This window comes from Paenibacillus sp. B1-35, from assembly GCF_050474385.1.
Classification (GTDB): domain Bacteria; phylum Bacillota; class Bacilli; order Paenibacillales; family Paenibacillaceae; genus Paenibacillus_B; species Paenibacillus_B alvei.
Genome location: NZ_JBCHVJ010000004.1, coordinates 1 through 57,671 on the forward strand (window position 1 = coordinate 1; position 57,671 = coordinate 57,671).

38 protein-coding genes and 1 riboswitch (1 of these 39 running past the window's edge) are annotated in these 57,671 nt (G+C 48.9%); of the genes, 8 read left to right on the forward strand and 30 right to left on the reverse strand.

What is annotated here, in order from left to right; translation table 11 throughout:
- Positions 1 to 510 precede the first annotated feature (510 nt).
- The 7 genes from ACQ5BJ_RS14360 to iolC all read right to left on the reverse strand — a co-directional run bounded on the left by ACQ5BJ_RS14360 (position 511) and on the right by iolC (position 9,829).
- Positions 511 to 2,100, reverse strand: a complete 1,590-nt coding sequence (locus ACQ5BJ_RS14360; protein ID WP_289357035.1) for a solute:sodium symporter family transporter — start codon at positions 2,098 to 2,100, stop codon at positions 511 to 513.
- A gap of 97 nt (positions 2,101 to 2,197) precedes the next feature.
- On the reverse strand, positions 2,198 to 3,256 hold the full coding sequence (locus tag ACQ5BJ_RS14365) for a Gfo/Idh/MocA family oxidoreductase (RefSeq protein ID WP_005543156.1): 1,059 nt from the start codon (positions 3,254 to 3,256) through the stop codon (positions 2,198 to 2,200).
- Between the two features lie 15 nt (positions 3,257 to 3,271).
- Complete coding sequence (gene iolE, locus ACQ5BJ_RS14370) at positions 3,272 to 4,168, reverse strand: myo-inosose-2 dehydratase (RefSeq protein ID WP_005543158.1); 897 nt, start codon at positions 4,166 to 4,168, stop codon at positions 3,272 to 3,274.
- Between the two features lie 286 nt (positions 4,169 to 4,454).
- Entirely contained in the window at positions 4,455 to 6,395 is a 1,941-nt protein-coding gene (iolD, locus tag ACQ5BJ_RS14375) for a 3D-(3,5/4)-trihydroxycyclohexane-1,2-dione acylhydrolase (decyclizing) (protein ID WP_430111072.1), read from the reverse strand.
- Positions 6,396 to 6,410: 15 nt separating this feature from the next.
- Positions 6,411 to 7,862, reverse strand: coding sequence for a CoA-acylating methylmalonate-semialdehyde dehydrogenase (locus ACQ5BJ_RS14380; RefSeq protein ID WP_005543163.1), 1,452 nt, complete (start codon positions 7,860 to 7,862; stop codon positions 6,411 to 6,413).
- A gap of 77 nt (positions 7,863 to 7,939) precedes the next feature.
- Positions 7,940 to 8,788: a class II fructose-bisphosphate aldolase gene (locus ACQ5BJ_RS14385; protein ID WP_005543165.1), complete on the reverse strand. Its 849-nt coding sequence runs from the start codon at positions 8,786 to 8,788 to the stop codon at positions 7,940 to 7,942.
- A gap of 45 nt (positions 8,789 to 8,833) precedes the next feature.
- The gene (gene iolC, locus ACQ5BJ_RS14390) at positions 8,834 to 9,829 is read right to left on the reverse strand and encodes a 5-dehydro-2-deoxygluconokinase (RefSeq protein WP_005543167.1); all 996 of its coding nucleotides are present in this window, start codon (positions 9,827 to 9,829) and stop codon (positions 8,834 to 8,836) included.
- Between the two features lie 390 nt (positions 9,830 to 10,219).
- On the opposite strand from iolC, the gene iolG reads away from it, so the two are divergent.
- The 3 genes from iolG to ACQ5BJ_RS14405 all read left to right on the forward strand — a co-directional run bounded on the left by iolG (position 10,220) and on the right by ACQ5BJ_RS14405 (position 13,208).
- A complete protein-coding gene (gene iolG / locus ACQ5BJ_RS14395; protein ID WP_289357036.1) occupies positions 10,220 to 11,224 on the forward strand; it encodes an inositol 2-dehydrogenase in 1,005 nt (334 codons plus the stop codon).
- Between the two features lie 57 nt (positions 11,225 to 11,281).
- Positions 11,282 to 12,088 carry a 5-deoxy-glucuronate isomerase gene (gene iolB / locus ACQ5BJ_RS14400; protein ID WP_430111076.1) on the forward strand — a complete coding sequence of 269 codons (807 nt, stop codon included), beginning with the start codon at positions 11,282 to 11,284 and terminating at the stop codon, positions 12,086 to 12,088.
- 124 nt (positions 12,089 to 12,212) lie between these two features.
- Positions 12,213 to 13,208, forward strand: coding sequence for a LacI family DNA-binding transcriptional regulator (locus tag ACQ5BJ_RS14405; protein WP_430111079.1), 996 nt, complete (start codon positions 12,213 to 12,215; stop codon positions 13,206 to 13,208).
- 130 nt (positions 13,209 to 13,338) lie between these two features.
- Here the strand turns inward: ACQ5BJ_RS14405 and ACQ5BJ_RS14410 are convergent, their stop codons facing one another.
- The 7 genes from ACQ5BJ_RS14410 to ACQ5BJ_RS14440 all read right to left on the reverse strand — a co-directional run bounded on the left by ACQ5BJ_RS14410 (position 13,339) and on the right by ACQ5BJ_RS14440 (position 21,968).
- Positions 13,339 to 15,057, reverse strand: a complete 1,719-nt coding sequence (locus tag ACQ5BJ_RS14410) for an adenine deaminase (protein ID WP_430111081.1) — start codon at positions 15,055 to 15,057, stop codon at positions 13,339 to 13,341.
- 212 nt (positions 15,058 to 15,269) lie between these two features.
- Positions 15,270 to 16,379, reverse strand: a complete 1,110-nt coding sequence (locus ACQ5BJ_RS14415) for an ABC transporter ATP-binding protein (RefSeq protein WP_005543177.1) — start codon at positions 16,377 to 16,379, stop codon at positions 15,270 to 15,272.
- Between the two features lie 22 nt (positions 16,380 to 16,401).
- On the reverse strand, positions 16,402 to 17,193 hold the full coding sequence (locus ACQ5BJ_RS14420; protein ID WP_005543179.1) for an ABC transporter permease: 792 nt from the start codon (positions 17,191 to 17,193) through the stop codon (positions 16,402 to 16,404).
- A 16-nt stretch (positions 17,194 to 17,209) separates the two neighbouring features.
- Positions 17,210 to 18,028: an ABC transporter permease gene (locus ACQ5BJ_RS14425; RefSeq protein ID WP_430111084.1), complete on the reverse strand. Its 819-nt coding sequence runs from the start codon at positions 18,026 to 18,028 to the stop codon at positions 17,210 to 17,212.
- Positions 18,029 to 18,055: 27 nt separating this feature from the next.
- The gene (locus ACQ5BJ_RS14430; RefSeq protein WP_430111087.1) at positions 18,056 to 19,075 is read right to left on the reverse strand and encodes a nucleoside hydrolase; all 1,020 of its coding nucleotides are present in this window, start codon (positions 19,073 to 19,075) and stop codon (positions 18,056 to 18,058) included.
- 157 nt (positions 19,076 to 19,232) lie between these two features.
- Positions 19,233 to 20,285, reverse strand: a complete 1,053-nt coding sequence (locus ACQ5BJ_RS14435; RefSeq protein ID WP_262866365.1) for an ABC transporter substrate-binding protein — start codon at positions 20,283 to 20,285, stop codon at positions 19,233 to 19,235.
- A 288-nt stretch (positions 20,286 to 20,573) separates the two neighbouring features.
- A complete protein-coding gene (locus ACQ5BJ_RS14440) occupies positions 20,574 to 21,968 on the reverse strand; it encodes an NCS2 family permease (RefSeq protein ID WP_430111089.1) in 1,395 nt (464 codons plus the stop codon).
- A gap of 243 nt (positions 21,969 to 22,211) precedes the next feature.
- Positions 22,212 to 22,312, reverse strand: a riboswitch (purine riboswitch).
- 381 nt (positions 22,313 to 22,693) lie between these two features.
- On the opposite strand from ACQ5BJ_RS14440, the gene ACQ5BJ_RS14445 reads away from it, so the two are divergent.
- A complete protein-coding gene (locus ACQ5BJ_RS14445) occupies positions 22,694 to 25,102 on the forward strand; it encodes a S8 family serine peptidase (RefSeq protein ID WP_005543183.1) in 2,409 nt (802 codons plus the stop codon).
- Positions 25,103 to 25,325: 223 nt separating this feature from the next.
- On the opposite strand, the gene ACQ5BJ_RS14450 is transcribed toward ACQ5BJ_RS14445, so the two are convergent.
- From ACQ5BJ_RS14450 to ACQ5BJ_RS14485, 8 genes are all read right to left on the reverse strand, one after another.
- Positions 25,326 to 32,888 (reverse strand): amino acid adenylation domain-containing protein, encoded by a 7,563-nt coding sequence (locus ACQ5BJ_RS14450; protein WP_430113406.1) that lies wholly within the window; start codon positions 32,886 to 32,888, stop codon positions 25,326 to 25,328.
- A gap of 562 nt (positions 32,889 to 33,450) precedes the next feature.
- Complete coding sequence (locus ACQ5BJ_RS14455) at positions 33,451 to 33,906, reverse strand: YrvL family regulatory protein (RefSeq protein ID WP_430111094.1); 456 nt, start codon at positions 33,904 to 33,906, stop codon at positions 33,451 to 33,453.
- A gap of 413 nt (positions 33,907 to 34,319) precedes the next feature.
- Positions 34,320 to 35,861 carry a glutamine-hydrolyzing GMP synthase gene (guaA, locus tag ACQ5BJ_RS14460; protein WP_005543185.1) on the reverse strand — a complete coding sequence of 514 codons (1,542 nt, stop codon included), beginning with the start codon at positions 35,859 to 35,861 and terminating at the stop codon, positions 34,320 to 34,322.
- Positions 35,862 to 36,095: 234 nt separating this feature from the next.
- Positions 36,096 to 37,061 carry an ABC transporter ATP-binding protein gene (locus ACQ5BJ_RS14465; protein WP_005543186.1) on the reverse strand — a complete coding sequence of 322 codons (966 nt, stop codon included), beginning with the start codon at positions 37,059 to 37,061 and terminating at the stop codon, positions 36,096 to 36,098.
- Complete coding sequence (locus ACQ5BJ_RS14470) at positions 37,054 to 38,037, reverse strand: ABC transporter ATP-binding protein (RefSeq protein ID WP_289357025.1); 984 nt, start codon at positions 38,035 to 38,037, stop codon at positions 37,054 to 37,056. The genes ACQ5BJ_RS14465 and ACQ5BJ_RS14470 overlap by 8 nt, the downstream gene beginning before the upstream one ends.
- Positions 38,038 to 38,051: 14 nt before the next feature.
- Positions 38,052 to 38,978: an oligopeptide ABC transporter permease gene (opp4C, locus tag ACQ5BJ_RS14475; RefSeq protein ID WP_005543188.1), complete on the reverse strand. Its 927-nt coding sequence runs from the start codon at positions 38,976 to 38,978 to the stop codon at positions 38,052 to 38,054.
- A gap of 12 nt (positions 38,979 to 38,990) precedes the next feature.
- Positions 38,991 to 39,947, reverse strand: coding sequence for an ABC transporter permease (locus tag ACQ5BJ_RS14480; RefSeq protein WP_289357024.1), 957 nt, complete (start codon positions 39,945 to 39,947; stop codon positions 38,991 to 38,993).
- A gap of 69 nt (positions 39,948 to 40,016) precedes the next feature.
- Positions 40,017 to 41,759: an ABC transporter substrate-binding protein gene (locus tag ACQ5BJ_RS14485; RefSeq protein WP_430111100.1), complete on the reverse strand. Its 1,743-nt coding sequence runs from the start codon at positions 41,757 to 41,759 to the stop codon at positions 40,017 to 40,019.
- A gap of 751 nt (positions 41,760 to 42,510) precedes the next feature.
- On the opposite strand from ACQ5BJ_RS14485, the gene ACQ5BJ_RS14490 reads away from it, so the two are divergent.
- Genes ACQ5BJ_RS14490 through ACQ5BJ_RS14500 form a run of 3 tightly spaced genes read left to right on the forward strand, consistent with a single transcriptional unit; the run spans position 42,511 to position 45,654 of the window.
- Entirely contained in the window at positions 42,511 to 43,269 is a 759-nt protein-coding gene (locus ACQ5BJ_RS14490; protein ID WP_268621336.1) for a hypothetical protein, read from the forward strand.
- 40 nt (positions 43,270 to 43,309) lie between these two features.
- A complete protein-coding gene (locus ACQ5BJ_RS14495; RefSeq protein ID WP_005543200.1) occupies positions 43,310 to 43,717 on the forward strand; it encodes a BlaI/MecI/CopY family transcriptional regulator in 408 nt (135 codons plus the stop codon).
- Positions 43,717 to 45,654: a M56 family metallopeptidase gene (locus ACQ5BJ_RS14500; protein ID WP_430111103.1), complete on the forward strand. Its 1,938-nt coding sequence runs from the start codon at positions 43,717 to 43,719 to the stop codon at positions 45,652 to 45,654. Before ACQ5BJ_RS14495 ends, ACQ5BJ_RS14500 begins: the two co-directional genes overlap by 1 nt.
- A 223-nt stretch (positions 45,655 to 45,877) precedes the next feature.
- Here the strand turns inward: ACQ5BJ_RS14500 and ACQ5BJ_RS14505 are convergent, their stop codons facing one another.
- Both ACQ5BJ_RS14505 and tdh read right to left on the reverse strand, forming a co-directional pair.
- On the reverse strand, positions 45,878 to 47,056 hold the full coding sequence (locus ACQ5BJ_RS14505; RefSeq protein WP_430111106.1) for a glycine C-acetyltransferase: 1,179 nt from the start codon (positions 47,054 to 47,056) through the stop codon (positions 45,878 to 45,880).
- 48 nt (positions 47,057 to 47,104) lie between these two features.
- Complete coding sequence (tdh, locus tag ACQ5BJ_RS14510; protein WP_430111109.1) at positions 47,105 to 48,163, reverse strand: L-threonine 3-dehydrogenase; 1,059 nt, start codon at positions 48,161 to 48,163, stop codon at positions 47,105 to 47,107.
- A gap of 159 nt (positions 48,164 to 48,322) precedes the next feature.
- Between tdh and ACQ5BJ_RS14515 the strand changes: the two genes are divergently transcribed.
- On the forward strand, positions 48,323 to 48,892 hold the full coding sequence (locus tag ACQ5BJ_RS14515; protein ID WP_005543205.1) for a helix-turn-helix domain-containing protein: 570 nt from the start codon (positions 48,323 to 48,325) through the stop codon (positions 48,890 to 48,892).
- Between the two features lie 273 nt (positions 48,893 to 49,165).
- Here the strand turns inward: ACQ5BJ_RS14515 and ACQ5BJ_RS14520 are convergent, their stop codons facing one another.
- From ACQ5BJ_RS14520 to ACQ5BJ_RS14545, 6 genes are all read right to left on the reverse strand, one after another.
- Positions 49,166 to 51,880, reverse strand: coding sequence for a transglutaminase-like domain-containing protein (locus tag ACQ5BJ_RS14520; protein ID WP_430111113.1), 2,715 nt, complete (start codon positions 51,878 to 51,880; stop codon positions 49,166 to 49,168).
- Positions 51,843 to 53,306: a DUF58 domain-containing protein gene (locus tag ACQ5BJ_RS14525; RefSeq protein WP_430111116.1), complete on the reverse strand. Its 1,464-nt coding sequence runs from the start codon at positions 53,304 to 53,306 to the stop codon at positions 51,843 to 51,845. The genes ACQ5BJ_RS14520 and ACQ5BJ_RS14525 overlap by 38 nt, the downstream gene beginning before the upstream one ends.
- Positions 53,303 to 54,496, reverse strand: coding sequence for an AAA family ATPase (locus tag ACQ5BJ_RS14530; RefSeq protein ID WP_005543210.1), 1,194 nt, complete (start codon positions 54,494 to 54,496; stop codon positions 53,303 to 53,305). Before ACQ5BJ_RS14530 ends, ACQ5BJ_RS14525 begins: the two co-directional genes overlap by 4 nt.
- Before the next feature lie 273 nt (positions 54,497 to 54,769).
- On the reverse strand, positions 54,770 to 56,254 hold the full coding sequence (locus ACQ5BJ_RS14535; RefSeq protein ID WP_430111119.1) for a polysaccharide deacetylase family protein: 1,485 nt from the start codon (positions 56,252 to 56,254) through the stop codon (positions 54,770 to 54,772).
- Between the two features lie 309 nt (positions 56,255 to 56,563).
- The gene (locus tag ACQ5BJ_RS14540; RefSeq protein WP_430111122.1) at positions 56,564 to 57,478 is read right to left on the reverse strand and encodes an FtsW/RodA/SpoVE family cell cycle protein; all 915 of its coding nucleotides are present in this window, start codon (positions 57,476 to 57,478) and stop codon (positions 56,564 to 56,566) included.
- A protein-coding gene (locus ACQ5BJ_RS14545) for a permease prefix domain 1-containing protein (protein ID WP_430111125.1) crosses the window boundary here: on the reverse strand, positions 57,372 to 57,671 show its 3' portion. 246 nt of this gene lie beyond the right edge of the window; only the last 300 of its 546 coding nucleotides appear in the window; its start codon lies beyond the right edge, outside the window; it ends in the stop codon at positions 57,372 to 57,374. Before ACQ5BJ_RS14545 ends, ACQ5BJ_RS14540 begins: the two co-directional genes overlap by 107 nt.

The following is a 57,671-nucleotide window of genomic DNA, read 5'->3' on the forward strand; positions in this document are numbered from 1 at the left end:
GCACGCCGCCAGCGTTCGTCCTGAGCCAGGATCAAACTCTCCGTTAAAGTTAAGTTTGAACTGCTCATATCTTTTGACGAGGTATTGCTACCTCATTCACAAACGTTGCTCGTTGTTCAGTTTTCAAAGAACAATCTCAGTCAGTAACCAATCTCTTAGTTACTTTCTTTTTCTCACCACTTTGTCAGCGGCGACTTTTATATCTTATCACTTCGTTCATTCGAAGTCAACAACTTTTTTCAACTTATTTTTTTAAAGTTGTTTTCATTTGTTGTTGCCCGCCTCTTAGCGAAGCAGGAATTAGAATATACCATAGGTTCGTTAAGAATTGCAACCCCTAATTCAAAACTTTTTGTTTCATTGCTAGTTTCATCTCTCTTTCTTCTATTATTAATAGAGCTTCTTATAGGCAATAAATATGTTGATTCATTAAGGGGCTGCCCGAATGATCCCTCTTTCGTTTAACCAAGCAACCCCATTTATTCGTAAACCTGATTATACATTCCGTTATTAAGCAGCTATTCCTAATGGAGAGAATAGAATGTAAACAGCGATCATAAGCAATATCATGACGACGGTAAATGCCTTCGCATGCTTCCACGGCGTCAAATCCACCTTGCCTGATTCAAACAGCTCGAAATCCTGTTTGCGCGGTTTCCATTTCCCAACGAGCAGCATGACTAACACGCAGACTGGGAACAATACACTTAAAATGTACAGGAAGTTGAGCGTACCCAAAAAGAATTTGGACAAGGTATAGAGCACAATATGGACAGCCAACGCGATTTTAGGCGCAACCGCCGGTACCTTCTTGCTGAAGAAGCCAACAACGACAGCGGCAATAATCGGGATGTTATAAAATCCGAACATCTCCTGCAAGTAGTAATACAGCCCTGAAGGCGCATACAAAATAAAGGGTGCAACAGCTACCGCAATAAGACCGAGCACGACGGCAAAGATTCTGCCTGCCTTTACAAGTTGCTGTTCTGTCGCATTTGGTTTAAATATTGGCTTATAAATATCTAAGGTAAACAGGGTTAATGAACTGTTGAGCGCCCCATTAAAGGAGCTCAATATCGCACCGAACAATACGGCTGCAAAAAATCCAGACAGAATCGTCGGCAGAACTTCAATAACAAGCGATGGATAGGCCATATCCGCATTGCTAAGCGAATTGTTAAAGAGATGATAGGCAATAATACCCGGAAGGACGAGATAGAACGCTCCGAAAATTTTGAACATGCCGGCATACAGCACGCCCTTTTGGCCTTCCTTCAAGTTTTTGGCGCCCAACGTCCGCTGAACAATCGCCTGATTCGTACACCAATAGAATAAATTATTGAAGAGAAGACCTGCACAGATCGTTACCCAAGGAACTGGTGAAGAACTGTCCCCAATTGAATTCAACTTCTCGGGTTCTTTGTGCAGCAATGTGCTGACACCGTCGAACAAATTGCCTCCCCCAAGTGCAACAAGACCAAGCACGGTAATGAGCAAACCACCGATAATAAGGCCGACGCCATTCAACGTATCCGAAAGCGCACATGCGCGCAGACCGCCTAAAACCACATAAGCAATCCCCGTAATCCCTATCGCAAGAGATACAACCAATATAATATTGAAATCACTCAAATCAAATCGAGCCGAAATATTAAAAATCGTATCAAGCACAAGTGCACCAGAATAAAGCACGGTAGGCAAATAAGCAACAGCATATCCAAGCAAGAACAAAATTGAAATTATTTGGCGCGTACGCAAATCATAGCGCTGTTCCAGAAAATCCGGGATTGTCGTAATCCCTGACTTCAAATAACGCGGCAAGAAGATAAATGCCATGAAAATGAGCGCGATCGGTGACGTTACCTCCCAAGCCATAACAACCATAGATGTTGCATAGCTTTGCCCATTCAATCCAACCATTTGCTCCGTCGATAAGTTCGTCAGCAGCAGTGAGAAAGCGATTACAACACCTGACAAGCTGCGCCCGCCCAGAAAATATCCATCCGAGCTGTTCAAATCCACACTGCGCGTCTTGTACCAAGAGTACCAGGCAACAATTCCAGTATACAGTAAAAAGGTGATGACCGTGATGTAAGTCATGAAAGCCCTCCTCTATGCATAGAGAAATCTTGTGCTTATCTTTGCTAGTTCAAGTAAAAGGGACTGCTGCACCGAGAAGGAGTAAGAACCCCTGTTCTTACTTGATGGCAGTCACGGCAGCAGGCATTTGAACGTTTACCAGTTGGCCGCTTTCAAACGACTCCTTGCATGCATAGCCAAGCACGGTCGACAGCACCCCATCCTCTACCGTTACTTCTGGCTGTCTTCCTTCGAGGATTGCCTGTACAAATTCAATTGCTTCATCCATATAAGCCTGTTCAAAGCGTTCAAGGAATCCATTTGCACACTCTCGCACAACACCCCGATCATCGAGAATCATGACTTGATTTTTCTCTGGTACAGTTCCGATGCGCAGCGATCCTTGCGTACCTATAATTTCTGTCTCGATGTGATAGCCGTGAGCACAATTGCGCCCCGCGACAAATATCCCCATCTTATTACCTGCAAATTGAACAAGTGCCGCTCCGGTTTCCGCATCGTTCAGCTCCGCAAGCTCGGTATATCGATGAGAGCCGCCGATCGCCCACACGCGTTCCGCTTCTACGCCCAAATACCAACGAGCCAAATCTAAATCATGAATCGCCATATCAAGGAACAAGCCCCCGCTATAGTTGCTCTTGGCAAATTGCATGAAGCCCGGCATCGCTTGTGCCGGATCGATTCCATAGCAGCGAATCAGCACGGGTTCGCCAATAGCACCCGCTTCAATTTGCTTCTTTGCATACGCATAAGAGCGGTCATATCTGCGCATAAAGCCAAGCATGAACACCTGATTCGGGTGCTTGCGCACAGCCTTCTGCACGCGCAGCGCTTCCTCCATGTACAGCCCAAGCGGCTTTTCACTAAATACGTGAAACCCGGCTTCCAGCGCTTGTTCAATCTGTTCACAATGATACGCAGATGGAGAAGCGATAAATATCGCATCTAGTTCTGGATTGCGCAGCATATCCTCATAATTTGTGTATCCGTAAGGAACTTTGAGCTCTTGCTGAGCCTCTTCCACCTCTTCCGGCTTCACGCTGCATACAGCCATCAGTTTGCAGTTCGGGATGCGATGCGCCAAATTGTCCGCATGCTGCCGTCCTAATCTCCCTAAGCCAACGAGTCCTACCGATATCTGCTTGTCCTGTTTCATCTATACGTCCCTCCGTTATACGCCTGCTTGCTGCAAAATGTATTGTCTGGCCTTCATTGCGTATTCGAGCGGATTTGCCCGAGCAGGATCCTGCTCTGCTTCCACCAACATCCAACCACGGTATCCAGCCGCCGCAAGCGATTGGAACACCGGTTCGAAGGAAATGCATCCATCTCCGGGTACCGTAAATACCCCTTCCTTCACCGCTTGCAGGAAGCTCAATTGGTCTTCAATTACGCGGCGTGCTACATCCTTGCGCACATCCTTCAAGTGAACATGCTTGATTCGATCCATAAAACGATTCAATATGTAAAGGGGATCCTCACCGGAAAATACAAGGTGGCCTGTATCATACAGTAAGGACACCAGTTCCGGATCTGTGCTAGCCATCAGGCGCTCGATTTCCACCGTTGTTTGAACGCCAGTTCCCATATGATGATGGTACACAAGATGCATATCCTTGGCCCGAGCAAGCTCTCCCAATCGATGAAGCCCCTCAGTTAAGCGCTTCCAATCTTCGTCGTTGAATATCGGCTTATTATCAAAAAGCGGAGTATCCATTTCTCCCTGAATGCTGTGCCCCTGCTCGGATACAACGATGACCTTCGAGCCCATCGCATGCAAAAAGTCGCGATGCTGAATAAATGCCTCTACCGTTTCTTCAAGCGGCTTTACAGTCAGGTACGCGCTGAACCAGGCACTCGCTACCTCCAAGTTTCGCAAGTGCAGCGCCTTCTGCAGCACTTCTACATCACGTGGATACTTATTGCCGATTTCCGTCCCCGTAAACCCGGCAAGCGCCATCTCGCTCACACACTGCTCAAATGTATTTTCTCCGCCTAATTCAGGCATATCATCGTTCGTCCAGCCAATAGGAGCGATCCCAATCTTCACACTGTCTGTTGCAAACATGCCCATACCTCCCCAGAAGTCATAATCAAGATTCATGGAGTCAGGCGGCAAAGCTTGGAAGGGCAGCTCGATAACCTCGCAAAGTCATGTTCGAAAAAATCGTCTGCCGATTATTATCCTCTGCTGTCCGTCAAGCGACCCGAACATCGAACATTCCGATATCCGCCTAACGGAATGCTGTGCCCGACTATCTACCGCCTGCTCCATTACTGCTGTTTCCTGCTCTGTGACATGTTAATAAAAGTTATTGCCGTCGAACTTGCCATCGAATATACGAGTGGATTGGCTAATATGGTCGTGCCTGGCTCAAGAATTGGCGCCGCTCATCGTAGGCCTGCGCAATCGCTTTCTTGCCCGACACCTCCGCTACACCGACGTTCCACCATGCATCATAGCCATGGGTCATCGTCTTCGGGAGCACCTTAATATCGATCAACGTCGATTCCTTCTGGCGCTTAGCCGCCATCACGGCCTGTTCAAGCTCCTTCATGGTGCGAACCGAATACGTAACGGCTCCGTACCCCGATGCACTAAGCGCAAAATCGATGCTGACAAGAGGCCCATCCAGCTTGCCCGTATGCGGGTTACGCGAACGGAACTCCGTGCCGAAGCTGCCCATGCCGTTGCCCATCTGCAAATTGTTAATGCAGCCGAAACCATTATTGTCGAATAGCAGAACGTTAATTTTCCGTCCCTCTTGAATGCTCGTCAGTAGTTCAGAGTGAAGCATTAAGTAACTGCCGTCACCGGTAAAAGCGTATACCTCTCGCTCCGGTTCCGCCATTTTCACACCAAGCGCACCTGCAATTTCGTATCCCATACATGAGTAGCCATATTCCATATGGTACGAATGCGTTGTCTCCGCTCGCCACATCCGCTGCAAATCCCCCGGAAGGCTGCCGGCTGCGCCCACAACGATCGCATTGTCGTCGAGCAGTTGATTCAAGGCGGCCACAACCTGTGTCTGCGTCAGGCAGCTGCCAAGCGCTTCCGCGTATTCTGGCAGTGCCTCATCCAAATGCCCCTCAATTTCAGGGGTAAATGCGCCTGTTCCCTCTACGTAATGAATCCCGGCCAACCGCTGCCATTCCTTATCCCAAGCGTCGTGCGCTTCTTGAATCTCCCCTATATATGCTGAACGGTATCCTAGGGATTGAAGCCGCTGATGAAGCTCCTCCAATCCCACTTTTGCGTCAGCCACAATCGGAGTCGCATCGAGCTTAATCGCTTGGAATTCGGAGACGTTCACCGTCACGACATCCATATCGGGATTGCCGAAAAGTTCCTTAGATCCTGTCGTAAAATCGGTAAAACGTGTGCCAACCCCAATAATGAGATCAGCATCCTTGGCAATCGCATTCGCAGCCGAATTGCCTGTCACTCCTATGCCGCCCAAATTGAGCGGATGGGAGCTTGCGACCGCGCTCTTGCCCGCCTGCGTCTCAGCGAAAGGAATATGGAAGGCTTCCGCGAATGCCGCCAGAGCTTCTCCCGCTTCGGAATAGCGAACGCCGCCGCCGCAGATAAGCAGCGGCTTGCGCTTGCGAGCGATCAGGCGAACCGCATCCTCAAGCTGCGCTGCTGATGCAGGCCGCCGATCGATTCGATGTACCCGTTTTTCGAAGAAGGAGACGGGATAATCATACGCCTCCCCCTGTACGTCCTGCGGCAATGCCAGCGTAACGGCACCGGTGTCGGCTGGGTTGGTCAGCACCCGCATTGCTTGAATCAGTGCCGTCATTAGCTGCTCCGGACGCACGATTCGATCCCAATACTTGCTTACCGGACGAAAAGCATCATTCGTCGATATCGTAAAATCATGCTGCTGCTCTATTTGCTGCAGCACCGGATCAGGCTGGCGGGAGGCGAACGTGTCTCCCGGAAGCAGCAGCACTGGAATTTGATTCGCCGTCGCCGTTGCCGCAGCGGTCACCATATTGGCTGCGCCTGGCCCGACCGAGGAGGTGCAGGCGCAAATTTGCTTGCGCCGCGTCTGCTTGGCAAATGCGACGGCAGCTTGGGCCATCCCCTGTTCATTGCGCCCTTGGTACACTTCCAAGCCGCCGCAGTCCTCTTCGAGCGCTTGGCCTAATCCAAGCACATTGCCGTGACCAAATATCGTAAATACGCCTTTAATGAAGCGCTGCTCCACACCGTCAAACTCCACATACTGCTGATCGAGGAACTTGACGAGTGCCTGCGCCATTGTTAAACGGATCGTTTCCATCCCGAACACCATCCCTTACCAGCGCGTAGTGACCATTTTTTTGCGGGTATAGAACTCTACTCCATCCGTGCCGTTCGCATGCAAATCCCCATAGAAGGAATCCTTGTATCCAGAGAACGGGAAGAAGGCCATCGGCGCAGGAACACCAACATTCACGCCAAGCATCCCTGCATCGATATGCTCACGGAATTGTCTCATATATGCGCCGCTCGTCGTGAAGATGCAGGCACCGTTCGCAAAGCGCGATTCATTCGCCCAAGCGATTGCCTCATCAATATCCTTCACACGCACGATCGACAATACCGGCGCAAAAATCTCATCCTGCCAAATTTTCATTTGCTGTGTCACTTCATCGAAAATCGTCGGCCCCATGAAGAAGCCCTCGCCATTGGTTTCTGCGTCCTGGCGGCCGTCGCGCACAAGCTTGGCCCCCTCCTGCACGCCCGCATCAATGTAACCAATCGCTCTCTCCTTATGACCTTCGCGAATGACTGGTCCAAGGAACACATCATCACGTTCGCCATTGCCGATGATAAGCTCATCGGAAGCCTTCACAAGCTGTGCAACAAGCTCGTCCGCAACCGATTCCTGCACAAGTACGACCGAGCAGGCCATGCAGCGTTCTCCAGCCGAACCGAATGCAGCATTGATAATTTGCGTCGTAGCGTTCTCCAGATTCGCATCTTCCATTACGATCGAGTGGTTCTTAGCTCCAGTTAAGGCTTGCACACGCTTCAAGTTGGCAGTGCCGCGCTTGTACACATACTCGCCGACTGGCTGGGAGCCAACGAAGGAGATCGCCTTCACCTGCTTATGATCAAGCAATCCATTCACGACATCATGCGCACCATGGACGATATTGAGTACCCCCTTCGGCAAGCCCGCTTCTTCCATGAGCTCCGCCAAACGGCAAGCCAGAAGAGGGGTGCGCTCGGAAGGCTTCAACACGAACGTGTTGCCGCAAGCTATCGCTAGCGGGAACATCCAGCACGGCACCATCATCGGGAAGTTGAACGGGGTAATGCCGCCGACGACACCGATTGGATAACGGTACATGCCAGATTCAATGTTGGTTGCAATGTCCGGCAACTGCTTGCCCATCATGAGCGTTGGCGCACCGGCTGCGAATTCCACGCATTCGATGCCTCGCTGCACTTCGCCGTATGCTTCTTTGAAATTTTTTCCGTTCTCAAGCGTAATCAGCTTGGCCAGTTCATCCCAATGCTCAACGAGAAGCTGCTGATACTTGAACATGATGCGCGCCCGGCGCGGCACGGCAGTTCGCGACCATGTGCGGAACGCTTCCGCAGCCACAGCTACCGCTTCGTTCAGTTCTTCCATGCTGGACAACGGAACTTGTCCGATAATGTCGCCTGTAGCCGGATTGTATACCGGTTCCGTTCTGCCTGATGTTGATTCCTTCCATTGTCCCCCGACATAGTTGCGAATGGTGATTGCTTCTGTCATGTTCCATTCTCCTCTCGTCATTTCATATATAGTAAGAACATCTGAAATCCGGATGTGAACCTAACAAACCGTTCCTTTTATACGTTCAAAGCTTGATGGGCATTCAACAGCAGCATCTTCTGCTTGGCGGCTTCCTTCACCGCCTCCATCGGGCGGGCGAATAAGGCAACGCGATCGAACTCATTCGGCTTTTCCTGCATTTCGCTGCGCAGCGTCTTGCCGAATGCCATGCGAAGCGCCGTTCCGATATTGACCTTGCTGATACGTGTGGCTGCAAGCCTGCGCAAATCATCGTCCTTCACACCTGTCGATCCATGCAGTACAAGCGGTACCGATACGACGCGCTCAATCTCCGCAAGCCGTTCGTAGTCGATCGGCGCGGATTGCTCTTCCATCCGGTGCAGCGTACCGATCGCCACTGCCAGCGCATCGACGCCAGTCTCTTCAGCAAAGACCTTCGCTTCGCCGGGCGCTGTCAGCCTAGCCTCCACATTCATGGACGGATCCGTATATCCAACAGCGCCAATTTCCGCTTCGACAGGAATGCCGCAGGCATGCGCCAGCTTCACGATTTCCCGCGTGTTGCGGATATTGTCTGCTAGCGGCAGTTGTGAGCCATCATACATAATGGATGTATACCCGCTCATAATTGCTTCGGCTGCCGACTCGAATCCATCGCCGTGATCCAAATGGATGCATACCGGTACCTTTGCGCGCTCAGCCAAGCTTCTGTACAGAGCTCCTGATACTTGAAGAGGCATATAGCGAAGCGCCACCTTATTCGTTGCCAATATGACCGGCGCTCCAACTTCCTCGGCTGCGGCAATGACCGCCGACGCATCCTCATAACCAAATACGTTAAATGCTGGCACGGCCGCATTGCGTTCCGGCAAGCCCTGCATCATTTCCGTTAGTGTAACGAGCATGAACCGTTCCTCCATATTGATATGACTTATATTCTGTAATCAGTTCTATTCCCCGCGCTCCGCGCTTCTAATGAATTCATCCAATTCTGCGGTCGTTGGCATCGCGTCTGAGCAGCTATGGCGCGAGATAACGATGGCTGCCGAAGCGCTGCCGTATTCCATCGCGCGCGGCAAATCCCAACCCTGCATCAACGCATAAATCATGGCAGACGCATAGGAATCGCCCGCTCCGAACGTCTTGAGCACCTTCGTTTTGAAAATGCCCCCTCTATGCGCTTCTCCGTCCTTTGTATAGGCAATCGAGCCTTCCGATCCATGCTTAATGAGCACAACCTGCGCGTGATGCCCGAACCATTTCGCTGCAGTCAATCGATCGTCCGCTTGCTGACCAGAGAACTTCTCCATCATATCGAACTCTTCGCGCGTCCCAATGATAAAGTCGCATTTTTCCGCCGCAAGCTGATAATAAATCGAGGTTTCCGCAACATTTTTCCAGGTGTACGGGCGATAGTCTAGATCGAAAAATACGAATACCCCATGCTTGCGCGCATATTCCAAGGCAATGAATACCGCCTCGCGTGACGGGCTCGCAGCGAGCGCCGTTCCTGATATGAGCAGCGCCTTCGTCTGCTTGATATATTCCTCAGATACCTCTTCCGGCTTCAGGAGGAGATCCGCTACATGATCACGGTACATCAGAATGCTGCAATCCGTAGGACTTTTAATTTCAGTAAAGGCTAATCCTGTCATCGCTCCCGTATCATCTACAGCAAGCTGTGACGTATCTATCGATTGATCGTTCAAATATTGTCGTATGTAACGGCCCATCTGATCATCGGACAGCTTGCCGATGAATCCGCTTTTCATGCCGAGGCGTGCCGCCCCAATTGCAATGTTGGCTGGAGATCCGCCCACGTACTTCGTGAACGTTCTTGTCTCCTCCATTGGCCGATTGATTTCGTTCGCATTTAGATCGATGCACAGTCTTCCGATAGCAATCAAGTCGAATGGCCGATCCTTAGGGAATGATAGTGTACTCATATCCAGTCAGCACCTCCATGTTCTCTGCCTCATGCCCTCTTTCTGCAGGACTGAGGCCGCTATGATGCAGTCTCTTTCTGTTGCGAGTTGAGTTAAGCGCTTACCTTGTAGCTAATTATATGCACACCAATTTGGTAATGTAAACGCTTTTTTGATGATTTATTAAGTTCTTTTTTTCACTTGCACATCTTCTTTTCCTATTTAAAATAACTTGCCATTTTCCCTGTTACACAGCGAAATCCAACTCAATTATTGATTTTTTACCTTGCCAACCTCTGGAACATAGCCTATAGTTAAAATATGAGTTAAGCGCTTTCCCTACTTTGCCTAGTAAGTCGTTTTACTGTTCCTTATACAGAACAATTTCGATCACACTCAGAGAAAGCAGGGATTATTATGCTGCAAGTAGGAATCATCGGTGCCGGACGAATTGGAAAGCTGCATGCCAGCCATATTCAACAAATGAGCAATATCCGCGTTCGTGCAATATCAGACGTCTATACGGAAGGGTTGAACGAATGGGCTTCCGCACATGGAATCCCCGTTGTCACGAATGATTATCATGACATTCTGCATGACCCGGATATTCAAGCGGTATTTATCTGCTCACCGACTAACACGCATGCAGACATCATTCGCGAGGCTGCCGAAGCCGGCAAGCATATTTTCTGTGAGAAGCCTGTCAGCTTCTCGATCGAAACGACAGAGAAAGCATTAGCCGCGGTTAAGAAGTCTGGCGTAAAAATGCAGGTCGGCTTTAACCGCCGCTTTGACCATAATTTCAAAAAAGCGCGTGACGTCGTACAATCCGGAGGCATCGGAGCCCCGCACCTGCTGCGCATTACGTCGCGCGATCCAGAGCCGCCATCGGCAGAGTATATCGCCAAGTCCGGCGGGTTGTTCATTGATATGACCATTCACGACTTCGACATGGCTCGCTATGTCATGCAAAGCGAGGTCGTTGAGGTATATGCGCAAGGCGCGAATCTGGTCGATCCGAAAATCGGGGAATTGAATGATATCGACACAGCCATTGTTAGTCTGCGCTTTGCCAACGGTGCGCTCGGCATTATCGAGAACAGCCGCAAGGCCGTGTACGGGTATGATCAGCGTCTGGAGGCATTCGGCTCTGACGGCTGTGTCTCAACACAGAATGACCGTCCTTCTACAGCGGTTGTTGCGACGGCTGGCGGCGTTCATATGGACAAGCCGCTGCACTTCTTTATCGAACGCTACACGCAGGCCTATATCCAGGAGGTTCAGGACTTCGTCCATGCTATTATGCACGATGGCCCAGTCGTCTGTGATGCCAACGACGGATTGCAGGCGGAACGCATCGCACTAGCGGCCAAAGAGTCGCTGCGCAGCGGGCTGCCTGTTAAGTTAGCCCATTAAAATATAGGATTTGTATTTACAAAAACTATTCTCAACTTAGGCAAGGAGGCCGCCTTTATGTCTAAATTACTCGTATCGCCACAACCAAGAGATGAGCAAGGCAGGGTCATTTCCGTTACGCCGCAAAGCGCAGGCTGGAAGTACGTAGGATTCGAGCTGTATTCGCTGCAGCCGGGCGAAACACTGCAAAACGATACAAATGAGCAGGAAGTATGCCTTGTCCTGCTGAGCGGGAAGGCTGAGGTCAGCACTTCGAAAAAATCATTCGGTATGCTTGGACAGCGCATGAGTGTATTTGAACGCATTCCTCCGTATTCGGTTTATGTGCCGAACTATGATCGATATACCGTTCAGGCCGAGACGGCCTTGGAGCTGGCTGTCTGTGCGGCCCCCGGCAAAGGAACATATCCCGCTCGCGTCATCGCACCTGATGATGTCGGTGTAGAAACACGCGGCTCCGGCAGCATTGAGCGGCATATCCATAATATTTTGCCGGAACAAAAAGAGGCGGACAGCCTGCTCGTCGTAGAGGTGTTCACGCCAGGCGGCCATTGGTCCAGCTATCCGCCGCATAAGCACGATCAGGAAAATTTGCCGCATGAATCTTATTTGGAAGAAACCTATTACCATGAAGTCAATCCTGAGCAAGGGTTCATTATGCAGCGCGTATACAATGACGACCGTTCGCTGAATGAGACGATAGCCGTGCCGCATCGCCACGTTGTCCTAGTTCCTGAGGGATACCACCCGGTATCCGCGCCTCCAGGATACGATTCCTATTATTTAAACGTAATGGCGGGCCCTGTGCGTACATGGAAGTTCCACAATGATCCCGAACACGAATGGCTATTTGAAAAAAAGTGATGCTGCCGCTTATTTCGAGCAGTCTCTTACAGGAGAATGGCGTAGTCCATTCTCCTTTTGTTGTATAATGAGAAATAAAGAGAAGACATACGCAAGAAGTGCGAAGAACGATGAGGAGTTATCTATGAAATCAACTATTTACGACGTAGCCAAGGCGGCTGGCGTATCCATTGCCACCGTATCGAAGGTCGTCAATCAAACAGGCAATATCAGTGTCAAAACGCGTGAGCGCGTCCTTCATATTATGAAAGAACTGCAATACCAGCCAAGTGTAGTTGCTTCCGCGTTAACCGGGAAGAAAACGTCCACCTTCGGCCTGCTTATCTCCGATCTGGCCAACCCCTTCTTCGCTGAGGTTGCCCGCAATCTCGAGGATCAAGCACAAGCCGCCGGATACAGTATTGTCATGTGCAGCACAGACAATAAGGATGATAAAGGAATGAATTATATTTCCCTTCTGCAGCGCAAGCAAATTGACGGACTTATCATTGCCTGCCAATTTACGAAATGGTCGCATCTTGAAGACTATATTACCGAAAGTCTCCCCATCGTGCTATTCTCCAAAGACATCACATCCCTGACCATGCACACCGTGACCGTGGATGACTTTAAAGGCGGCTACGAAGCGATTCGCCACTTGCTCCAGTTAGGACATGCCGATATCGGCATCATTACAGAGGACAGCCCAAGCGGAGAGCATCGGGTTCGCGGCGCCAAGCAAGCGATGAAGGATGCAGGAATCGAGCCGAACGAACAATGGATCACAGTCGTCCACTCGTCTGTCGCAGAAGGATGTTCCGGCGCAAATCAAATACTGGAGCAGCCTTCCCGTCCGACTGCGATATTCACCTGCAACGATTTGCTAGCCGTTGGAGCTATGCAGTCTGCTCACCAGATCGGCTTGCAGGTTCCTAACGACTTGTCCATCATCGGATTCGACGATACAATCCTATCTCAAATCGTTGTGCCGCGTCTCACGACGATTGCACAGCCAATTCCCGATATGGCCAAGGAAACGATTCAATTGCTGCTCCGTCAAGCAGACACTCCGGACATGCCAAAGCAAAAGATCGTGTTCCAGCCACAATTGGTCTCGGGAGATTCTACACAATTGCGGTAAACTGACAGGAATGATCCTACAAGCAAATTTCATAGTCGATAGTTTAGCTTAGACACGAAAAGAGTCGTAAGGATTCAACAACCCCTACGACTCTTCTACCTATAAAAGACTCCCTAGCAGCCAATACGATTCAGGCTTTTTCCACGATCAGAGGAACAACCTGTCCAGCATGAACATCAATCAATCCCAAATCCGTTAGCTTCAGCGCCGGACTTACCGGCAAGGAATGCGTACACAGCGACATAATCGGATTGTAATGCTCGTAGCCGAGTGATTCCATCGCCTCGCGCAGCCGCTTCACGGCTTGTCCGAACTCTTCGAATGGCTCCTCTGACAAAATGCCGCCTACAGGCAGCGGAATATGTGCAATCACCTTGCCATCATCAACGACACAGAAGCCGCCCTGATCCGCAATGACTGTATTGGCCGCAAGCGCCATGTCTGCCTGTGAATGACCTACGACAAGCAGGTTGTGATTGTCATGGGAATACGTCGTCGCAATCGCTCCGCGCTTAATCGTGTTGCCCGTAATGAATCCATAAGCACGGTTGCCGTTCTTGCCATAACGTTCGAAGGTAGCAATTAACCCATACGGACTTTCCTGCCACTTCAATTCCCCATCAGCTACACGTACCGGTTCATGCAGTTCCTTTGTATTCGTCGTTCCGTTCAACACCTGCATAACGCGGCAGAGATACTCGCCATCAGCAGCCTCTGCAGCTACCCGGAAATCTTCTGTCGTAAGCTTCTGCAGCTTCACGCTCTCATAGAAATGAGGCGGAAATTGGCGCTCTTCGCGCTCTTGCACATAGTCTGTATCTGCCTCATAAGCCAAACAGCCGTGCTTGTATACCGATGCAATGCGGAATTGCTCAACGTCGCTGAGCAGCACGAAGTCCGCCACTTTATTCGGTGCAATTGCGCCGCGATCGTACAAGCGCATCCGTCTGGCTGGCGTATACGTCGCCGCATAAATCGCGCGTTCTGGCTTCATGCCCATTGCTATCGCCTTTTTGACTAGATGATTTAAATGACCGTCCTGAACGAAGGTATCCGCCATGACGTCATCCGTTACGAAGCAGAACAGCTCTGCAACATCCTCATGAATGAGTACATCCATAATGTCCGGTGTCATCGACTTCTCCTGAATCTCCAGGAACATGCCGTTCGCCATCCGATCGCGCATGCTGTCCACGGCCTGCTCGGTATGATCGGAGTCTACTCCCGCAAACATGAAGCGTGCCAATTCCAGATCAACCAGCTTCTTTGGCGTATGCCCTTCGATAACGAGGTTCGGATAATTGGTGCGGATATGGTTCAGGATGCGGTTCGTCTTACAGTCCGGATCGCGCAGAACATCGACCGAGTTCATAATCTCTCCCAAGCATACAACCCGCTCATCCTTCAGCAGCTCATCAATATCCGCAATGTCAATTTCCCCGCCTGTAGTCTCCAGCGGCGTTGCAGGCACCGAGCTCGGAATTGCATATAAGATGTCCGCCGTGCAGCCCTTGCTTGCATTGATCATTTCCTTCACGCCTTCAACGCCGAACACGTTCGCCATCTCATGCGGCTCGGATACAATCGTCGTGACTCCGTTTTGAATAAGGCCATGCGAGAACGTCTGGGGCGTAACCATCGTGCTCTCAATATGAAGATGGATATCGACGAGGCCTGGAATCATATACTTACCCGTTCCGTCCACGATCTGAGCCGCCTCGAATGTATCCATTCCGCGAGCACCAATGTAGAGGAATCGCCCATCCTTAATGGCGGCATTGCCTTGTATGAATCGTTTCAAATACACGTTGTACACACCGACGTTCGTTACCAACAAATCTATCTTCACGTTTCCACTCCTCGCTGTCCTTCGTTGGTATAGAGGTAGTTCAAAAAAAACACTTTTGATCACGAAGTGATACGGGAAGTAGCCCCGCGTCGAATCTTGCATTCACTCTCGAAGTCCGCTGCTCATGTAGTCTAGCCTACACTCCGCTGCTCCTTCTTCGAGTTCTTGCAACCTTCTTGGTGCTGAAAAGCGTCTTTTTTGAACATGTACTATTAATTTGAACTTCTCACCAATACGACCTTTTCCTTCGGCAATACAAGCTTCACGGCTGTACCGCGTTCGAACGGCGTCTCCATTTCGCGATTTACCGTGAATTCGCCGAGCGGCGTTTCGACGATGTATTGATAGCTGCGACCGAGGAAGGTGCTGATTTTAACTTGACCGGCAATCAGGTTCCGTCCCGCTTCCACATCCTCAGCCGTTAAGCCGCCAATCCCGGCCGTACATTCGCTATCCGTAACTACCAGGAGATCATCCGGACGAATAGCGCCCTTCATCGAGCTGGATAATGGATGGCCCGAGCGATGGATGACCTGCATTCTCGTCCCTTCTGCGCCATGTATCATAATGGCTCTCCCATCATCATGCATTTCGCCAATGTCAATGAAGTTGTTGAAGCCGATGAACTGGGCAACGAATTCCGTAGCCGGGTATTTATAAATGTTTGCTGGCGCATCCAGTTGCTCAATGACGCCTTTGTTCATGATGGCAACTTTATCTGAGATGGAGAAGCACTCCTCTTGGTCGTGAGATACATACACGCTTGTAATCCCGAGCTGCTTCTGAATGCGGCGAATTTCTACGCGCATATTGACGCGCAGGTTCGCGTCCAGGTTACTGAGCGGTTCGTCGAACAGGAGCAGATCCGGCTGAATGACGAGCGCGCGGGCGATCGCGACGCGTTGGCGCTGCCCACCGGACAGTTCCCCGGGGAATCGCTTTTCGAAGCCTTTCAGGTCTACAACCTCCAGCATCTCATGCACGCGCTTCGCGATGGACGACTTGTCCACCTTGCGCAGCTTTAAACCGTATGCGACATTGTCAAATACGCTCATGTGCGGGAACAGCGCATAACTCTGGAATACGAAACCGAAGTTGCGCTTATTCACCGGTACCCTTGTATAATCTTTACCTTGGAACAGGAACTTGCCGTCCTTTGCTTCCAGGAAGCCAGCAATCAGCCGCAATGTTGTCGTCTTGCCACAGCCCGATGGACCGAGCAAAGAAATCAGCTCGCCTTCATTCAGGCTCAAGTTGAAGTCTTTCAAGATCAGGTTTTTCTCGTATGCAACAGATATATTTTGAAGAGATAGCAATTCCATGATCGTTGGCCTCCGATGTATGCTAGTTATTTTTCGTGAAGTAGGAGAGTCCCATTAAGCGTTCAATGGAGAACATAAGCAATGCTGTAATGACCATTAGCAGCACCGAAATCGCAGCAATCGTCGGGTCAAAGTAATTTTCGACGTATGTCAGCATTTGAATTGGCAGCGTGCTGACCCCTGGTCCTGTCATGAACACGGAAATATCTACGTTGTTGAACGATTCCAGGAACGCGAGCAGAACACCCGCGATAAGACCGGAACGAATGTTAGGCAGTACAACCGTAAAGAATGTTTGCAACCGGCTCGCACCTAAGCTCATGGACGCTTCTTCAACGGAATAGTCGAAGTTCGCCAAGCTCGATGCAATGACGCGAATGATAAATGGCAGCATGAGCACGATGTGCCCGATCAGCAAGCTTGTATAGACGGGCAATTCGAATTTCACAACTAAATACTTCAGCATCGTGAAGCCGAGCACGACCCCAGGAATCAAAATCGGCGAAATAAAGATTGCATTGAGCAGTCCCTTGCCCTTGAACTGATAGCGGCTTAGCGCATAAGCAGCAGGAACGCCGAGCAAAAGCGCAATCAGGTTGCCGACCAGCGCGACGATGATCGTAACTTTGAACGTGGACAAAAACATTTCGACATCAAAAATATTGCGATACCATTTCAACGAGAAGCCTTCTGGCGGGAACTTCAGTACCGAACCCTCTCCAAAAGACGTTGCCATAATAATGATGAGCGGCCCGAGCAAAAAGAGAAACACCAATCCCGTAAATACGGCGAGTCCGCGATGTTGTTCTTTCATAAGAAGTTAACCCCCGTTATCCCTTCGGATTCAATTTGCGAGCGAGCTGATTCATAAGACCGATAATGATGAAAGTAACGACAATCATGACGGTCGCAATAATCGAAGCCATATCCCAATCGTTGAGCGTCATTGCATTCTGATACAGGAACGTGGCGACGACTCGCTGCTTGCCGCCGAGCAGTTGCGGCGTCGTATACGCCGTTAGACTGCCAACGAATACGAGAATGCTGCCGACGATAAGACCCGGCACGCACAGCGGCACGATGACGGTCATAAAGCCCTTCATGCGTGATGCGCCAAGACTTGATGAAGCATTCAACAGGTCGCCGTCAATGTTCTCCATAACACCAACGAGGGAAATAATCATAAGCGGTAAAAACAGATGAATGAGACCGATCATCATTGCGGTTGGCGTATACATGATTTTTAACGGCTCATCAATCAATCCAATGCTGGTCAACAGCTGATTCACCAAGCCGTTCTTGCCGAGAATGACCATCCAGCTGAAGGAGCGCACAATCGCACTCGTCATGAGTGGGAAGATTGCGAGCGCCAGCAGGATTCCTTTGATGCGAGCCCTCTGTCTTGAAATATAGTAAGCAGCAGGGAATCCAATCAAAATGCAGGCAAATGTTGTGACGACACTGACCTGCAGCGTAGTGCCCAATATTTTCAGCATGTATGGATCACCGAGCAGCTTTACATAACCGTCAATTGTAAAATGTCCTTCACGGAAGAAGGTTGAGCCAATCGTCATAAAAATCGGGATGATCATGAACAAGGTCAAGAATACGAGTCCCGGAAGCAGCAGCCATACGAATGGTTTTTTCATCAGTTCGTCTCCTGTTTCTCTTGATGTCTAAGCTTGCAATACGGAGATAAAACGATCCATGAACGTTTCTCCATCTACCTCTACACATACATTTGCATTTGGCTCCCGGCCAAGGCGATTCTGAACGTCGCACACAGTTTGCCCGTCGCACAGGTCGCTTCGTGTCTCAACGTCCACATAATAGCGGCGCATCTTGACGACACTGGTGTCGATCGCGATATAGGCAGCGAGCGGATCGTGCATCGCGCACGCCTCTACACCGTTGCGCATTCGGTAACGCTCCATGTACTGTGCCGTACATGTACGGACAAAACCTCCAAGCGGTGTGGAATCGAGCTTCTCCAAATGCTCTGGCCGCAGCAGCGCCTGACGCGTCACATCCAGACCGACGAGGGTCAGGTCGAAGCCCGCGTGCAGCACCATTTTGGCCGCTTCCGGGTCAACGTAGATGTTGTATTCCGCCACCGGCGTAACGTTGCCGAACGTTTGCACCGCGCCCCCCATCACGACAACCCGCTTAACGAGCTGCGGCAATTCAGGGCATGCCCGCAAGGCAATTGCCAGATTGGTGAGCGGCGCTGTCATCAGAAGTGTCAGCTCACCCGGACGCTTCTTCGCTTCTTCAATGATGAACTGTGCTGCATGCGGCAGCCCTTCCTCCAGCTCCGGTGGACTCGTATCGGATAGCGCTCCTCCCAAGCCATCATTGCCGTGCACGGCGTGCTCGAAAAATGTGGAGCGCATCAATGGCTCGTTGGCCCCCGGAATGATTGGAACATTGCGGATGGAGAGATCGGCTATTCCATTGCCCTCTCCTGCATTCAACCGTTCATTTTGAACGTCCAATTGTTGCAGCATATGCATAACTTTCCGTGTATTTAACGTTGCTTGTGAGAGCGAGACATTACCGTTCACTGTCGTCACGCCAACAAGATCTACTTGCTTGCTTTTCCAAATTAACGCTAATGCGAGTGCATCATCTACGCCCGTATCTACATCCATAATGACGGGAATCTGCTTCGAGTTAGCGGTATTCTTCTGCAGCATAATACCAGCCTCCTGACTGCTGTTGGGAATAAAAAAGGAGGGTGCGATAAACGGCAGCCCTCCTCTTTCTGAGGAAGTTCAAAAAAGTACCTTGTCGCCATGAAGTCGTCTTCCCTGCTGCAACGTATACGTTTTTGAACATTCGCTATTTTGGACTTTACTCGATTTCACGGTTCCAGCGGTCAATCCAACCGCTCATTTCTTTGTTCACTTTACGAAGGTCAAGCGTCTTTAGGTTCTCAACGACATCTGGGCCATATGTTAAGCCTTTTGCCTCGTCAGCTGTCAGCTTCACTTCTTTGTTCGTTGGCGAATCGACGCGAGCCTTGGCATTCGCTTCTTGTACTTGCTTGCTCAAGTGCCAGTTAATGAACTTTTCTGCCAGCTCTTTATGTTTCGAGCCTTTTACAATGTTGACCGTGTTCAACAGCGCATACGCGCCTTCTTTTGGCGTTACGTACTTGGCGGATGGCAGAGCTTCCGTCAGGCTGCCCAAGAATGTATCCTGCATTGGCGCAGCTACAACTTCACCTTGTGCGAACATATTTACCAAATCCGCGGACTTGGAGTAATACTTCACGACGCCAGGATTAATTTCTTTCATCGCTTTGAAAGCCGCTTCCGTATCCATGTCTTTGCTGCCCGCTACCTTCGACGCAAAATCCATCATCATAGGCCCTGTCGTAATCGTAATGTTTGGCAGGGCAATTTTATTTTTTAATTCAGGCTTCCACAGGTCGCTCCATGATTCAATCGGCGTTTTTGCTTCATCGCTGTTTACAGCAAGCCCAAGCTGCGCTACCGTATGCGCTGGGCCATAGTCCTCACCGATCGGCGCTTTGGCGATACCATATAGCTGCTCGATGTTCGGAATGTTTTTGCGATCGATTTTCTCGAACAAGCCTTCCTCCGCACCTTGCAGTGCATAGTAATCAGACAAGTAGATCAGGTCTACCTTCGAGCTGCCTTGGCGAATTTTGTTCAAGCGATCCGTGTTGTTCCCGATTTCCGTCACGATCTTAACGTTATACTCTTTCTCGAACGGTTCGTACACGTTCTTCTTCATCGCATCCTCGGCAAATCCCCATGTCGAGATGACCAATTCCGTCGGCGCTTCCTTGCCGCCTTCAGCCGCTTTGTCTCCGCCGCAGGCTGCCAGTAGCGTGCCCATCGAAAGTACGAATGCAAGTGTTAACGCTAGTTTTTTCATGAAGTCCCATCCCCCTGATGCCATTCTAAGTTGAGTATTTCGTGTTGTAAGTGATCAAAAGTTCGCTTTTCAGCACCGAGAAGGTTGCTTGAACCCGAAGCCGATGCTTCCGAAGCGAGTTTTGCGATGCAAAACTTGTAAGGAGCAGCGGAATGTAGCTGAAACTACATGAGCAGCTACAATGTTTCCGTAAGGAAACATACGTCGAAAGCATATGCTGTTCGAAGGGTGAATGCAAGATTCGATGCCGAGTTACCCTCAGTTCCACTTCGTGATCAAAAGCGAACCCTAGTGCCCGCCCATTGCTACATAGCGGACAATAACCAGTACGAACAGAACCCACATAAGCCAGTGAATCTTATATTTCTCACCTTTGCCGAATACGTTCGCTACGAACGCCAGCAGAACATAACCAAGAATGCCGAAGGAAATACCGTTCGCAATGCTGTACGTGAACGGCATGAACGCAATCGTCATAAATGCCGGAATCCCAATCACCAAGTCTTTGAAATTGATTTCCGTAACGGCTTGCATCATCAATACACCAACGACGATAAGGGCTGCTGCTGTTGCAGGGCCTGGAATCAAAGCAACTGCCGGAGCCAAGAACAAGGACAACAAGAAGCAAATCCCTGTCGTTACTGACGTAAGTCCTGTGCGTCCGCCTTCGGCTACACCCGCGGAGCTTTCTACGAATGCAGTCACGGTGCTTGTGCCAAGTGCCGCTCCGCCCGCTACCGCAACAGAGTCGACGAACATCGCTTTCCCTACACGCTTGTTGCCTTCTTCACGATTTTTCATGAATCCAGCACGGTTGGCTGTACCAACCAATGTTCCAAATGTATCGAACAGTTCAACGAATGTGAACGTCAGGATGATAGATACGATACCCACGCCCATGATGCCAGCGAAATCGAACTCGAAGAAGCTCAATTGAGTCAAATCAGGAACCCATCTTGCACCATTCAGCGAGTTGAAATCAACGCGCCCCATCAAGATAGCAACGACTGTTGTTCCCAAGATGCCGAACAAAATCGCGCCGCGTACGTTCAAAATCATTAGAACTGAAATAAGTGCCAAACCGATAATCGTAAGCAGCACATCAGGATTGGAGAAGCTGCCTAAGCCGAATACTGTTTCAAATCCTTGAAGCGGTGTGAATGTACCCTTAGGAATATCATTCACGGTCTCAACGGACACGGACAACAGCCCGCTATTTTTCAAGCCGACAATCGTAATGAACAACCCGATGCCGACAGTAATCGCATGCTTCAGTGCATCAGGAACTGCTTCAAGCAGCATTTGACGTACATGTGTAATCGTAAGCAGGAAGAAAATAATCCCGGAAATAAATACAGCCGTCAAAGCCATTTGCCATGTGATCGGATGTTCCGAGCCGGCAGTCGATACGACTACAGTTGCAAAGTAAGCATTCAGCCCCATCCCTGGTGCCAAGGCAACCGGGAAGTTAACGAAGATCCCCATCGCAATGGTGAAAATACCGCCTGCAATAGCTGTTGCAAGAAATACGGGATACCATTCCATGCCGGTCTTGCCGAAAGCCGTTAGAATGTTCGGGTTAACGGCCAAAATGTACGCCATCGCCATAAAGGTCGTAATCCCTGCCATAATCTCCGTACTGATTGTCGAACCGTTCTCCTTAACTTTGAAGAAGCGCTCCATGTGTGTAACATCCTCCCCATGACATTCCATGAATGTGTGTTTACTGCTGCTTCTGTTTCCCCTAGCAACCTGTATGAGCACAAAAAAAGAACTCAGGTTGTGCTCCCGAGTTCTGGCGTCGAAAAGTAAGGCATTTCCTACTCGCACTGCCCGCTATATGGATGCATAGCAAGTTCCCATCCTGTCATTGCACACAGATTATGGGCAGCAGAGCGTACAAGACAAATCTGATATCGATTCATCCGGAAAGCCATTCCTCTTCGTAGCCAGATCATTTACGGTGATCTCGTAGAGACTCTCAGGCCAATTCCCGAGATTATACGAAAAAGTATTGCGTTATTAGATTATCTACTCACATTGTATCGTCACCCTGCCTCACTGTCAACTCTATTTCCGAACATTTAATAATATTTATCAATACTCGTTCGTGTTTTTAGATATAAATGAATCATTTTCCCCCTATATTGAAATTGAAATTGTATGATTCCAAACATACTAGAATCAAAAAAAAATTTCTGGAAATCACAGTAAAACTATTGAATTAATTCATTAATTTTTATAAAATGGGTTCATACATTTTTACCCAGTTCTGAAACTATTATGATTGCTTTATACAAATGGTAATTGGGTAAAGTGTACATCTAGCATTTTGGAGGTGAGGTTATTCGTTAAAAACCAGCTTTGTCAGACTAGACTATACCTTTTATACCGAGGAGGAATAGCATTTGGCGAACAAAAACAACAAAAAAGTGCTTTCAATGATCATGTCGATTGCCATGGCAATCAGCCTGATGTCACCAGCGGTGTCAGCCTATGAGGCCCCCGCGAACAACTCAACCGAGAAGCTTCTCTACTTGCGAACAGGCACCGTCAATCTCCAGAATGAAAATGAAAACTACGGACTGCAGCTTGATGAAGAAAGCACACAACGCCAATTGTACGTTGTTCAATTCAACGACGTCATCACAGATTCCTCCAAACAGCTCCTGCAACAGGCTGGAGCGGAACTCGGAGACTATCTCCCTGACTATGCTTATCTCGTACGCATGAACCCGCAACAAGCCGGCACCCTCGCCGCAAATGATCAGATTTACAGAGTCACCCTCTTTCAGCCGGAATGGAAGAACGGCAACCTCTCCACATCAGAAAACACTGCACCAAGCAACTATGTCATCTCGGTATTCAAGGGCAGTGAGGCAGATGTTGCCCAATCACTTCAGCAGCAAGCCATCCCTGTTACCGATGTGCAAGAAGGCTATATCGAAGCTGTAATAAGCAGTGAAACACTCCCGCTTGTTCTTAATCAGCCGGATGTCACCTTCGTCGAATCTAAGCCCGTCGATGAGATTTTCAACGACTTCGTTACTAATCAAGTTGGGGCTGCTACGTCGAATGGCGTATGGAGCAAGGGATTGACTGGAAAAGGTCAAGTGGTTACCGTAGCCGACAGCGGCTTGGATTCCGGTAATCTAAACACACTCCATAAGGATTTTGAAGGTCAGCTGCATAAGACACCTGTTCCTAACCCCGAAGGAACATGGGAGGATACAATTGGTCATGGCACTCATGTAGCCGGTACCGTGCTCGGCACAGGAGCAATGTCCAATGGGAAATATAAAGGCGTTGCCTATGGCGCCAAACTGTTCTTCCAAACAATCGGCTGCGGCGGTACTTCTATCTGCCCAGGCGACCTGCGCGACTTGTTCGGCTCTGCGAAGCAGCAAGGCACGTTCATCCATACAAACTCCTGGGGCGCACGCTTCAACTACTCCTACAATTCCAACTCTGCTCGTGCTGATGAATATACATTCAAGAATAAAGACTTCACCGTATTGTTCGCCGCAGGGAACGATGGCAGCGGGAACAACACCATTTCTTCACCTGGCAATGCCAAAAACACCATCACGGTTGGTAATCTTCAAAAAACAAATCCGAATCAAATTGCCCCAAGCTCCAGCAGAGGATATGCAGTAGATGGAAGAGTCAAGCCTGACCTCGTTGTTACAGGTACCTCAATTATTTCCGTTCGTTCCTCAGCTTCAACTAGACCTGCAAATCCAAATCAGTACTACACCAACATGACCGGCACCTCCATGGCCACACCAGCTGTTGCAGGGTCGGCAGCCATCGTTCGTCAATTTTATACCGAGAACAAGCATGTAACGCCTTCCTCTGCGCTCATCAAAGCTACGCTCATTAACGGAGCTGAAGATGTAGGATATGGGTGGATGAGCAGAGAGACAGGATGGGGACGCGTTAACCTCGTGAATTCACTCACCCCTACTGACGGAAGAACCAATAGCTTCATCGACAACACCGCAGGTATCAAAACAAACGATTCTATCTCCTACCGCGTCAAGGCCGAAGCCGGCAAACCTCTTAAGATATCTCTTGTCTGGAGCGATTACCAAGGCGCCGTTCAAGCTGGCAAGCAATTGGTTAATGACCTCGATCTTGAAGTAAAAGCCCCAACTGGCGAACTCTACAAAGGCAACTGCTTCGTACAAAATACAGGTAGCACAAGCTGTGCCAATTACGACCACATTAACAACGTGGAAAATGTATATCTTTCAACTCCAACTACAGGCGAATATACAGTTACCGTCAAAGGATACAATGTGCCGCAAGGCCCTCAGCCATTTGCATTAGTAGTATCGGGCAATCGTTCTACTATTCTTGGCCAAGGCCCTGAACAACCAGAACCAATTGTACTGAAGGCACCTGAGCAGCTCGCTGTAACAGCAGTCACGTATGATTCAGCGAACCTGAATTGGATCGATCCGAACACAGGAATTCAAGGTCTTACGTACGAAATCTATCAACAACAGCAAAAAATCGGAACCAGCAGTCAAACCAATTATACGGTAAAAGATCTTAGTCCAGGCAAAACGTATACCTTTACAGTCAAGATCATCGACGGAAAAGGCAACGCCTCGCCTCATAGTCAATCCGCAACGGTTAATCTCCCAAAACCTGAGGGGGATAAAGAGCCATGGCAGGTAGGCAAACCGTACAAGATAGGCGATCTTGTCTCGTATAATGGTGCAATCTATAAGTGTGTGCAACCGCATACAGCTTTGAACGGCTGGGAACCTTCGAACGTACCAGCACTCTGGTCACCTGTACAGCAATAGGTAGCCCCTTCGGACTAACCACCATAATGATATTCGTTTAACTACTTCTTCCTACATCTCGTTCACCACTAACGAGAAGGTTACCCAATTTCAATACCGTAACGCAAAAAGGCTATACCGCGGTTAAACGCGGTATAGCATTTACTATCTTCTCCTCAGTCGATTCTAATTAACTTTTTTCATCTTTTTCCTGTAAATCAATTGCTGTCTGACGGCCATAGCTCTACACGTGCTGGATCAAGCTTCTCATCTCATTCACTGGTAAGTATCCGGAATTTTGCAAGTAGTTCACGATTTTTTGTACATACAGTGCATCAATTTGCGGCCAATAAAAGCCGGCCTTGCTTAAGACCATCTGTGTTTGTAACGAATCATGCTTGACAGTGGTATAATCGCCTTCAAGCTGTTCTCCTGCTGCCATTAACATTTGAATGTCATGAATGTACTTATCATCCTTGGATAATCGAAGCATAAGATCCTGGAACGCCGCATCATCCAACATAGCAATCGCATGACCCGACTTGCGTAGCAATTGCACGACCTCGCCGAGTCCAACTTTATGATGATTGTACAAATGGAAGACGTAGTTTTCCCCAGCGCTTGCATCTGCCTTTATTAAGGCAACGATGGCTCTGCTGCACGCATCAACAGGAGTAAACTCTATTTCATTTGATATGAATTGGTTTGAGGCAACCCCATATTGCAACATAAATTTGAAGCGGCTCATAAATGCATTGTCCGCGATATTATGTTGATGTTGCCCATCACTGTGCCTGTTGGTCAGATTGCCCACCCGGTAAATGGCAGCGTCCACCCCATTCGAGATCGCTTTGAATAGTGCATGTTCCGCCCAAAATTTACTTTTCACATACACATTATCCTCATAATTTTGTTGTACGTAAAAATCGTTTTCGGTAAATACATGCTGCTCCTTCCCAAATGAAACATGACCCGACACGCTCATCGTGGACATATAGTGCAGTCTTTTATTACGCCCTACGAACGATATAAGCTCTTCCAGCGTTGTCACATTCGCTTTTTCAAAATCAGCGTAATTACCGAAGTGTTTGGTCAACGCGGCAGAATGGATGACACTACTGATCGTACTGTCAAGTTGAGCATATTCAGCATCGCTTAGGCCGAATTGTTTCTCGGACAAATCTCCCTTTACGATAACAACCCGGCTGCTTAGCATAACTTTATACTTCTCAAACTTGTCATGAAAGTAAAAGGCAAGCTGTTCCAACAACCGATTCCGTGGGTCACTTCCCCGAATCAAACAGTATACCCTGCTATTGGTTCCATCCAGCAGCTCCGCTAGTAGATGTATACCCAGGTAACCCGTGACCCCTGTAAGCAATACATCACCGATAGGGTCGTAATTTGCATGAGCGATGTCTTTCTTCGGAGGCTTGAGAAATTGCAGCCTGGATGTATCGGAATGCAAGTAATCTTTGGAACCATGGTTAATCTTTTGCGCGATTTTTTGTATGGTTTGCAGATCGTAGTAATCCTTAACCGTTACATGCCATCCTTCTGTCAGCCCTTTTGCCAATGCCTCCATAATCTTCATGGAGTGCCCGCCTAAGTCAAAGAAGGAATCGTGGATGCCAATTGAAGTTTCCTTCATCCCTAACACGCTTGACCAAATCTGTACAAGTTTTCTCTCTGTTTCATGACGAGGCGCGATATAACTTGCAGGAGTTTGTAGTACACTGTCCATTTTCGGGAGAGATTTCGTATCGATTTTCCCGTTCGGCGTTAACGGCAAACTGTCCAGTTGCACAAAATACGTCGGCACCATATAGCTTGGCAATCGCTCGCTCAAGTATGTCCGCCATTCCTGCGCGCTGCCTTCTCCGACCAGATACGCCGCCAGTTGCTTTTCCCCCGGCCTGTCTTCCCGCACGATAACGACAGCTTGCTTGATTGCCGGCAACTGACTTAGCACCGTTTCAATCTCTCCGAGCTCAATTCGGAATCCTCTGATTTTCACCTGATCGTCGATCCTGCTTACATAGATCAGATTGCCGTCCGGCACATACTTTACAGCATCTCCCGTTCTGTACATTCTCGCTCCAGACTCACCGCTGAAAGGATCCGGAAGGAATCGCTCCTCTGTCAGCTCTGGACGATTCAAGTATCCGCGGGTGACCCCTGCCCCGCCAATGTACAGTTCCCCGACGACACCGATTGGCACAGGTTGTTGATGGCGATCCAACACGTATAACTTCGTATTCGCTATCGGCCCTCCAATCGGCGGTAAGCCCTCCTGCAAGGGACTGACCTCTGCTGCTGTAGCCACGACTGTACACTCTGTAGGGCCGTAGTTGTTGATGAGTGCAAAAGGCAATGAAGCTGGCGGAGACTGCCGCAGCAAATCCCCCGCCGTCAGCAAACAGCGCAACGATGTATGCGGCGGCCAGTGCAGATGAATCATGATTTCAGCCATCGGCGTTGGCATAAAACCGATCGTGATTTGCTGGTCAACGACCCAATTCTGCAACGCTACAGGATCCGTTCTTACGCTTTCCTTGCACACATGCAGACTGGCGCCTCTGCTCAAATAAGGCCATATTTCTGCCACTGCGGCATCAAATGCGATGCTTGCTATTTGACTTGCACGATCTTGCTCCGTAACTTGGAAAAATTGCTGGTGCCAGAACACCATATTGATCAGTGTGTGATGTTCGACCATGACCCCTTTCGGATTTCCAGTCGTTCCTGATGTGTAAATCAGATAGGCCATGTTGTGCGGCGTCGTGGCGATCGGCGGATTCTGATCGCTCTCCTGCGACAGCATTTCCTGATCGGCAGCGCTGTCCAGACAGATGCGCGTGACAGACTCCGGCACCCATCCGCTTGCCTCGCTCTGAGTCACCAGAAGCTCAATTCCCGCATCATGGATCATGTAAGTCAGGCGCTGCTGCGGATACGTCGGATCCATCGGCACATACGCGCCACCGGCTTTCAATATTCCCATGATCCCGACAATCAGATCCGCCGAACGATCCATGCAGATTCCAACCAGCGTCTCCGGCTTCACGCCTTTCTTTCGCAAGCAGTGCGCCAGTTGGTTTGCCCGCGCATTCAGTTCCCCGTACGTCAGCTGGCGGTCTTCGTCAACGACTGCCACCGCTTCCGGCCGTGCCGCCGCCTGCTCCTCGAACAGCTCCTGAATCACCTGATCCCGTGGATACGCCGTCTCCGTCCGGTTCCATATCTCCAGTTGCTGCTTCGTTTCTGCTTCACTAATCAACGGCATCTGGCCTATTGATCGCTCCGGATGCTCCGCCACTTCATGCAGCCATCGCTCGAAGTGTGCCGCCATCCGCTCGATTGTTGACGCGTCGAACAAGTCCGTGCTGTATTCGAAGCTGACGCGCATCCCCTCTTCGGCTTCTTGCACGCCTACCGTCAAGTCGAACTTCGCGACCGACATAAAGCTGCTTATCGTGTCCATCCGGCGTTCCGAGTCCATCGGCAGCTCGCTCGGACGGCTTTGCAGCGTAAACATCGTCTGAAACAATGGCGCATAGCTCGCCGACCGCTCCGGCTGCAGCGCCGCCACGATCTTCTCAAACGGGATGTCCTGATGCTCCTGCGCTTTCCATGCTTTCCCGCGCACTTGCGACACCAACTCCCGGAAGCTCGGATTGGCCGACACATCCGCACGGTACACAAGGGTGTTGACAAAAAATCCGATCATCCCCTCGGTTTCCTCGTAATGCCGGTTCGCAATCGGACTGCCGACGGCGATATCCGTCTGTCCCGTATAGCGGGAAAGGAAACCTTGGTAGGCTGCAAGCAGCGTCATGAATAACGTCGCTCCCTCTTGACGACTGAGCGCTTTGAGCTTGACGAGCAAAGCGGCCGGAAGCTCTACTTCATACCGCTCTCCCCGGTAGCTTTGCTGCGCCGGACGCGGACGATCCGTCGGCAGTTGCAGCACAGGCAGTTCCCCGCCCAGTTCTTCCTCCCAGTACGCCAACTGACGGTTCATCACGTCTTCGCTTATCCAGTTCCGCTGCCAATGCGCATAGTCGGCATATTGCAAGGATAGCGGCGCCAATGCCGCTGGCTGCCCTCCCGCAAACGCCTCATACAGCGCGAGCCATTCCCGGACGAAAATGTCCAGCGACCATCCGTCAAAAATGATATGGTGCAGCGTGCACAGCAGCACCCAATCGTTCTCCCCCATCGCGATGGCCTGCGCCCGGATTAACGGTCCCTCGGCCAGTTGGAACGGCTTGTCTGCCTCCGCTTGCATAAGCGACTTCATCTCGCGCTCCCTGTCCTCGCTTGCCAGATGGCGAAGATCCGTCACAGGCAGACACTTAGGCTGGTGTTCGCGAATGATCTGCACCGGCTCGCCGTTCGCCTCGCCAATGACGGTGCGCAGCGCTTCATGACGCTGGATCAGCGCATCGTAGGCCTGTTCCAACGCGTCCAGCTTCCAGGCTCCCTGCAACCGCCATGCGCATGGAATATTGTACAGCGGACTGTTCGGTTCCAGTTGATCGAGGAACCACAGCCGCTGCTGGGCATACGATGTCAGCATATGCACGCCTCGTTCTACCGCTTGAATCGGCGGACGTTTCTCCCCTTCTCCCCCTTGAGCTAACAGCGTTAATCGGCGGGATAAGCTTTCGATCGTCGGGTATTGAAACAGGTCGCGCACCGCCACCTCCATGCCGAACACCTCGCGCAGACGCGATACCGCTTGTGTTGCCAGCAGCGAGTGGCCTCCCAAGTCAAAGAAGGAATCATAGATGCCGATCCGCTCCACGCCAAGCAGTTGGCTCCATACCGCCGCAACAAGTTCCTCCGCCGGCGTTTGCGGCGCCGCATAGCCCTCTTGCGACGACACTGTCGGAATCGGCAGTGCCCTCGTATCGATTTTCCCGTTCGGCGTTAGCGGTAAACTGTCCATCTGCACAAAATACGTCGGAACCATATAGCTTGGCAATCGCTCGCTCAGGTATGCCCGCCATTCCTGCGCGCTGCCTTCTCCGACCAGATACGCAGCCAGTTGCTTTTCCCCGGGCTTGTCTTCCCGCACGACGACGGACGCCTGTCGCAAAGTCGGATGCTGGCTGAGCATCGCCTCAATCTCGCCGACTTCGATCCGGAATCCTCTGATTTTCACCTGTTTGTCCATCCGCCCTAAATAAACCAGATTCCCATCGGGCATCCACTTTACCCAATCCCCTGTCCGGTACATGCGTTCTCCCGCAACAAACGGATTGGACACGAATTTGTCTGCTGTCATGTCAGGCTGGTTCAAATACCCGCGCGCCACGCCGTCTCCGCCCAAACAAAGCTCCCCCGGCACGCCGACAGGATTTAAGTGATTTTGCTTATTGACCACATACGCCGTCGAGTTGCCTATCGGTTTACCGATAGGTATGTGTTCCTCATACGCACGGTCAATCAAGAAACACGTTGAGAACGTCGTATTCTCGGTCGGACCGTACCCGTTCCATAGCGACAATTCTGGAGAAGAACGCAGCACCTGATTGACATGAACCGGCGACAACGCATCCCCGCCGATGATGAGATGCTGAAGACCCGCGAACATGGCAGCGTCCTTTTGAACGAGTTGGTTGAACAATGGAGAAGTCAACCACATCGTCGTCAACTGATGACGATGTACAAATGCTGCCAGCGCAGGCGCATCCAGCAACGTTTCCCTTGGTATAGGATACAGCGATCCTCCGTTTAGCAGCGCGCCGAACACTTCAAACGTGCTGGCATCGAACCCGATCGCACCGGTTTGAGCCATTCTATCTTCGGCGCTGAAAGGGATGTAGCCCGCTTGTTTCACTAGACGAACCACGTTGCGCTGCTCCACAACCACGCCTTTCGGGTTTCCGGTAGATCCTGACGTATACATGACGTAAGCTGCGTTTTGTGGTGTCGTCATGACCGGCGGATTCCAATCGCTCTCCTGCGATAGCATCTCCTGATCGGCAGCGCTGTCCAAACAGATGCGCGTAATCGTCTCCGGCACCCATCCACTTCCCTCGTTCAGGGTCACCATCAACTCAATCCCCGCATCGTGGGCCATGTAAGTCAAGCGCTGCTGCGGATATGACGGATCCATCGGCACATACGCGCCCCCGGCTTTCAATATCCCCATGATCCCGACGATCAGGTCCGCCGAACGATCCATGCAGATTCCAACCAGCGTCTCCGGCTTCACGCCTTTCTTTTTCAAACAGTGCGCCAATCGATTCGCTTGCGTATTCAGTTCCCCATACGTCAGCTGGCGGTCTTCGTCAACGACCGCCACCGCCTCCGGCCGTGCCGCCACCTGCTCCTCAAACAGCTCCTGAATCACCTGATTTCGTGGATACGCCGTCTCCGTCCGGTTCCATTCCACCAGTTGCTGCTGCTCTTCATCCTGAGATAAAAGTCGAATGTTAGCCAAGCTTTCTTCAACATTATCCAGAACCGTATGAATAAAATGATCAAAATGACGAATCCATCTTTGAATTGAATCTTCATGGAAAATATCATTATTATATTCAAAATTCGCCACAATTGATCCATTACTTTCTTGTTCGACAAATAAAGTCAGATCGAATTTGGAAACCTTCTTTTCCAAAGGAAACGGAGCGAGCTTTAACCCGTGCAAATCGAAAACATTTGTAGCATTGCCCAGAAAAATAGCCGCATCTTGCTTGCAAGCTTTTTGCAATACAAACCCTGCTTGGAAAACCGCTGGAATACTCATATCACGCTGAAGACCGTGTTCTTTAACCATAAGCGAGAAAGGATAATCCTGATGTTTGGTGCAATCCGTTATTTCTTCCTGTACTTGCAGAAGCAATTGTTTAAAAGAGCAATTATCACTAAAACGCATCCGAATCGGAAGTAAATTCACAAAGTAACCGCAAGAATGATGGAAATCTCGATTCTTTCTACCGTATCTGGGCGTTCCAACGATAATTTCGGTTTGCTCTGATAACCGATGTAAAAAAGCAAAATAAAGCGCTAATAACACGCGATTCAAAGACATGTCTTCTTTGTTGCAAAATGAAGACAGCTTCTCGCTCGTTTTCGCCTGCAAGGCAAAAGGCGCCAGTCCTCCGGCAAAAGCAGGAACAGGCGGACGCTTCTTATCAGCGGGCAGTTCCAGCACAGGAAGTTCGCCTGATAGTTTTTGTTTCCAGAACTGTGCTGATGTTTGCCCTGCTTCGCTCTGTAACAGCCTTTCCTGCCAACTGACAAAATCCGAATACGAGTACTCCACGCATTGCAGTTGGGTATTCTCTTCCAGATCTCCGTTATATAAACGTTTATACAATAAACCAAACTCATCTAATGTCAGAGATAAAGACCAGCCATCAAAAACAATATGATGGAGCACGATGTACAGCACATAATGTTCCTCGCTCAAACACAGCAATCTGACTTTAAACAATGGCCCGTTGCTCAGGTCAAAACTCTCCTGAGACTCTGCCAACAGGTACTGGTTAACTTCCGACTCTCCCCAGTCCCCTACTGCGATCGACTTGAAATCGAGAACTGGTTCGCTGTACACTTTTTGCACAGGCTCTTCTTCCATTATAAAGACAGTTCGGTAACATTCATGACGTTTTACGATTTCAATAAAAGCATTTTGTACAGTTGCTGCATCCAGCTTTGAATAAATATGCCATGCAAACGATTCATTGTAGCAAGTGTTATTTGGATACATCGACTCATGTGATAAAAACGGGATTTGTCCCTTTGACAACGGAATTGTTTTGATAAACGTTTTACTTGACAAGTAAACCATCCCTTTCCGAATATGATTTTATACGTGTTCCATACTCTGTTTCCTCACATCCGTACAGTACAGTTATTGAATTCATAATCAATGACGCTATTTTCACGATAGAAGGCATCACTTCCTTCCCTTGTAATTTGCTGGCACCTTGTCAGCCGAATCGTGGCGAATGATGGTACCTTTTGTAATTATATAAAGGAATTATTAAGAATCATGTCGAAATGTGTTAATTCTTTGTAATGCAATACTAAATGTTGTTTTTTTGACATAATTGTACAGTTTACAACCATATCCAAAATGTGCATCCACCATCCAAAATATGAGTTATGCACAGCTTCACTCCAGTAAAACTAAAGTAATACATAGAAAGCCCATACTTTAAAGGCACGAGCCGCCGACATTTATGCTTAAGCTTACCTCACTTAAAGAAACACAAGTTTAAGAGGAGCACATGAAGATACTCCCCTTATAGCTGCTTGCCTATTTATCTTTTTCCTAGAAATCAGTTGCTGCCTAATGACCACAACGAAAACAATTGCAAAGAGAAGATTGGATCAAAATGTCCGAATTTTTATCCACTTCTAGGATTACCGGAATCCCTCTTGTTTACAGTCATTGAGATATCAATTGTAGAGATAATAATTGCGAAAACTACCTCGGCAATAAAAGAGAGCCGAACCGAAGACATACATTCATCTATCGTGTAAACAGCAGTAAAGTTAAGCACAATTCGCAGTATAAATTCATGCAGTCTCCGAAAATTGCACTCTACTTTAGAGCAATTCATCTTAATATACATGAGAACAATTGTAACAACAGCATCTGCAATCAGTGACAATCCATAAAACAAGAGTATTGACTTCCATGAATCATATTCGATTCCTAAGAGTTCAAAAATGCCGACATTGAAAAAAAAGAATAAAGTGATTGATGTAATCACTGCAAATAACAACATTAGACTTACAATAGCAATAGGGATTATTTTCTCCATCAATTCTCTAGCTTGTTTCTTATATCTAAAGTACATCTAGTGCCTTTCATAAGTTCTCCGATTATTTTGTTAACCACTTCATCCAAAATCCCCCTTCAAACCGCATTGATTAATCTATCTATATTTTACCATTTTATGAATAGCGTGTAAATATATGAATACTATGGGGTGAAACTAACATGAAAAGGACGAGAATATTCTTGTTTTCTAGCTATATCGGTAATAATTCGCCTTTACCTGTTCAAAATTTGGGGGGTTAACTTGAAAATCATTGTCCGTTCTTTAATTTTAGTCATAAAAAATACTCTCTTTTATTTGCTAACAACGCAAATAAAAGAGAGTATTTATATGCACTCTATTGTTGTATGCCTATTTGAACTCCGACGCCTCTATCGTTGAAGCTCCTTGCATCAAGGGTTCAAGGGCGTTTAACAACTAAATTCCCCAATCTACTCCCACTCGATTGTTGCCGGTGGCTTCGAGGTTACATCGTACACAATACGGTTCACGTTCTCAACCTCGTTGACGATACGTACGGAGATCTTCTCAAGAATATCCCACGGAATACGTGCCCAGTCAGCCGTCATGCCGTCGATGGATGTTACCGCACGGATACCCACTGTGTAGGAATACGTACGAGCGTCGCCCATTACGCCGACACTCTTCATGTCCGGCAATGCCGTGAAGTACTGCCAAATTTCATTGTCCAAGCCAGCCTTCGCGATTTCCTCACGCAAAATCGCATCGGATTCACGAACTATCGTCAGCTTGTCCTCTGTAACTTCGCCCAATACGCGGATCGCAAGACCTGGCCCTGGGAACGGCTGGCGCCATACGATTTCACGCGGCAAGCCGAGCTCTTCGCCGACTTTGCGAACTTCGTCCTTGAACAACGTGTTAAGTGGTTCAATCAGCTTGAACTTCATGTCTTCCGGCAAGCCGCCAACATTGTGGTGGGACTTGATCGTTTGAGCCGTATCTGTTCCGCTCTCTACGATATCGGTATACAACGTGCCTTGTGCCAAGAAATCGAAATCGCCCAGCTTTGCGGACTCCTCATCGAAGCAGTAGATGAACTCATTGCCGATGATTTTACGCTTTTTCTCTGGATCGGATACGCCTGCAAGCTTGCTCATGAAGCGCTCGCGTGCATCGATTTTAACCACGTGCATATCGAATTTGCCTACGAACGTTTCCATTACGCCTTCTGCTTCGCCTTTGCGCAGCAGGTTGTGATCGATGAACATACATGTCAATTGATCACCAATTGCTTTATGAATGAGCGCTGCTACAACGGAGGAATCCACACCGCCGCTAAGTGCGCACAATACTTTACGATCGCCGACTGTTTCGCGGATTTCGCGAACCTTGTCCTCAATGAATGTTTCCATCGTCCAATCGCCCTTGCATCCGCAGACACGGAACAAGAAGTTGCGGATCATTTCATTTCCGTATACGGAATGACGTACTTCCGGGTGGAATTGAACCGCATAGAAGCGCTTTTCCGGATGGCTCATCGCCGCAATCGGCGCATGCTCCGTACCCGCATCAACGCGGAAGCCTTCTGGAAGTTCAACAACCAAGTCTGTATGGCTCATCCATACGGTTTGGTTCGCTTCCAAGCCATGAGCCAATTCGCTGTCCGGCTGGAATACAACATCAGCTTTACCGTACTCACGCTTGCCCGCACGTTCTACCTTACCCTTCAATTGGTGCGACATCATTTGCATGCCGTAGCAAATTCCCATGATTGGAAGACCCAATTCATAAATGCGCGGATCGACCAATGGTGAATTTTCTTCGTATACACTCGCTGGTCCGCCAGAGAAAACGATCCCCTTCGGATTCAACTCCTGAATACGTTCAATGGAAGTGTTGTATGGAACCAGTTCACTGTACACGCCCATATCGCGAATACGACGTGCGATGAGCTGGTTGTATTGTCCGCCAAAATCGAGGACAACGATCATTTCATGATGTTGCTTTGTCATTGCCGTGCCTCCCTATACATATTGTTCATTATTATAACGAAATCGAAAAACCAGAGTCAATGTGCAATCTGATTAAGATTGAGTACATCGTCCATTTTATAAAAAATATTTGGTAAAGTGTTATTATTTTTCTTCAATTAGGAAAGTATTCAAGTAGTTATTGGATCCTTTTCACCAAAATGAGAAAAGCCCCGAAGTCGCAATCCGACAGCCGGGGCATTTATGGTTATATGTTCAGACGAGGTGGCAGGCGACTTGATGATCATTGCCAACATCCCGGAATACCGGGATCTGCTCGCGGCAAATATCGGTTGCGAATGGGCAGCGCGTGTGGAACTTGCAGCCAGACGGCGGTTTCGCCGGATTTGGAATATCGCCTTGCAGCACAATTCGTTCGCGCTTCAGCTTCGGAATGGGAATCGGCACTGCCGATAGCAACGCCTTCGTGTAAGGGTGCAATGGATTGCGGAACAGCTCATCTCGCGACGCCGTTTCCATCATTGTCCCCAAATACATAACCCCAATCCGATTGCACAAATGCTCTACCACACTCAGATCGTGGGAAATGAACAAATAAGTTAAGCCGCGGGTCTTTTGCAGCTTGCGGAACAGATTAATAATTTGTGCCTGGATGGACACATCGAGCGCAGATACCGGTTCATCCGCAATGATCAGATCCGGGTCGAGAATGAGCGCTCTCGCAATTCCGATGCGCTGACGCTGACCGCCAGAGAATTCATGCGGGAAGCGATCATATTGATACGCTGACAAGCCGCATGCTTCCATGACCTCCAGCACTCGATCGCGAACTTCCTCTTTCGTCGTCATTCCATGATTCAGCAGCGCCTCGCCGATTGCATCGCCTACGCGAACGCGAGGATTCAGTGAGCTGTACGGATCCTGGAAAATAAGCTGCATCTTCGGTCTTATCTTGCGCAGTTCCTTCTCTGGCATGCTGTAGAGGTCAATGCCTTGGAACTTCACTTCGCCTTCCGTTTTCTCCAACAAGCGAATGATCGTGCGGCCGACCGTACTCTTGCCGCTGCCAGACTCCCCTACTAAACCGAACGTTTCTCCGCGCTTAATTGTGAAGCTGATATCATCAACTGCCTTTACATGGCCGACGGTGCGATTGAACAGGCCTGAGGTAATCGGGAAGTACTTCTTCAAATTCTTCACTTCCAACAATGTTTCAGCCATGTTGAACTCCCTCCTCATACAGCCAGCAAGCTACCTTGTGTCGATAAGTCATATCCTTCAGCAGTGGCTGCTTCGTTGTGCAGAGAGACATGCAGCGGTCACAGCGATCATGGAAATAGCAGGATTCCGTTAAAGACAATGGATTCGGCACCTGTCCTGGGATCGAATACAAGTCATCCTGACGCTGACCGAGAACTGGCTTAGAACGCAGAAGACCTTGTGTGTAAGGATGCTTCGGGTTCTCGAACAGCTCGACGACCTCACCTTCCTCCACGATCTTGCCGGAGTACATGACGATAACATAGTCTGCAATCTCCGCAACGACACCAAGATCATGAGTTATAAGCAAAATGGACATATTGGAGTCTTCTTTGATCTGACGCAGCATATCCAAAATTTGCGCCTGAATCGTCACGTCGAGTGCCGTGGTCGGCTCATCCGCAATGAGCAGTTTCGGATTGCAGGACATTGCGATCGCAATCATGATCCGCTGCAGCATCCCGCCGCTCAATTGATGCGGATAGCTGTCTAGGATCTGCTCTGCCCGGGATATCCCAACTAGCTCGACCAGTTCACGCGCCCGCTCGCGCGCATCCCTCTTTGACAGCTTCAAATGCACCATTAAAGGCTCCATGATCTGCTTGCCGATCGTAAGCACTGGATTCAACGAAGACATCGGCTCCTGAAAAATCATCGCAATATCGTTGCCGCGAATTTGACGCAGCTCTTCCCGCGAAATATGGAGCAAATCCTTGCCGCCGAATTGGATATTGCCGTTCACCACTTTGCCAGCCGGCCCCTCGACAAGTCCCATAATAGACATGGCGGTGACACTTTTTCCGCATCCCGATTCCCCGACAATGCAAACCGTTTCCCCTTCGCGAATGCGCAGACTAACATCATTAACCGCCTTAACGGCTCCCGCCTCGGTATAAAAATAAGTACTGAGATGATCAATTTCGATTACATTTTTCATCAACTGTCATTCCCTTACTTCTTCTGTTTAGGATCAAGAACGTCCCGCAAACCGTCTCCAAACACATTAATCGCGATTACTGTAGAAAAGATCGCAACGCCCGGCGGAATCCATAGCCATGGACGCTTCTCGAAATCCATCAAGCTGTTCGCCGCCTCAATCATATTCCCCCATGTCGGGGTAGGAGGCATAACGCCAAGACCGAAGAAGCTGAGCGCAGATTCACTCAATATCGCACCGCCAGTGCTCAAAGTAGCAACAACGATAATAAGTGGCGCGATATTCGGAATCATATGATTGAAAAGCTTGCGTTTGTCATCAAGACCGAGTACAATCGCCGCCTGCATAAATTCCCGCTCGCGAATACTGAGCATCTGACTGCGCACGAGCCGTGCCAACCCAGGCCAGCCAATAAAGCTGAGCATGAACATCACGAGATACATCCGATATTCCGTCGGCACTTTCCACTCGGACAGCATCGCCCCTAATATAAACAGGATCGGCATGCCTGGAATCGTTAACAGCAAGTCGGCAAGCCGCATAATAATTTGATCCACAATGCCGCGATAATAAGCCGCGACCGCGCCGAGAATCGAGCCGATACATACTGAGATCACCATAGATGCAAAACCTACAGTCAAGGATATGCGACCGGCTTGCAGCAACCGTGTCAGCACATCTCGTCCAAGCCCGTCTGTACCAAGCCAATGCTTCAACGATGGAGCCTTATTCATCATGGCAAGATTGCTCTTCCCGTCCGCATATGGCGAGAATAAAGGCCCGATGAAGCAAGCCAAGAACATAAAAATGAAAAATATTAAACCGGATACGGCCAGCTTGTTTTTTAATAACTTCTGAAATGCCTGACGCCATAGCGACGTTCGAGCCGCTGCCGGCGCCGTCCGCTGAACCTTGGTTACTCCGCCGGTAATGGATGACATGTTGGTTCCCCCTTAATGCAATCTGACGCGCGGATCGGCGACATTGTACAAAATATCGGAAATAAGCGTCCCGATAATCGTCAAAATGGCGATGAACATCGTAAAGCCCATGAGCAGCGGATAATCTCGCGTACCGAAAGACTGGAGATACAATTGGCCGATCCCCGGCCAGTTAAATATCTTCTCAATGATCATCGAGCCGCTGAACAAGCCCGGCAGTTCAAAACCAACCAAGGTAATCGCCGGCAGCATCGCATTGCGAAGCGCGTGGCGATATAGAACGACTCGTTCCTTCATCCCCTTCGCCCTTGCTGTCCGTACATAGTCCTGCCGAATGACGTCAATCATATTGCTGCGGAAATATCGTGTCAGCGAACCGACTCCAAGCAAGACCATTACCGCTACCGGCATAATCATATGATCGATGACTTCCCACACATGCGCCATGCCCGTGGAGTTGCTCCCTGTCGTAATCATTCCTCCAGGAGGCAGTATCTTCAAATCAACCGCCAGCATCTTGATCAGATACAATCCGATGAAGAACGATGGAATGGACATCGCAGCAAATAAAAAGACCATCACGGCGGTGTCAAAGAATGAATACTGCTTGTACGCTGAAACGACACCAATAATAACTGCCAACAACCATGTAAAAAAGGTTGAAACAATCGCCAGCAAAAATGAATTCCACACATAATCATTGAACAGCGTTATGATAGGCTTTTGCTGTGCTAACGAGTATCCGAAGTTGCCATGGAAGGCATTGGTCAACCAATTCCAATACCGCTCCAATACAGGCTGGTTAAGGCCATATATAGCTCGAAGCTCTTCCTTCCGTTCCGGTGACAGCTTCGTATTGCCCGCCAGAAAATCGCCAGGCATCATTGCAAACAGTACAAAAATAAATAAGGATGCCGCAGACAAAATGAGGATCATGTACAAAAATCTTCGCAGCAAAAAGTTACTCATGTTCGCACTCCTTTTGGAAGTCATTCGCCCCTGGCTGCAATTGAATATGCAGGCCAGGGGCTCCTATGCTCATGATTTCAATTCCCAATCGAACACGCTTCCAGCTACACCAGTCAATGGAGAGATCTTCATCCCTTGAATACGTCCATTGTAGGCATAGACCGACTTGCGATAGCTTGTGAAGATGTAAGGCATATCATCATTCAGAACTTGGAACAGCTCCTTATAAATCTTCTTGCGTTCTTCAATGTCTGTTGCTGTCAAGCCTTTGTCGTACAGCTCTTTCGCTTTTGGATTGTCATAGCCCTTCACTTCGCCGTTCACGAAGCGACGAACGCCATCCGCTGGATCTACCAGAACCGGCGTTGAGAAGGAAGCAAGATCATAATCGCCGCTGTCGGCTTTCGCACCTAGCGCATTAAAGTCTGCGAACAGCTCTGGCTCGAATTGAACCCCGATCGCTGCATAGTTTTCCTTCGCAATCGTGACGAACAGATCATTCCCCTTGCTCTTCGAGCCGATAAAGTGAAGCTTCAGCTTTTTACCGTCCTTCTCGCGAATTCCGTCGCTGCCAATCTTCCAGCCTGCTTCATCAAGCAGCGCTTTTGCTTTTTCTGCATCATAGCTGTAGGTGTTAATACCTTCTTCTGTATAGGCCCAAGATGTCGGCGGGCATGGAATGTTTGCCACTTGTCCTGCACCCTGGTTCGCATCCACAAAAATCGATTGACGGTCAAGTCCGTAAGTCAGTGCCTGACGAACGCGTTTGTCTTTGAACGTATCGTGCTCATGGTTAAATGACAGGAATCCATAGTTGCTTGCTGTAGCTGGCACAAGATTCAAGAAGCCCAGAGCCTTCAGCTTATCAATATTTTCTTGCGTTGCAGTAAATGCACCATAGTCCTGCTCTCCTGTTTCAATGAACTGCCACGTGTCGCCTTCTGTTGTTTTATAGATAAAGTGCTCGGTCTTCGCCTTGCCTTTGAAATAGTTTTCGTTCGCAACAAATCGTACCTCTTGGCCTGGAATAAACTTCTCCAGCTTGTATGGCCCTGTTCCCACCGGATTCGCATGCAGGTTCTTAATATAGTCCAGAGACTGTCCCTGCTTATAATCCTTGCCGTAATAAGCCTTGGACAGCACGTCACCCCCAAGGATCGAGAGCGCCTGAGAATTTCCTTTTTCCAAAGTGACAGAGATCGTATTTGGATCAATCACCTTGATGCCTGCAATCGAAGTCGCCTTGCCTTCTTTATATTCTTTTGCCCCAACGATGCCGATAAGGGACAAATCTTCTTCACCTGTGTATCCCTTGTCATTTACAAGCGTCCACGTGAAAGCAACATCATCTGCCGTAATCGGTGAGCCGTCACTGAACTTCAAGCCTTTGCGCAGATGGAACGTAAACGTTTTTCCATCCTCTGTAATTTCCCACTTTTCAGCCAAGCCCGGAGTCGGCAAGCCTTTCTCATCATTCGTCACGAGAGGTGTATACAAAATGGAGGAAACGTTGCCGTCATATCCGCTTTGCTGGAAGTAAGGAGTAAATGCGCCGCTCGGGTCTGTCAGACCAACAATAATCGTATCTGTACGTTTCTTTGCTTGTTCTGGAAGCCTCGACATATCTGAAGCGCTAACAGGCTCTGTCAACACTTCCACAGGAGGTGTCTGTGTCTCTCCCGAGCTAGAATTGTTGGATGACACCTGACTTTGTCCTTTATCTGCAGTTGTCGCACTGTCATTCGAGCATGCTGCTAATAGCAAGCTGCTAGTCATCGTTAAAGATAAAAGAAGAAGCAATGTTTTCTTCATGTTGACCCTCCTGAAATGAACAAGTTTATTATCAACTATTCCTATAAGCTCAGTAGGAATTTTATAGGCCTTATTATAAGCCAGTGGTAAATTTATGTACACAGTAAAAATGCGTCAATTTTCAATTAAAAGTTCTGATTTTCTGCGAATTACCTATAAAAACCAAGGAAAACTCCACCACACATCCGATTATCTCTTTTTTTGCTTACTGTCTTTCTTTGTGAAGAAAAGGGCTTGCTGCCAAAATCGTTTATGCTGGGTCGATGATGTTAGAATGGATTGGTCATTGAGTGAGGGCCGATTCTGTGTTGAAAGGGTTCATTCGTTTCCGTCGAGTGATACATAATTATGCATTTATGAGGTATCGATAACTTCGTTCACGTCTGTCCGTAGTGAGAAGTCATTAAGCGTTGTAATTCCACGGATTGTGTACATTCTCCGTTCCTTTATTTTCTCCATAATGCAGTCCTATCATGATGTATATGTATGTATTTCTACGTATTATACTGCACGATTCCACAGAATAATAGTTATTTTTATACATGAGTCTATAATTATTTTGAATTCACTACACAGAAGCATGTTTGAATATACAACGCTTACCTAACAGGCTGTAAGGAAGTTATGTTCCATGTTTTCTTCGCAAAAAATTTTGCAATAAAGCATGTTGACATCATTAAACTACAGTTGTAGTATATTAATTAACTACGGATGTAGTTTTTATAAACAAACATTAGAGAGGCGTGACAATGTGAAGGCAGCATCAAAGGTAGCAATCACAGCACTAGGCAGTATTTTATTACTGGGTTCTTCGGTAAACCTCGCGGCGGAGGCGGCATCCTCCCATCTGACCAAACAAACTGCAGCAAAGGAAACTACCAGCAAGGCTCCAAATACCGAAGAAAAAAAGTTCGTTGAAAGTGAGAGAAAAAGAGTAAGAGAACTGCCCAAGGAACCGGGTGATCTTTACATCATGTATTACAAATACAAGAACCTGAACAACGGACTGGAATTTGAACCTTTTGGCAAGAAATTTGCATTCTCAACCTATGAGGATTACGTTAAAAAGGCTTCCACTTTGAACGGTCCCATCTTGCAGCAACCTTCCAACTTGCCGGAGGGATATACGTTTTCTAAAGCGGTCATTGAAAATCCAAGGGCGAATGTTAAAAGTGAAATCGAGAAAAAATTCTTTGATGAGCTGAGAGCCGAAGGTAAAAAGAGCGGTAAACCCGTTTACACGAAAAGGCTTGATTGGAAAGAGCCGGGAGGCATCCGTCTTGAGTATACGAATGGCAAAGACACACTAATCTTCAATCAGTATACGGCCGACGAGGAATTTTCCAAGCTGAAAGGTTTCAGTTACGAAACGCCGCCTACTACAGGTCAACCTGTTAACAGATATGTTTTTTGGTATGGTACCGGCAAATACTATTACAGTATTACTACCCATTCGGATATGACAAAAGAGCAGATGACTGAAACATTGAAAGCAGTGGTGAAAAAATAACATTTATAGTCTGATTGAATTGACTTTGGAGGTTTCATGCATGAACCAAATCCCACCCATTACGGATGCAGAGCTGGAAATTATGCGCGTGTTGTGGACGATTCCAGATTGCCCTTCCAGTGAAGTCGTAAAACAAATGACGGATCACATGGGGTGGAGCCCGAATACGACCCGGACGCTTCTCAGTCGGCTGGTGCAGAAGGGAGCGGCAGGTGCCAAGCTTGAAAGGAGAGCAAAGCGTACCCGACTCTTTTTTCCTGTTGTCAGCGAACAGGAATATCTGCAATCCGAAACCAAATCTTTTATAAAAAAACTGTATGGCGGGGCATTAAAGCCGATGCTAGCTAATTTTTTGGAGGATAAAAAGCTAAATGCGCAGGAAATCGAAGATCTGAAGGCTTTATTTGACGAAAACCGCAGCGACGGTGAAGAAAAGAGAGAGCCCTGATGAGTCCTTGCATACATCCAACTTTGTTGTCGGTTTTTGGCTGGGTGATTCGCGGATCATTCATGGCCAGCATTCTGGTCGTACTTGTACTCATCCTGCAATTTCTACTGAAAAACAAGCTTGAAGCCCGGTGGAAATATTTACTTTGGATTCCTGTGGCGATTCGTTTACTGCTCCCTTGGGCACCGGAATCTTCACTTAGCTTGTACAATATTGTATCTTTGGAAGCCATAGTACCCGGTATTCATCAGCAGACTCAAGATCCATCAGCTTGGCGCGAATATTGGATAGATGCTGGGAGAAAAAACGAAGCAGAAGTTCATGGAAAGCGGTCTTTCAACTCGGAGAAAAACAGCCCTATACGGGAGACTATCGTATCGAATCCACCTCATGAATCTGGAACCGTACAAGAGAGCCGCTTGGGGTGGAATAGGATCAAGCAAATGAACTTTGCCGATGTCTTGATGCTCATCTGGCTTGCAGGTGTTCTGCTTTTTGCCGCCAAAACGGTATTCGATCAGCTTCGATTGAAACAAGCTCTGCGAGCAGGGCACCCTATCGAAACACCTTATTTATCGGCATCGTTTCACGAGACGAAGCAGTTGTTCGATGTCAAGCGCAAAGTGCAGTTCGTGGCTTCTGAAAGGATTTCAGGACCTGCCGTGGTCGGTTTTATTAAGCCTGCGATCGTCATTTCTCCAAGTCTGCTCATCACGTTAAAAAAGGATCAACTTCAGTATATTCTGGCGCATGAATTCGCCCATATCCGGCGGCGGGACGTGGCGATGAACTGGGTTATGTTCATCATCCTGATCCTCCATTGGTTTAATCCATTATTGTGGCTTGCCGTACATAAAGCGAGAGAGGATCAGGAGATGGCCTGTGATGCATGTGTGCTGGATCGGATGAGTCCGCAGCAAAACAATGCATATGGGCAGACGATTATCCATGTGCTAGAGCATTTTTCAGGATACCGTCCTCAACCGGGACTTGCCGGCTTGTCAGCCACGCACAAACAAATGAAAAGGAGACTTACAATGATCAAACAATTTAACAAAAAATCATATCACCTATCCATTCTAGGGTTGGCGACGATTCTCACGCTTGGTAGCGTGACGTTGGTTAATGCAAAGGAAAGCAAGGCAGAGAGCGTACCACAAGCGGCTTCCGTAAAATCGGAACAGGGTTCAAACGCTGCTGTGAATCATGAGCCAGATATTATCTATCCCGCGGGGGTTATCGATCGCGAGGATCGAGAGCTTTACAAGAAAGAAATGGAGAAAGCTATTAAAAAAGCGGAAGATGCAGCCAAAGCTATACCTGCGGATGAAAGAGAGTTTATCGCAAGTGAGAGAAAGAGAGTGAGAGAACTGCCCAAGGAACCGGGTGATCTTTACATCATGTATTTCAAATACAAGAACCTGAACAACGGACTGGAATTTGAACCTTTTGGCAAGAAACTGGAATTCTCAACCTATAAGGATTACGTTAAAAAGGCTTCTACTTTGAACGGCTCCATCTTGCAGCAACCTTCCAACTTGCCGGAGGGATATACGTTTTCTAAAGCGGTCATTGAAAATCCAATTGCGAACATAAAAAGCGAAATCGAGAAAAAATTCTTTGATGATCTGAGAGCCGAAGGTAAAAAGAGCGGTAAACCCGTTTACACGAAAAAGCTTGATTGGAAAGAGCCGGGACGCATCCGTCTTGAATATACGAATGGCAAAGACACGCTAATCTTCAATCAGTATACGGCCGACGAGGAATTTTCCAAGCTGAAAGGTTTCAGTTACGAAACGCCGCCTACTACTGGCCAACCTGTTAACAGATATGTTTTTTGGTATGGTACCGGCAAATACTATTACAGTATTACTACCCATTCGGATATGACAAAAGAGCAAATGACTGATATTTTGAAAGCAGTGGTGAAAAAATAACATTGGACTGACCCCATAGAGTGGAATGAATCAAAACACCTTCAAGAAAATGCTCAATATCGGAAGATATAGAGACAACCTTGGAGGTGTTTTTGCATTTACAACAAGAGTGAGCTTATCGCTGAGCTGACCTTTCGAAATTGCATTCATCACATTCAAAAAAATGAAATAACCAGTCGCCAATTGAATTTCGACGACTGGCTTCATAAATGGTGTTTTGAAATTAGATCATGCCAAATTCACTGCCCACTCTCTTCAGCGCTTCAAGCGCAAAAACCAAGTCCTCCGCTGTATGCTGAGCCGTCACAATCAAGCGAACACGCCCACGTTCCAGTGCGACTGTGGGATATACAATGCCTTGCGCACATATCCCCTCTTCCAATAATCGCTGTGAAAATGCCATTGTACGAGCAGGATCACCAACGATAATCGGAATAATCGGTGTCTGGCTCTCACCCGTATCGAAGCCTGCCTGCTGCAAAGACATACGGAATGAATTCGCATTGCTCCACAACCGCTCAGTTAGCTCTGGTTCATTCTGAAGAACATCAATCGCAGCAAGGCAAGTTGCGGCGACAGATGGCGGCAGAGAGGTGCTGAATAAGAAAGAACGCGCCGTGTGAGTCAAGTAATCCTTCAGTACTTGAGAGCTTGCCACATAGCCTCCAACTGCGCCGATTGCCTTCGATAAGGTTCCTACCTGAATATGCACGCGCCCGTGCAATCCAAAGTGATCCGTGGAGCCTTTGCCGCATTTGCCAAGCACGCCGCTTGCATGTGCATCATCGACATAGACGAGCGCATCATAACGTTCTGCGAGTTCTACAATGCTAGGCAGCGGAGCTATATCGCCATCCATACTGAATACGCCGTCCGTCACAACAATTCGCTGGCGAAATGAGCCAGATGCCTTCAACGCCTCTTCAAGCTGATTCATATCTTTATGGGCGTATATTTTCTTATTTGTTTTTGTCAGTCGGATGCCATCGATAATACTCGCATGATTCAGCTCATCACTAATAACTACATCATCTGGACCCAGAATTGAAGATAGCACTCCTTGGTTTGTTGTGAATCCGGATTGGAATACAAGCGTTGCTTCTGTACCCTTGAATTCTGCCAAGCGCCGCTCCAGCCTGTCGTGAATGTCGAGTGTTCCTGTAATGGTGCGAACGGAGCCTGCTCCAACCCCATAAGCCTCTATAGCCTCTATAGCGGCTTGCTTGAGCGCTGGATGCTTCGTTAATCCCAAATAATTGTTCGAGGACATTTGCAGTACGCGTCGACCATTCTGCAAGGTCATCCAGGAATCCGAGCCTCCCTCCCATACAGAGAGCGGGCGATAGCGACCTTCCTCCTTCAGGCTGTTCAACAGTCCTTCAATCACTTCAAACCCTGCCATTTTGCCAACCTCCTAAATTTGATATTACATACATTGCATTTGCGCCAGCTATATCGCTTGATCCCTGTCATGGGAAAACACAATTTTTCCGCATTTGCCGGAAGCCATCAGTTCGAAAGCCTCTTCATATTGATCAAGCCGAAAATGATGAGTCACGAGCGGCTCTAAATTCAAGCGACCACGACTCAACAGTCCCTTAATTTGATACCAGGTATCGAACATGCGCCGTCCTGTAATGCCTTCAATATGCAGGCCTTTGAAAATGATATCCCGTGCCAGGTCGAATGGCACTTCCTGTGTAGGTATGCCTAGCAGTGATACGCGCGCTGCCTGTGCAGCCGCTTTCAAAGCATCGCGAATCGCTCCAGGATGACCTGACATTTCAAGCACGACCTCGACGCCTTCGCTGCCTGTATGCTGCATCAAGCTCTCGACCATCGGCTCTTCCGCGCTATTAATGACAACATCGGCTCCCATTGCCTTTGCCATTTCCAACCGATACGGATTAATGTCAACGGCAAATACCGTTCCACTGCCGCACGCCTTCGCCACCGCAATCGCCATCATTCCAATCGGACCAACGCCGATAACTGCAACACTCTTACCGACAATGTCCCCGGATAGTGCGGCCTGTACCGCATTGCCAAGCGGATCCTGCAGACAAGCAAGATGCGGAGGCAGGTTTGGATCATTATGGATAATGTTGCTGTCCCGTACGACCGCATATTCTGCAAAGCAGCCCGGGATCGTAATGCCGAAGCTGCGCGTATTCGCGCACACGTGCGCATTGCCTGTTCGACATGCCTTGCACATTCCACAGACCACATGCCCCTCGCCAGACACGTAATCCCCTGGCTTCACATTCGTCACTTCACTGCCGACAGCAGTGACGATTCCCGCAAATTCATGTCCAAATACATTAGGTGTAACGACCGTGCGGGCCGCCCAATCATCCCACTTATAAATATGGACGTCTGTCCCGCATATCGATGAAGCTTTTACTCGAACAAGCACATCATGGGGTCCATAAGTAGGTATAGGCACCTCTTTTAGAACTGCCCCAGGCTTGCGCTCTGCCTTTACTAATCCGATCATCGTTTGGGTCATAAACCGATTGCCCCTTCCTCGATTTTTTTTTACAATAGAAGCAGCAAATATTTCTAACTTTTTCCTGTATAATATATTATACGAATGTGCGTTATATTGTATATGGTGATTTGTATGATTTTGGAATAGATCGTATAGACAACCAGAGAGGAGTATCCAATGCAAGAACCGATACATAAGAAAATCGGCAAGAATCTGCAAGAAATACGGAAATCACGCGGCTTAAGCCTTGATCAAGTGTCCGAGATGAGCGGAGTCAGCAAGGGGATGCTGGGGCAAATCGAGCGCGGAGAATCGAACCCAACCATTTCCGTACTATGGAAAATTGTGAATGGCCTTCGTATCTCATTTGCCACCCTAATGGAGGAATCCACGCCAAATGTTACTGTTGTCCACATGGAAGAGACAACTCCCCTGGTAGAGGAAGAAGGCGCATATCGGGCATATCCGATTTTCCCGTTCGAGCAGGACAAAGGATTTGAAGTGTACAGTGTCGTCATTGAACCTGGCAGCAGCTATACCTCAGAACCGCATTACGAGGGGGTTGAGGAATTTATCTGTGTCATGAACGGGCAGCTTCAAGTCAGCATTGGCGGCGCAACCTATACCCTTGAGCCGAACATGGCGCTTCGTTTCACCGCGAATGAGAACCACACGTATACGAACAACACCAATGTTGCCATCCGCTATATTACACTGCTCCATTATCCAACTGTGGGCAAATCATGAGAGACCAAGCCCGCGTTTGGTCTCTCGCCACCTGCTGATGTCTTCTGGGCAGGGACAATGAATGCGGCTGGCAAGCGTGTCATACTCTGTTTTTATGCGGGTGAATCATCATCTGTTGCTCCCCTTTCACGATTATCCCCTTCGCTCAGGTGTCTTCCTATAAAAAAAGAACCTCCCCGATATGGGAAGATTCATCATTCATTCATTGTTTTGAGGTGGGTTTCTATTCGGTCTGCATTAGATTTAGCCGGTTTATTGTCGGTGATGGTCGGTTTATTGGCATCCGCATCTTTTCTTTTCTCTTGCACAGTCTCGAAGCACACCGTTGCAACCGTCAATAAACTGCTGCTGAACCGCCTGATCAGTAGGTCTGCCTGCGAAGAACAGGACGTTGCAAGCGGACACAAATTGGCTGATAGCTTCACGCGACTGTCCCGCGTCAACACGTTCCGTTATGGTAACCTCGCGATGTTCTTGTCCTGTACGATTAGACATTTTTGTCTGGCTGACATATTCCGTCCATGTCATTCCACAAGGCTTCGCGCCATACTTCCGCTCAACTAGCATCCAAGCGATACTCCCCATCTCCTGTACCCGGCTCATGCGAAACTGATTCTGCTGAGCTTGAACAAGCCTCCGCAGCCTGCGCTGTAGTGCATGGCGTCTCGAAATATAGCGTATCGCGAACAGAAGCAATAGAACCCCGGCAGCACCGCTGCATAGAAGCAGCGGCATACGAGTAACTACGTGGTAACTAACCACCATTATGGCCGTCCCCGTACCCTCCCGCTCCACGATCGCCTTCCAATCCGCTGAGAGATGCCGAAGTGCGAGCCATTCATTTGCCAAATAGGTGTTGATACTCTGGATACCGATATTCCACCAACGCGCTATTATGCTGCTTATGGATCGAACAACGTCCCAACTTCTTCCTGTATCCGCTTCAGGAGGATTGTTCAGCAGAGCAGCTACCTCAGGTGTTATACGGTATTGGGATAGCTTCTGTTCGCTCCCGGATATGGCTTCTCCGGATTCACTTCCCGCTTGGATTGCCGATGCCGCTACAACATCCGGATTGGATGCTGCATCCCCTCCTGGCACTCCAACGGGCGGCGTCGCTTCGAACGGCACCCAGCCTATTGCATCGAAATACACTTCCACCCAAGCGTGCGCATCTACACCCTTTATCGAGTATTGACCTGGCGAGGTAGCCTCTCCCGGCGCAAATCCCTTCACCCAGCGGGTGGGTATCCCTTGTGTGCGAAGCAGTACAGCCATGGCCGTCGAGAAGTGATTGCAATATCCTTGCCGAGCGTCAAAAAGAAAATAATCGACGAAATCTCGCCCTGACGGGGGCACAGCCGTGTTCACCTTAGTATAGGTATATTCCTGCTGTAAAAATTGCTGCACGTTGCGAACCTTGTCATATTGACTGTCCGCCCCTTCAGCAAGCCGCTTTCCAAGCTCGCGCACCCGATCAGGCAAGGTGCTTGGCAACTGCAATCCATCTCTGCCCACCATTTCCGGCCAATTTCCTTCGGCAGATGACCGCAGCAGACTTGCATTGAATCGAAATACTCGCGTATCGTATTGATAAGTTAAGGGAATCGCTTCTGATTGTCCTTCTGCCATGCTTGTATCCGTGCTATATCTCCCAGATGCAGAATCAAAGCGTATAAAAGATTGTGAAGCAGATAACGCTCCCCCCGCACCAGCTTGCGGTGACCAAGAAGTTATTCGTTCGGGAATCCCGCCGAACAACAATGGATAGGCAGGACGGAACGACTTCCATATGACTGTCTGCTGGAAAGGCGCTGACCATCCTTGAGCCGTGTCCGCATGTTCCGGCTGCAATGCCCCCGATACATCAAGACGCTCTATTGCCGATTGTGACGACTCCCAGCCCCGGCCTGTGTAGATCGACTTGCTTTCTCCCCGCCAATACGTTGGCTCAGGGGATATTGCGGTGAACCATTCTGTATCATTGTCTTGAAGCGAGCCCCCGAGCTCCGAATCATCCATACTGTAGCCTGTTATTTTATCGATCGAGCGGTTATGCTCCGCTAGCTGACCGATGGCATCACGTTGTGCACGGCTCCCCCCGCCTGCTCGGGCCCTCGATTGTTCGGGAGACAGGGACTGCGTCAACGCTGCAAATGAAGCGAAAGGAGACGGCTTCGGCCAGGGATACACTTGTTTCATTCCTTCTGCCAAGCCCACAACAGCTAGGGACAGGAGCAGAGCGCATACCAGCCATCTGAGCGGCCATTGCCCTATTCGTGAATGTTCTGTATCCGATCCAAGCTGCTCATCCAAGTAGAGCGAAGCGGATAGAAGAAGTCCCCAGCCGACTGTACGTGCGATCGAACCTGTCACATCAAGTCCGAATCCCCATTCAAAGCCAAACAAGTACACGATCGTCGATATCGTAAAAAAGAGAACGGTTCTGCGGCTGAGCATAAGGGATTGAATCGAGGAAGCTAACATCGCCCACCCAATCAGCAGCAGCAAAGTCCGAAACTCCCCGCTTGTATGCAGCCATTTCCCATCCACCCAGCCATTAATGTCAGAACGAAGCGCTGACGCGATTCGCGCCAGTCCTACTAGCAGAGAACGAACAAATCCCTCTCCGGCTAACCAAGAATCGGAAGTATGAGGGAGAACGCGAATCGATCCAAACATCCAAGCCGTTGTCCCGAGAGCAACCATGCCATACAGCAGGGTAGACAGCACCGAGCTGCGAATGATCAGGCCGATAAGCAAATAGATGGCTACCGCAACAAGAAAAGGACGTACATCATTCAAATCAATATTTCGTCCTACCTCCTGCAGCGGATAGAACCATTCTGCGAACAAAGCGTACAGCAGCACCGTGAAGCCAGTTGCCTTCCAGCGCAGCAACCAGGTCCCCCGGACGCTCACAGCGGCTTCTGAAGTCAGTGAGCGTCCGTTATCCTTGCGCTGACGTCCAGTTATCGGAATATACATGATACTCACCTCGGTTTCCACTATCGTTCATTTGCCCATCAGACATCCGGGCCTCTCTGTTCATCGCCTCGGCGGATGTCACTTCCGTACGTTTCTCGGTACTTCTAACGGATCGAGGAGCACCGATTCCCACCTTCTCCATCTGCCAGTCATCCACATGCAACCATTGATCGACTTGACCTAAACCTGCAAAAGACGTAACAGCCCCCCGCATTTGGGAAAACCGCTGCGCGCTCACAACTGCCAGCCGCCTATGAACCGATGTATCCGAGTGAAGCGAGCTGGGAAGTGTCTCGTCATACAGCCACCGCATCTCCTTCCGTGTGCCCAACTGTTCAGCCGCCAATGCGATCATGGCATTTCGAGCTCCCTGTACAATCATACCGTCGCTGATCCATATTAATCGAACAGTACGTCCGGCTTCTGTTTCACGCTGAATAAGGGATGCTGCAACAGCAAGCGTCTCCTCCATCTTCTGTACAAGCTTTCTACGCTCGTTTTTCTTTTCACCATCATCCATAGCATTCTTGCTGTTCTCGCCATTCTTGTTCTTGTCATTCGTGTTCAGATTCCATTCCAACCGCCACAAGGAATCATCAATAGCAATATCCCATTGTTCGCGCTGGCCTGATTCAGGAACACGAACCGATAGCGTTCGCCGTTTCGCATACACTCTCCAATCAATCGATCTCAAAGGATCGCCAGCGCGGAATGCCCGCAGCTCCGCGCTTCGATAGCCGCTAGCAATTTGTGTGTTGGGAATGCTTCCTGCGATATGGCCGCTCTCTGGCAAAATCATCGGATTGGATGCCTGATCATACAGTCCTTCGCCGCAGTCGTCCGCCTCTTGACCAGTACTTCCCTGGCTGGACTGCCACGCCTGCTCGCTTACGAATATATTCGACTGGGTCATCGCTGGCGGCATAATACAGATAGGAGCCGTATCCGCTATCGGGCGAATGATGACGTGATGCTTGAACCAGCCGAACAAATCCCCGTGCTGGAACTCAATACGTTCCAGTTCATACACACCTCGAGGAGCACCGACAAACGACGAGGTGAATGCTAATGCCCGGCGGCGGCGGGGGAACAGTAACCTCCGACACATCCATGTCCCACCCTCGCCTCCGGTTCGCGTCCAAAACTCCGTTACACGCAGCCATAATACGGGAAAAGGCCGATCCAGCCTAAGGGTGACGTGAAAGATCATATCTTCTCCATTTCCCTGCTTGGCGCTTAATGGCTGATGCTCAGCCCGAATGGAGCGCAGTCTCTGCCCTATCCAATAAAAACGAATGCTGCTTATCAGCATGACGGCTAGTATGGCTGCAAGAAAAAATCCCGCAGCGCTTGCGCGTACAACTCCCATCCATACTAACGCAATGCATCCGCCAACTGTAAATAGGTATCGCAGCGCCTGCTTCATCGAAATAATCCTCCGAACCATATTCGATTGTCAGCTTGGCGAGGAGTCGACTCAGCTCCATAAACAGGAGGAATAGACATCCCTCTGGAATCCGAAGCGCGATAGGCAGTTCCTTGCCTTGATCGTCCCGCCTTGGCCGCCGAAGCGTTGGAGCCCCCTCCCCCAGCTCTTCTGCTCACAGAACCAGTGGGGAAGCCAGGAACAGCAGTATGCTGAAGCACCTCAAGCACAATTTCCTCGGCCAGCACGCCACTTCGAACGGCCTGCGGCTGAAGCAGCAGACGGTGAGACATCACATGAACGGCCACCGCTTGTACATCATCCGGCACCGCATAGGTTCTGCCTTCAATCCATGCATGCGCCTGTGAGGCTCGCATTAAGGCGAGCGTCCCTCGTGGACTGACACCAAGCGTTGTTGCTTCATGGACGCGAGTTGCGAGCGCCAGCTCCGCCATATAGCGGCACAGCACCTCATCCACATGTACGGATTGAACACGCCGTACAAGCAAGCGCCATTCCTCTGGAGTCCAAAGCGGCTTCAGGCGTAGCAGCGGTTGCTCATCCTGATGACGCAGCAGCATATCCGCTTCCTGCTCAGCATGCGGATACCCGATAGACAAGCGCATCATGAACCGATCAGCTTCCGCTTCCGGCATGCGATAAGTTCCTTCAAAATGATGCGGATTTTGAGTTCCAATCAACATAAAAGGATCCGGCAGCGGACGTGTTGTGCCGTCCACTGTAACCATGCGCTCCTCCATTGCCTCAAGCAGAGCAGACTGTGTCCGGGCAGGGGCACGGTTCAATTCATCAGCCAGCACAACATTTGCCTGAAGGGCGCCTTCACTATAGCGCAGCTCACCCGTGCTTGGCTCCCATACCATACTGCCTGTAATATCTGCCGGCATCATATCCGGTGTCATCTGAATGCGGCGGAAGGTTCCGCCCGTAATCCGCGCAAGCGCACGTGCAAGCACTGTCTTCCCTACGCCTGGCACATCCTCAAGCAATATATGTCCGCCTGACAGCATCGCGATCCCTGCCATTTTCACGACCTCTCGTTTGCCGATAATGACTTGTTCCATGCGCTCAAGATAAGAAACCCAACCCCGCTGCGCGAACTCCGTCATCCATACATCGTTATCCGCCTGCGGACGCTGCCCGCTTCCTGCAATCCATTCATTCGTCATATGATTCCCTCCCTATCAACCACTATCAACCCTGACTTGCTTATATGATTCTTATTCTTCTGCACATTCATAGACAACAACACGACAAAAAGCCCGGAACGATTCCCGCGTGCAGCTGCACGTCTGTCATCGTCCCGGGCCGTTCTATATATCAGTGTCGCCCAAGCTGCTAGTTTTCAAACCTATCATGTCCGCAATCTCTTACATCATCTTGAATCTTTCATTCTTTCAATTGGATCTGCTTCAAAATGAACCTAATTCTAATGGAGAGCTCTATTCCTGCTTATTTTTATCTGTTAATTCGATCGGGGAAAGCGTATAGCTTGTCAGCTTCACACCGAATGCATCCAGCACTTGCCGCAAAGGAACCCATGAAACATACTTCTGTGTCACGACTTGGAGAGGCTGCACCTTCACTTCCCCATCCTCGCCTGATTGCCCTATCAATTCCAGCTTGCCCGCCCGTACATTTATGCCAACTGTGGTGTTATTCCACTTGATATTTACTCGTTCCCATTCCGTGTTCCATTCTACCGAACCATTTAGGCGCTCTACCAGCATGCGCAATGGAACATAGGTAAGATCCTGATAGCTCATAAATTGATCTGGAGTGAACTCGATCTCCCCTTGATCCGTCGTTATCTTCAGCAGCCTATCCAACTTTACGGGCTCTGCTGGTTTTGGATTCACCTTCGGATCCGTTGTACCGTCTGCTTTCGTATCTGGTTTTGGTTTCGGCTTCTGCTCTGGCTTTGGCTGCTTATCATGATTCGCCGTCTCCATCGGTTTCACATTTGCCTCAATCCATGCAGTGCTTACAGGTGATCTAGACCAGCGTTTTTTGGCAGCTAGCTTGAACTGCACGGGCTTTACATAGGAAGAAAGCACATCGAATGTATATCCCTTTGTTTTATAATAACGAATGATTTCTGGAAGTGCCTTTACAGTCTCCCCATTCCCTATTCCATCATGCATAAGCACAACAGTTGACGGGAGCAATCCCCCGTCCTTCACCCCTTGCACAATTTCCTTGGCAGGAACGCCGCGCCGCTTAGAATCGCCACTGTCTACATGCCAGTCGTATACGAGATACCCCGCTTGATTCATCAAGTCGAAATATTGCTTATCAAAGTTCAAAAAAGTACCGCCAGGCGCACGAACTAATTCGGGCTCAAAACCAACGATTTTCTCAATAATTTGCCCAGTCCGCTTAATCTGACTCCAGAAATTCCGGAAATCGCCATACAGCTCTGAATACTCATGATTGTAGCTATGATTGCCAAGCGCATGGCCTTCCTGCACAATACGCTCCACCAGCTTCGGATTCCGTTCTGCCTGCTGTCCCAACACGAAGAATGTCCCCTTCACCTTCTCTTTCTGCAAAATATCGAGTACATCCTTCGTATGTATGCTAGGGCCATCATCGAATGTCAAATACACAACCTTGTCCGGCTTATTGGCAGGCACCTCGGATTTGCCCTTGCTGCTTACTAGAACTGGCGCAGCCGCCGCTTCAACGCCAACTCGCTGACCCGCGAAATGTAAGGAATCAGTTGCAGACAATTCAGGAGTTGGGTCACTGGAAGATTCCAATGTATGAGAGCTGGATGATAGATTGCTATCCTGAACATGCCCCGATGAAGCATATGCAACATGTTCCGTTGACGAACGTCCATCAACGGAGGCTAAGCTTCCAACCAGAACAAGCAAGGCGCTCAGCGCCGTAATCATTAACGTTCTTAACTTGCCATTCATCATTATCATCGTCTCCTTCTTCCCTTTCGTAATGCATTCAAGCGTGAACTTGTCCCTGTTTCTATTACCTATTGCTAGATTATATGGCGGAAATAAAAAAAGATGACACCGAATGGCGCCACCTTTTTTCTAGTTTGCGGCTACTACTTGATCATACGATTTCACCAGTCGAATAACAACATTTTCCTATTCAAAAAAAAGGGGACATCGATTGAATGTCACCTTTTCCTCATTGCTGCTACTACGAGCATATGTAATTCTTCAACTCAAACTCTCTTAAACGCAATAGCCCACTTACTCTCACAACTCAGCTCATCGATTTAGAACCGATACCATGTCTTTGTTCCAATGTGAACTGGAATACAACCCCAGCAACAGCATCCACAGCATAATCTCGCCCCCGTCTGCTCCGAGCAAAGGAAGTCCCCCACCATTAATGGGAATGATCCCAATAATCCCCCCGATATACAACAAGCTCTGAATCCCCATCATTCCACTCACCCACATACCAATTCCTCTAGCAAACGGATCACGGAATAGCAGCGCTGAATTGTACATCGTAACGATGATAACACCAAGGCAGATTATCAATACAAGCCCCCCTGCCCATCCAAACATATGCACCATGGTCACAGTCAAATTTTCGCTATAGGCGTAAGGAAGGAGTCTGCTAATATCTTCAACTCCGTTCCCGAACCATCCTGCTTCGCGAAATAACTGCTGTGCTATTTTTTGCGTGTAAGCCCCGCCCCCATTACCCCACAAGCCTTCAAACCAATCTCCAAATCTGCGATTAACCATCAAGCCAGGACTCTCTATGAACCAATAGCAGAGTCCGCCCGTCATGAGCGTCATACCGGCCACAGTCGCTATATTCTTCCTCTTCACTCCTACCAGCTTGAGTATGATTATTCCTCCGACAAGATAAGTGGACACTTGAAGCAGATTCCCATTTACAAGAAATACAATGATCGGCAGTATAAAAAGAACCATTTTCGGGAGAATAGAGCGATACGGACTCTCCGGTTTTCTGTTCCACATCGAATACAAAGAGAAGAGGTATAGATACGGACTCATATAAAAGATATCGATAGGAATGCCATCAAGGATAGGAATTCCCTTAAGTCCAAATTGAGGGTACCCATCTATGATGTACACGGGAAAAAACACAGTATACACATTTAAACACAACGTAATGCCATATATCCATGCTGCTTCTTGTTGCAATTTCTGATAACCTACCCAAAATGCAAACAGAAAAGCCACCCCCCCCCGGTACTAGACGCCATGCATAACCTTCGGCAGATAAGCGATAAAGATCTTGAGGATTTCCAGCTTGCACGGCGAACAAGCCAACTACACAAATAGCAATCCACACCAATACGGAAATCCACAGCTTCCAAGGGGCCTTAGGACGATG

Excerpts from the sequence above, each read along its gene's own strand:
- ACQ5BJ_RS14360 (WP_289357035.1), bottom strand. The coding sequence starts at position 2,100 with ATGACTTACATCACGGTCATCACCTTTTTACTGTATACTGGAATTGTT.
- guaA (WP_005543185.1), bottom strand. The coding sequence starts at position 35,861 with ATGACAAAGCAACATCATGAAATGATCGTTGTCCTCGATTTTGGCGGA.
- ACQ5BJ_RS14430 (WP_430111087.1), bottom strand. The coding sequence starts at position 19,075 with ATGCTGCAGAAGAATACCGCTAACTCGAAGCAGATTCCCGTCATTATG.
- tdh (WP_430111109.1), bottom strand. The coding sequence starts at position 48,163 with ATGACCCAAACGATGATCGGATTAGTAAAGGCAGAGCGCAAGCCTGGG.
- opp4C (WP_005543188.1), bottom strand. The coding sequence starts at position 38,978 with ATGTCATCCATTACCGGCGGAGTAACCAAGGTTCAGCGGACGGCGCCG.
- ACQ5BJ_RS14515 (WP_005543205.1), top strand. The coding sequence starts at position 48,323 with ATGCAAGAACCGATACATAAGAAAATCGGCAAGAATCTGCAAGAAATA.
- ACQ5BJ_RS14505 (WP_430111106.1), bottom strand. The coding sequence starts at position 47,056 with ATGGCAGGGTTTGAAGTGATTGAAGGACTGTTGAACAGCCTGAAGGAG.
- ACQ5BJ_RS14495 (WP_005543200.1), top strand. The coding sequence starts at position 43,310 with ATGAACCAAATCCCACCCATTACGGATGCAGAGCTGGAAATTATGCGC.
- iolB (WP_430111076.1), top strand. The coding sequence starts at position 11,282 with ATGTCTAAATTACTCGTATCGCCACAACCAAGAGATGAGCAAGGCAGG.
- ACQ5BJ_RS14500 (WP_430111103.1), top strand. The coding sequence starts at position 43,717 with ATGAGTCCTTGCATACATCCAACTTTGTTGTCGGTTTTTGGCTGGGTG.
- ACQ5BJ_RS14525 (WP_430111116.1), bottom strand. The coding sequence starts at position 53,306 with ATGAAGCAGGCGCTGCGATACCTATTTACAGTTGGCGGATGCATTGCG.
- iolE (WP_005543158.1), bottom strand. The coding sequence starts at position 4,168 with ATGTTTGCAACAGACAGTGTGAAGATTGGGATCGCTCCTATTGGCTGG.
- ACQ5BJ_RS14465 (WP_005543186.1), bottom strand. The coding sequence starts at position 37,061 with ATGGCTGAAACATTGTTGGAAGTGAAGAATTTGAAGAAGTACTTCCCG.
- iolD (WP_430111072.1), bottom strand. The coding sequence starts at position 6,395 with ATGGAAACGATCCGTTTAACAATGGCGCAGGCACTCGTCAAGTTCCTC.
- iolC (WP_005543167.1), bottom strand. The coding sequence starts at position 9,829 with ATGAGTACACTATCATTCCCTAAGGATCGGCCATTCGACTTGATTGCT.
- ACQ5BJ_RS14470 (WP_289357025.1), bottom strand. The coding sequence starts at position 38,037 with ATGAAAAATGTAATCGAAATTGATCATCTCAGTACTTATTTTTATACC.
- ACQ5BJ_RS14405 (WP_430111079.1), top strand. The coding sequence starts at position 12,213 with ATGAAATCAACTATTTACGACGTAGCCAAGGCGGCTGGCGTATCCATT.
- ACQ5BJ_RS14440 (WP_430111089.1), bottom strand. The coding sequence starts at position 21,968 with ATGGAGCGCTTCTTCAAAGTTAAGGAGAACGGTTCGACAATCAGTACG.
- ACQ5BJ_RS14365 (WP_005543156.1), bottom strand. The coding sequence starts at position 3,256 with ATGAAACAGGACAAGCAGATATCGGTAGGACTCGTTGGCTTAGGGAGA.
- ACQ5BJ_RS14530 (WP_005543210.1), bottom strand. The coding sequence starts at position 54,496 with ATGACGAATGAATGGATTGCAGGAAGCGGGCAGCGTCCGCAGGCGGAT.
- ACQ5BJ_RS14420 (WP_005543179.1), bottom strand. The coding sequence starts at position 17,193 with ATGAAAGAACAACATCGCGGACTCGCCGTATTTACGGGATTGGTGTTT.
- ACQ5BJ_RS14435 (WP_262866365.1), bottom strand. The coding sequence starts at position 20,285 with ATGAAAAAACTAGCGTTAACACTTGCATTCGTACTTTCGATGGGCACG.
- ACQ5BJ_RS14425 (WP_430111084.1), bottom strand. The coding sequence starts at position 18,028 with ATGAAAAAACCATTCGTATGGCTGCTGCTTCCGGGACTCGTATTCTTG.
- ACQ5BJ_RS14450 (WP_430113406.1), bottom strand. The coding sequence starts at position 32,888 with ATGGTTTACTTGTCAAGTAAAACGTTTATCAAAACAATTCCGTTGTCA.
- ACQ5BJ_RS14385 (WP_005543165.1), bottom strand. The coding sequence starts at position 8,788 with ATGCTCGTTACACTAACGGAAATGATGCAGGGCTTGCCGGAACGCAAT.
- ACQ5BJ_RS14485 (WP_430111100.1), bottom strand. The coding sequence starts at position 41,759 with ATGAAGAAAACATTGCTTCTTCTTTTATCTTTAACGATGACTAGCAGC.
- ACQ5BJ_RS14455 (WP_430111094.1), bottom strand. The coding sequence starts at position 33,906 with ATGTACTTTAGATATAAGAAACAAGCTAGAGAATTGATGGAGAAAATA.
- ACQ5BJ_RS14480 (WP_289357024.1), bottom strand. The coding sequence starts at position 39,947 with ATGAGTAACTTTTTGCTGCGAAGATTTTTGTACATGATCCTCATTTTG.
- ACQ5BJ_RS14535 (WP_430111119.1), bottom strand. The coding sequence starts at position 56,254 with ATGATGAATGGCAAGTTAAGAACGTTAATGATTACGGCGCTGAGCGCC.
- ACQ5BJ_RS14380 (WP_005543163.1), bottom strand. The coding sequence starts at position 7,862 with ATGACAGAAGCAATCACCATTCGCAACTATGTCGGGGGACAATGGAAG.
- ACQ5BJ_RS14415 (WP_005543177.1), bottom strand. The coding sequence starts at position 16,379 with ATGGAATTGCTATCTCTTCAAAATATATCTGTTGCATACGAGAAAAAC.
- ACQ5BJ_RS14520 (WP_430111113.1), bottom strand. The coding sequence starts at position 51,880 with ATGTATATTCCGATAACTGGACGTCAGCGCAAGGATAACGGACGCTCA.